Origin of the sequence: Citrobacter sp. 50677481 (assembly GCF_001463265.1) — a bacterium.
Lineage (GTDB): Bacteria > Pseudomonadota > Gammaproteobacteria > Enterobacterales > Enterobacteriaceae > Citrobacter_A > Citrobacter_A sedlakii.
This window is the reverse complement of sequence record NZ_LNHZ01000061.1, coordinates 55,194-112,864: the sequence shown is the minus strand read 5'-3', so window position 1 is coordinate 112,864 and position 57,671 is coordinate 55,194. Positions and strand designations below refer to the sequence as shown.

Annotated in this window: 50 protein-coding genes and 1 riboswitch (2 of these 51 cut by a window edge); of the genes, 32 read left to right on the top strand and 18 right to left on the bottom strand. The window is 55.3% G+C overall.

The genetic code is table 11. The features are described 5' to 3' along the window. The 3 genes from thiP to sgrR all read right to left on the bottom strand — a co-directional run. Window positions 1-379, bottom strand: partial view of a thiamine/thiamine pyrophosphate ABC transporter permease ThiP gene (gene thiP / locus APU02_RS17090; protein WP_060570739.1) — the start only. Its footprint begins 1,232 nt before the window's first position; only the first 379 of its 1,611 coding nucleotides appear in the window; the start codon lies at window positions 377-379; its stop codon lies beyond the left edge, outside the window. Next, window positions 355-1,338: a thiamine ABC transporter substrate binding subunit gene (gene thiB, locus APU02_RS17085; RefSeq protein ID WP_060570738.1), complete on the bottom strand. Its 984-nt coding sequence runs from the start codon at window positions 1,336-1,338 to the stop codon at window positions 355-357. Before thiB ends, thiP begins: the two co-directional genes overlap by 25 nt. A gap of 32 nt (window positions 1,339-1,370) precedes the next feature. Continuing rightward, a riboswitch (TPP riboswitch) is annotated at window positions 1,371-1,495 on the bottom strand. Window positions 1,496-1,528: 33 nt separating this feature from the next. Then, window positions 1,529-3,184, bottom strand: coding sequence for an HTH-type transcriptional regulator SgrR (sgrR, locus tag APU02_RS17080; RefSeq protein ID WP_060570737.1), 1,656 nt, complete (start codon window positions 3,182-3,184; stop codon window positions 1,529-1,531). 93 nt (window positions 3,185-3,277) lie between these two features. On the opposite strand from sgrR, the gene sgrT reads away from it, so the two are divergent. Further along, window positions 3,278-3,391, top strand: a complete 114-nt coding sequence (gene sgrT, locus APU02_RS17075) for a glucose uptake inhibitor SgrT (RefSeq protein WP_042290093.1) — start codon at window positions 3,278-3,280, stop codon at window positions 3,389-3,391. 117 nt (window positions 3,392-3,508) lie between these two features. Continuing rightward, window positions 3,509-4,687, top strand: a complete 1,179-nt coding sequence (locus tag APU02_RS17070) for a sugar efflux transporter (protein WP_042290091.1) — start codon at window positions 3,509-3,511, stop codon at window positions 4,685-4,687. Between the two features lie 88 nt (window positions 4,688-4,775). Here APU02_RS17070 and leuD read toward each other — a convergent pair whose 3' ends face one another. The 5 genes from leuD to leuL form a co-directional block, all read right to left on the bottom strand. Beyond that, a complete protein-coding gene (leuD, locus tag APU02_RS17065) occupies window positions 4,776-5,381 on the bottom strand; it encodes a 3-isopropylmalate dehydratase small subunit (RefSeq protein WP_042290089.1) in 606 nt (201 codons plus the stop codon). Window positions 5,382-5,391: 10 nt separating this feature from the next. Continuing rightward, window positions 5,392-6,792 carry a 3-isopropylmalate dehydratase large subunit gene (leuC, locus tag APU02_RS17060; RefSeq protein ID WP_042290087.1) on the bottom strand — a complete coding sequence of 467 codons (1,401 nt, stop codon included), beginning with the start codon at window positions 6,790-6,792 and terminating at the stop codon, window positions 5,392-5,394. 2 nt (window positions 6,793-6,794) lie between these two features. Beyond that, entirely contained in the window at window positions 6,795-7,886 is a 1,092-nt protein-coding gene (gene leuB / locus APU02_RS17055; RefSeq protein WP_042290085.1) for a 3-isopropylmalate dehydrogenase, read from the bottom strand. Then, complete coding sequence (gene leuA, locus APU02_RS17050) at window positions 7,886-9,457, bottom strand: 2-isopropylmalate synthase (RefSeq protein WP_060570736.1); 1,572 nt, start codon at window positions 9,455-9,457, stop codon at window positions 7,886-7,888. The genes leuB and leuA overlap by 1 nt, the downstream gene beginning before the upstream one ends. Before the next feature lie 90 nt (window positions 9,458-9,547). Then, a complete protein-coding gene (gene leuL / locus APU02_RS17045; RefSeq protein WP_042290080.1) occupies window positions 9,548-9,634 on the bottom strand; it encodes a leu operon leader peptide in 87 nt (28 codons plus the stop codon). A 656-nt stretch (window positions 9,635-10,290) separates the two neighbouring features. On the opposite strand from leuL, the gene leuO reads away from it, so the two are divergent. The 23 genes from leuO (at window position 10,291) to mutT (ending at window position 37,640) form a co-directional block, all read left to right on the top strand. Beyond that, window positions 10,291-11,241, top strand: coding sequence for a transcriptional regulator LeuO (gene leuO / locus APU02_RS17040; RefSeq protein WP_042290078.1), 951 nt, complete (start codon window positions 10,291-10,293; stop codon window positions 11,239-11,241). Window positions 11,242-11,568: 327 nt separating this feature from the next. After that, a complete protein-coding gene (gene ilvI, locus APU02_RS17035) occupies window positions 11,569-13,293 on the top strand; it encodes an acetolactate synthase 3 large subunit (RefSeq protein WP_060570735.1) in 1,725 nt (574 codons plus the stop codon). Window positions 13,294-13,295: 2 nt separating this feature from the next. Then, window positions 13,296-13,787: an acetolactate synthase small subunit gene (ilvN, locus tag APU02_RS17030; RefSeq protein ID WP_042290075.1), complete on the top strand. Its 492-nt coding sequence runs from the start codon at window positions 13,296-13,298 to the stop codon at window positions 13,785-13,787. Window positions 13,788-14,002: 215 nt separating this feature from the next. Continuing rightward, window positions 14,003-15,007, top strand: a complete 1,005-nt coding sequence (cra, locus tag APU02_RS17025) for a catabolite repressor/activator (protein ID WP_042290334.1) — start codon at window positions 14,003-14,005, stop codon at window positions 15,005-15,007. Window positions 15,008-15,620: 613 nt separating this feature from the next. Beyond that, window positions 15,621-16,079, top strand: coding sequence for a division/cell wall cluster transcriptional repressor MraZ (gene mraZ / locus APU02_RS17020; RefSeq protein WP_042290072.1), 459 nt, complete (start codon window positions 15,621-15,623; stop codon window positions 16,077-16,079). A 1-nt stretch (window position 16,080) separates the two neighbouring features. Continuing rightward, on the top strand, window positions 16,081-17,022 hold the full coding sequence (gene rsmH / locus APU02_RS17015) for a 16S rRNA (cytosine(1402)-N(4))-methyltransferase RsmH (protein ID WP_060570734.1): 942 nt from the start codon (window positions 16,081-16,083) through the stop codon (window positions 17,020-17,022). After that, window positions 17,019-17,384: a cell division protein FtsL gene (ftsL, locus tag APU02_RS17010; RefSeq protein WP_012904474.1), complete on the top strand. Its 366-nt coding sequence runs from the start codon at window positions 17,019-17,021 to the stop codon at window positions 17,382-17,384. Before rsmH ends, ftsL begins: the two co-directional genes overlap by 4 nt. Window positions 17,385-17,536: 152 nt before the next feature. Continuing rightward, entirely contained in the window at window positions 17,537-19,291 is a 1,755-nt protein-coding gene (gene ftsI, locus APU02_RS17000) for a peptidoglycan glycosyltransferase FtsI (RefSeq protein ID WP_042290065.1), read from the top strand. Next, the gene (gene murE, locus APU02_RS16995) at window positions 19,278-20,765 is read left to right on the top strand and encodes a UDP-N-acetylmuramoyl-L-alanyl-D-glutamate--2,6-diaminopimelate ligase (RefSeq protein WP_060570732.1); all 1,488 of its coding nucleotides are present in this window, start codon (window positions 19,278-19,280) and stop codon (window positions 20,763-20,765) included. The genes ftsI and murE overlap by 14 nt, the downstream gene beginning before the upstream one ends. Next, complete coding sequence (gene murF, locus APU02_RS16990; RefSeq protein ID WP_060570731.1) at window positions 20,762-22,120, top strand: UDP-N-acetylmuramoyl-tripeptide--D-alanyl-D-alanine ligase; 1,359 nt, start codon at window positions 20,762-20,764, stop codon at window positions 22,118-22,120. Before murE ends, murF begins: the two co-directional genes overlap by 4 nt. Then, window positions 22,114-23,196, top strand: coding sequence for a phospho-N-acetylmuramoyl-pentapeptide-transferase (gene mraY / locus APU02_RS16985; protein WP_012904478.1), 1,083 nt, complete (start codon window positions 22,114-22,116; stop codon window positions 23,194-23,196). The genes murF and mraY overlap by 7 nt, the downstream gene beginning before the upstream one ends. 2 nt (window positions 23,197-23,198) lie before the next feature. Then, a complete protein-coding gene (gene murD / locus APU02_RS16980) occupies window positions 23,199-24,515 on the top strand; it encodes a UDP-N-acetylmuramoyl-L-alanine--D-glutamate ligase (RefSeq protein ID WP_060570730.1) in 1,317 nt (438 codons plus the stop codon). Further along, a complete protein-coding gene (ftsW, locus tag APU02_RS16975; RefSeq protein ID WP_042290057.1) occupies window positions 24,515-25,759 on the top strand; it encodes a cell division protein FtsW in 1,245 nt (414 codons plus the stop codon). Before murD ends, ftsW begins: the two co-directional genes overlap by 1 nt. Beyond that, entirely contained in the window at window positions 25,756-26,823 is a 1,068-nt protein-coding gene (murG, locus tag APU02_RS16970) for an undecaprenyldiphospho-muramoylpentapeptide beta-N-acetylglucosaminyltransferase (protein WP_060570729.1), read from the top strand. Before ftsW ends, murG begins: the two co-directional genes overlap by 4 nt. 57 nt (window positions 26,824-26,880) lie before the next feature. Next, window positions 26,881-28,356, top strand: a complete 1,476-nt coding sequence (gene murC, locus APU02_RS16965) for a UDP-N-acetylmuramate--L-alanine ligase (RefSeq protein WP_042290051.1) — start codon at window positions 26,881-26,883, stop codon at window positions 28,354-28,356. After that, window positions 28,349-29,269 (top strand): D-alanine--D-alanine ligase, encoded by a 921-nt coding sequence (locus APU02_RS16960; RefSeq protein WP_060570728.1) that lies wholly within the window; start codon window positions 28,349-28,351, stop codon window positions 29,267-29,269. The genes murC and APU02_RS16960 overlap by 8 nt, the downstream gene beginning before the upstream one ends. A gap of 1 nt (window position 29,270) precedes the next feature. Continuing rightward, the gene (gene ftsQ / locus APU02_RS16955; RefSeq protein WP_042290047.1) at window positions 29,271-30,101 is read left to right on the top strand and encodes a cell division protein FtsQ; all 831 of its coding nucleotides are present in this window, start codon (window positions 29,271-29,273) and stop codon (window positions 30,099-30,101) included. Then, a complete protein-coding gene (gene ftsA, locus APU02_RS16950; RefSeq protein ID WP_042290046.1) occupies window positions 30,098-31,360 on the top strand; it encodes a cell division protein FtsA in 1,263 nt (420 codons plus the stop codon). Before ftsQ ends, ftsA begins: the two co-directional genes overlap by 4 nt. A 62-nt stretch (window positions 31,361-31,422) precedes the next feature. Beyond that, complete coding sequence (gene ftsZ, locus APU02_RS16945; protein ID WP_042290043.1) at window positions 31,423-32,574, top strand: cell division protein FtsZ; 1,152 nt, start codon at window positions 31,423-31,425, stop codon at window positions 32,572-32,574. A gap of 100 nt (window positions 32,575-32,674) precedes the next feature. Next, on the top strand, window positions 32,675-33,592 hold the full coding sequence (lpxC, locus tag APU02_RS16940; RefSeq protein ID WP_042290041.1) for a UDP-3-O-acyl-N-acetylglucosamine deacetylase: 918 nt from the start codon (window positions 32,675-32,677) through the stop codon (window positions 33,590-33,592). 274 nt (window positions 33,593-33,866) lie between these two features. Beyond that, on the top strand, window positions 33,867-34,373 hold the full coding sequence (secM, locus tag APU02_RS16935; RefSeq protein ID WP_042290039.1) for a secA translation cis-regulator SecM: 507 nt from the start codon (window positions 33,867-33,869) through the stop codon (window positions 34,371-34,373). Between the two features lie 61 nt (window positions 34,374-34,434). Next, entirely contained in the window at window positions 34,435-37,140 is a 2,706-nt protein-coding gene (secA, locus tag APU02_RS16930) for a preprotein translocase subunit SecA (protein WP_042290036.1), read from the top strand. 101 nt (window positions 37,141-37,241) lie between these two features. Further along, window positions 37,242-37,640 (top strand): 8-oxo-dGTP diphosphatase MutT, encoded by a 399-nt coding sequence (gene mutT / locus APU02_RS16925; protein WP_060570727.1) that lies wholly within the window; start codon window positions 37,242-37,244, stop codon window positions 37,638-37,640. 58 nt (window positions 37,641-37,698) lie between these two features. On the opposite strand, the gene yacG is transcribed toward mutT, so the two are convergent. The 3 genes from yacG to coaE are packed head-to-tail and all read right to left on the bottom strand — an operon-like array spanning window position 37,699 to window position 39,266. Further along, window positions 37,699-37,893: a DNA gyrase inhibitor YacG gene (gene yacG / locus APU02_RS16920; protein WP_042290032.1), complete on the bottom strand. Its 195-nt coding sequence runs from the start codon at window positions 37,891-37,893 to the stop codon at window positions 37,699-37,701. A 9-nt stretch (window positions 37,894-37,902) separates the two neighbouring features. Next, the gene (gene zapD, locus APU02_RS16915; protein ID WP_042290030.1) at window positions 37,903-38,646 is read right to left on the bottom strand and encodes a cell division protein ZapD; all 744 of its coding nucleotides are present in this window, start codon (window positions 38,644-38,646) and stop codon (window positions 37,903-37,905) included. Further along, the gene (gene coaE / locus APU02_RS16910; RefSeq protein ID WP_060570726.1) at window positions 38,646-39,266 is read right to left on the bottom strand and encodes a dephospho-CoA kinase; all 621 of its coding nucleotides are present in this window, start codon (window positions 39,264-39,266) and stop codon (window positions 38,646-38,648) included. The genes zapD and coaE overlap by 1 nt, the downstream gene beginning before the upstream one ends. Window positions 39,267-39,491: 225 nt before the next feature. Here coaE and APU02_RS16905 point away from each other — a divergent pair, with 225 nt between their 5' ends. Then, on the top strand, window positions 39,492-40,535 hold the full coding sequence (locus APU02_RS16905; protein ID WP_042290026.1) for a GMP reductase: 1,044 nt from the start codon (window positions 39,492-39,494) through the stop codon (window positions 40,533-40,535). Between the two features lie 72 nt (window positions 40,536-40,607). Here APU02_RS16905 and hofC read toward each other — a convergent pair whose 3' ends face one another. The 4 genes from hofC to nadC form a co-directional block, all read right to left on the bottom strand. Further along, window positions 40,608-41,810: a protein transport protein HofC gene (gene hofC / locus APU02_RS16900; RefSeq protein WP_060570725.1), complete on the bottom strand. Its 1,203-nt coding sequence runs from the start codon at window positions 41,808-41,810 to the stop codon at window positions 40,608-40,610. Further along, a complete protein-coding gene (gene gspE, locus APU02_RS16895; RefSeq protein WP_060570724.1) occupies window positions 41,800-43,185 on the bottom strand; it encodes a type II secretion system protein GspE in 1,386 nt (461 codons plus the stop codon). Before gspE ends, hofC begins: the two co-directional genes overlap by 11 nt. A 9-nt stretch (window positions 43,186-43,194) precedes the next feature. Further along, complete coding sequence (ppdD, locus tag APU02_RS16890; protein ID WP_042290020.1) at window positions 43,195-43,632, bottom strand: prepilin peptidase-dependent pilin; 438 nt, start codon at window positions 43,630-43,632, stop codon at window positions 43,195-43,197. A gap of 192 nt (window positions 43,633-43,824) precedes the next feature. Next, window positions 43,825-44,718, bottom strand: coding sequence for a carboxylating nicotinate-nucleotide diphosphorylase (gene nadC, locus APU02_RS16885; protein ID WP_060570723.1), 894 nt, complete (start codon window positions 44,716-44,718; stop codon window positions 43,825-43,827). 87 nt (window positions 44,719-44,805) lie between these two features. On the opposite strand from nadC, the gene ampD reads away from it, so the two are divergent. Beyond that, entirely contained in the window at window positions 44,806-45,369 is a 564-nt protein-coding gene (gene ampD, locus APU02_RS16880; RefSeq protein WP_060570722.1) for a 1,6-anhydro-N-acetylmuramyl-L-alanine amidase AmpD, read from the top strand. Then, entirely contained in the window at window positions 45,366-46,220 is an 855-nt protein-coding gene (ampE, locus tag APU02_RS16875) for a beta-lactamase regulator AmpE (RefSeq protein ID WP_060570721.1), read from the top strand. The genes ampD and ampE overlap by 4 nt, the downstream gene beginning before the upstream one ends. A gap of 73 nt (window positions 46,221-46,293) precedes the next feature. On the opposite strand, the gene APU02_RS16870 is transcribed toward ampE, so the two are convergent. The 3 genes from APU02_RS16870 to aroP form a co-directional block, all read right to left on the bottom strand. After that, window positions 46,294-47,244 (bottom strand): family 43 glycosylhydrolase, encoded by a 951-nt coding sequence (locus APU02_RS16870; protein ID WP_060570720.1) that lies wholly within the window; start codon window positions 47,242-47,244, stop codon window positions 46,294-46,296. After that, complete coding sequence (locus tag APU02_RS16865) at window positions 47,244-48,650, bottom strand: MFS transporter (RefSeq protein ID WP_042290006.1); 1,407 nt, start codon at window positions 48,648-48,650, stop codon at window positions 47,244-47,246. Before APU02_RS16865 ends, APU02_RS16870 begins: the two co-directional genes overlap by 1 nt. Before the next feature lie 154 nt (window positions 48,651-48,804). Next, window positions 48,805-50,178: an aromatic amino acid transporter AroP gene (gene aroP / locus APU02_RS16860; RefSeq protein ID WP_120714903.1), complete on the bottom strand. Its 1,374-nt coding sequence runs from the start codon at window positions 50,176-50,178 to the stop codon at window positions 48,805-48,807. Between the two features lie 562 nt (window positions 50,179-50,740). Between aroP and pdhR the strand changes: the two genes are divergently transcribed. The 4 genes from pdhR to lpdA all read left to right on the top strand — a co-directional run. After that, the gene (gene pdhR / locus APU02_RS16855; RefSeq protein WP_042290003.1) at window positions 50,741-51,505 is read left to right on the top strand and encodes a pyruvate dehydrogenase complex transcriptional repressor PdhR; all 765 of its coding nucleotides are present in this window, start codon (window positions 50,741-50,743) and stop codon (window positions 51,503-51,505) included. A 158-nt stretch (window positions 51,506-51,663) separates the two neighbouring features. Continuing rightward, a complete protein-coding gene (gene aceE / locus APU02_RS16850) occupies window positions 51,664-54,327 on the top strand; it encodes a pyruvate dehydrogenase (acetyl-transferring), homodimeric type (protein WP_042290001.1) in 2,664 nt (887 codons plus the stop codon). 14 nt (window positions 54,328-54,341) lie between these two features. Then, window positions 54,342-56,225, top strand: coding sequence for a pyruvate dehydrogenase complex dihydrolipoyllysine-residue acetyltransferase (aceF, locus tag APU02_RS16845; RefSeq protein WP_060570719.1), 1,884 nt, complete (start codon window positions 54,342-54,344; stop codon window positions 56,223-56,225). Between the two features lie 200 nt (window positions 56,226-56,425). Beyond that, on the top strand, window positions 56,426-57,671 hold the 5' portion of the coding sequence (lpdA, locus tag APU02_RS16840) for a dihydrolipoyl dehydrogenase (RefSeq protein ID WP_042290330.1). Its footprint extends 179 nt past the window's final position; the window shows 1,246 of its 1,425 coding nt (coding positions 1-1,246); its start codon is at window positions 56,426-56,428; its stop codon lies off the right edge, out of view.

The following is a 57,671-nucleotide window of genomic DNA, read 5'->3' as shown; positions in this document are numbered from 1 at the left end:
TCTGCCAGAGCGAAGCCAGCCAACCCTGTCGTCCATAGACGCTAAGGATACCAAATACCGCCACCAGCACCGGGAGGATCAGGGTCATCGCGCACAGGCGCAGCAGCGCCAGACGGCCGGGGAAACGACGCCGGTAGAGCGCGCGGGCAAGCCATATCGCCGGGAAGACCGACAGCACAGCTGACAAAAACGCCTGCCAGAAGGAAAAGCGCACCACGTGCCACAGATAACTGTCCTGCCAGAGCGAGGACCATTCCCCCTGCGGCGCATTAAGCCACAGCGCCAGAAATGCGGCCAGCGCGACCGCCACCATCAGCGTGGCGGCGCTAAGACCGGGCAGCAGCCAGCCGGGAATTAGCGGCTGACGGCGCGTTGCCATTCGCTAATCCAGGCCTGACGGTGGTTTGCCACTTCAGCTGGCGTGAATTCCAGCGTGGTGGTTGGTTTGGTTAACGTCTCAAACCCGGCGGGCAGTGGGGTGGTGGTAACCGGATACATCCAGTTGCCGGTCGGGATGGCGCTCTGGAAGGCGGGCGTGAGAATGAAGCGCAGGAACGTCGTCGCCAGCTCAGGCTGCTTGCTGGCGACGGTGCGCGCCGCCACTTCCACCTGCACGTAATGCCCTTCGCTGAAATTTGCCGCCGCGTAGTTATCCTTTTTCTCTTCGATGAGGTGATACGCGGGAGAGGTGGTATAGCTCAGCACCAAATCGCTTTCTCCCTTCAGGAACAGACCGTACGCTTCGCTCCAGCCTTTGGTGACGGTGACCGTTTTCGCCGCCAGCTTTTGCCAGGCTTCCGGCGCTTTATCGCCATACACTTTCTGCATCCACAGCAGCAGGCCAAGACCCGGCGTACTGGTGCGGGGATCTTCATAGATCACACGCCATTTTTCCTGACTTTCTACCAACTCTTTCAAACTTTTTGGCGGATTTTTTAGCGTTGTCTTGTTATAGACGAAGGCAAACCAACCGTAATCGTAAGGAATAAACGTGTCGTTATTCCAGGTGAAAGGGACGTTTACGGCATCGGTATGGATCGGGGTTTTAGCGAACAGCCCGGTCTGCGTGGCGGCTTCCAGCAGGTTGTTGTCCAGCCCCAACACCACGTCGGCTTTGCTGTTTTTCCCTTCCATACGCAGGCGATTGAGCAGCGATACGCCATCTTCCAGCGCCACGTATTTCAGTTCGCAATCACAGTGAGCCTCGAACGCTTTTTTGACCGCCGGGCCGGGACCCCAGTCGGCGGCAAACGAATCATAGGTATAAACGGTAAGCACAGGTTTGGCGAACACGGGCGCTGCGCACAGAAGCAGCAGAGGAAGACATTTTTTAAGCACTTTGCACCTCAATAGATGGGTGGCAAAGGATTTTGAGCGGTAGCCTCAAATCCCTTCGCCGGCGTTATCCGGATCAGGTTCGACGGGTATTTTCTCAGCCTGTACACCTCATCCTGAATGACGTTGTGTATGTTTATCAGCACCCCGTTGAGAACGCCGTTAGTGTAATGATTTTGTTGCTATGCAGCAATCACGGGTCTGGTGGCGCAAACCATGCCGATTTAAAGTCGAACCAGCCAAGCGTGTTCATACGTAAACCGCGCATACTGCGCTGTCCCTGGATGATCAGCCAGTGGTGAATCAACGGGACGATCGCTTTACTGGCTAACAGTTGCTGACACCAGGCCGCCAGATTCATCTCACCGGTGCGCCAACGGGCGGCGTCCGCCTCCCAGTCCAGCGGAATGCAGTGCTGCAAGAGCGGAACTTCACAGAGATACGCGAACAGCGAAAAGTCGAGTGGAAGGGTGAAGTTGGCGCTGTTCAGCCAGATATCGCTTTCAATGTCTCCGGCGTGCCACTGATCGTAGTCGATCTCCTGTATATTCAGCTTTACCTGATGTTCCGCCAGCAGTTGGCTCATGATCTGCGCAATGACCCGGTGTTCGATATGATCGTGGTAATAGGTCAGGGTGAGGGATTCCAGCCCGGCAGGTTTCTCGCCGTGGCCCGGACGGGCATGATGCCAGCGAGGTAGCAGGCCATAAGCGGGAAACCAGTGGCGCTGATAGTGCTCGTCGGCATAGTAGAGCAGATTACTCGGCGACAGGACGCGACTCACCCACTCCCGGACCTCCTGATTTGCGCCACGGTGGGTGCGGGCGTCAAACAGCAGGTAATAGCAGCCTTCTTCCAGCCGGCTTTCAATGGCCTTTTCATCGTTAGTGGGGCCTTCCAGCGTCAGCGCGCCGGTCGGTTCATCGCCGATATCCGGCAGCACCCAGACGTTAACTTCATCGATTAGCGCCCGATAGCCAAAGAAATCATCAAAAGCATGAATTTTTAACTGATTACGCGTGTTGCGCATTACCGCATAGGGGCCGGTGCCAATAGGATGACTGGCGAAATGGTTCAGCGTTTCCCATTCGCGCGGCAGGATCATCGCGGGCACCTGCGCCAGCAGTAAGGGAAGCCAGCGGTCAGGCTGCGACAGGTGAATATCCAGCGTCCACGGCGTTGGCGAATTGATGCGGGAAATGTGCGAGTACAGTGGCAAGGTGTTAATTCGTGTGAGCGAAGCGATCACGTCGTCCATTTCCAGTTCGCGACCGTGGTGAAAATGAATGCCCGGACGCAGAAAAAAACGCCAGTGTAACGGGGAAATTTGCTGCCAGTGATGCGCAATATCGGCTTCCAGTTCCCCATTTTCCTCATTTACCCGGGTTAAGGCGCTAAAGATTTGACGGGCAATATGCGTTTCTGAGCGCCGCAGCGCCGTACCCGGCAGCAGGTTTTGCAAAGGACGATAATACAGGACGCGCAGGATGTGACGCCCCTGGCGGAAGCTGCGTCCAAGATGTGACACCAGCATCTGGCGAACGGCGGTTTTGTCGCCCACCAGTTGCACCAGTTGATCGATCCGATCCTGCTCCAGCAGATCCTCCGCGCGCTGCTGCTGGAGCGCAAGTCCGGTGTAGAGGAACGTCAGACGAGAGCGTTTGCCACGGCCCACTTCCGCTTCCCACGTCAGCCAGCCGCGCGCCTGCATCGTGTTCAGCAGAGTGCGCATATGGCGACGCGAGCAGTTCAGCAGTTCCGCCAGCTCGTTGAGCGTGGTGTCCTGGGTTTTGCCGTCGCAGCATTGCCACAAACGGATAAATTGTTGTTGCAGACGACCAGAAGACATAAAAGGGGAACTCCAGCGAAAAACTCAGCAATTTTATTATCCCTATATTAGGCCAATAATGAATCCCGATGAAGCACGATGAAGGGGTCAACAATGCGCCAGTTCTATCTGAAGTATTTTTCCGCGACAGAAAAGTTGTCCTGGTTGGCTTGCCTGAGCGCACCGCAGCGCTTAAAGATGCTGGAAGAACTGATGCAGTGGGAGTGACATCGCGATCCCGGATTGGCAGACATCATGTGTGACTGAGTATTGGTGTTATTCACCCCGCCAGCAGGTATTATCTGCTGGCTTTTTTCGTTTCCGCTGCGCGCTAAGGAAAGGTTTATGCTCTGGATCATGACGATGGGACGACGTCTCAACGGTGTTTATGCGGCATTTATGCTAGTCGCCTTTATGATGGGCATCGCGGGCGCGCTACAGGCGCCGACGTTGAGCCTTTTCCTGAGCCGTGAAGTGGGGGCGCAGCCGTTCTGGGTGGGGCTGTTTTACACCGTCAACGCCATCGCCGGGATTGGCGTCAGTCTCGCGCTGGCAAAGCGCTCCGACAGCCAGGGCGACCGGCGCAGACTGATTCTGTTTTGTTGCCTGATGGCCATTGGCAACGCCCTGTTGTTTGCTTTTAACCGTCATTACCTGACGCTGATCACCTGCGGCGTATTGTTGGCGTCGCTGGCGAATACCGCGATGCCGCAGCTGTTTGCGTTGGCGCGGGAATACGCTGACAGCTCGGCGCGGGAAGTGGTGATGTTCAGTTCGGTGATGCGTGCGCAGCTTTCCCTGGCCTGGGTGATCGGCCCGCCGCTGGCGTTTATGCTGGCGCTTAACTACGGCTTTACGGTGATGTTTTCTATTGCTGCCGGAATTTTTGCGCTGAGCTTTGTCCTGATCGCCTTTATGCTGCCATCGGTGGCGCGGGTTGAACAACCGGCCGATGTACCTGTCACCCGGGTTAGCGGCTGGCAGGATAACAACGTTCGCATGCTGTTTATCGCCTCCACGCTAATGTGGACCTGCAACACCATGTACATCATTGATATGCCGCTATGGATCAGCGCTGAGCTGGGGTTGCCGGATAAGCTTGCCGGGATCCTGATGGGGACCGCGGCAGGGCTGGAAATTCCCGCGATGATCCTCGCAGGTTTTTATGTCAAACGCTTTGGCAAGCGCCGGATGATGGTGACTGCAGTAGCGGCGGGCGTGCTGTTTTATCTCGGTCTGATTGTCTTTCACAGCCACGCGGCGCTATTGATTCTCCAGGTGTTCAACGCGGTGTTCATCGGGATCGTCGCCGGAATTGGGATGCTCTGGTTTCAGGATCTGATGCCGGGCAGGGCGGGTTCGGCGACGACGCTCTTCACCAACAGCATCTCAACCGGCGTGATCCTCGCGGGAGTGATTCAGGGGGCGGTGGCGCAGAGCGTCGGGCATTATGCCGTTTACTGGGTGATTGCGGCGATCTCTGTGGTAACGCTGTATATGACCAGCCAGGTGAAGGATGTCTGAGGAGAGAGTATCCGGCCCACAGGAAGGGCGTTTGTGGGCCGGATAGCGCGAAGCCGCCGTGAATTAAAAGCGCATCGCAGGAGGACAATCAGCGCATAAACGCGGGCTGCTTGTCTTCGTAAGCGGCGATAGCCGTCTCGTGCTGTAACGTCAGACCGATGCTGTCCAGACCGTTCAGCATGCAGTGACGGCGGAAGGCATCAAGAGTAAAGCTGTAGCGCTTTTCGCCCGCCTTAACGACCTGCGCTTCCAGATCCACCTCAAAATAAATCCCCGGATTCGCCTGCACCAGTGTGAACAGCTCATCGACCTCTTCATCGCTCAGCTTCACCGGCAGCAGCTGGTTGTTAAAGCTGTTGCCGTAAAAGATATCGGCGAAGCTCGGTGCGATCACCACTTTGAAGCCATAGTCGGTCAGCGCCCAGGGGGCGTGTTCACGGGATGAACCGCAGCCGAAGTTTTCCCGCGCCAGCAGAATAGACGCGCCCTGATATTCCGGGAAGTTGAGCACAAACGCCGGATTCGGCTGCTCGCCTTTGTCATCCAGAAAGCGCCAGTCGTTAAACAGGTGCGCGCCAAAACCGGTGCGGGTAACCTTCTGTAAGAACTGTTTAGGAATGATGGCGTCGGTATCGACGTTGGCGGCATCCAGCGGGACAACCAGGCCGGTATGTTGGGTAAATTTCTCTGCCATGGTGGTCTCCTTATTTAATGCTGCGAATGTCGGCGAAATGGCCGGTGACGGCGGCAGCGGCGGCCATTGCCGGGCTGACCAGATGGGTACGTCCGCCGCGGCCCTGACGGCCTTCAAAGTTACGGTTGCTGGTTGAGGCGCAGCGCTCGCCCGGATTCAGACGGTCATTGTTCATCGCCAGACACATTGAGCAGCCCGGTAAACGCCACTCAAAGCCCGCTTCAATGAAGATCTTATCCAGACCTTCCGCTTCCGCCTGCGCTTTTACCGGACCGGACCCTGGCACCACCAGCGCCTGAACGCCTGGCGCCACTTTCCGTCCTTTCGCCACTTCCGCGGCGGCGCGTAAATCTTCAATACGTGAATTGGTACAGGAGCCGATAAATACTTTATCGATCGCCACTTCCGTTAACGGCACGCCAGGCTTCAGCCCCATATAGGCCAACGCCTTTTCTGCGCTTGCCCGCTCAACCGGATCGGCGAAAGAAGCCGGATCGGGGATCATGTCGGTTACCGACATCACCTGGCCCGGATTGGTGCCCCAGGTGACCTGTGGCGCAATCTCTTCAGCCTGTAAGGTGATAACTGTATCGAAGCGGGCGTCCGGATCGGTTTGCAGCGTTTTCCAGTACGCAACCGCATCATCAAAATCCTTGCCTTTCGGGGCGTGCAAACGGCCTTTCACATAGTTGAAGGTGGTTTCATCCGGGGCGACCAAACCCGCTTTCGCGCCCATCTCAATCGCCATGTTGCACAAGGTCATACGGCCTTCCATGCTCAGGGCGCGGATCGCGTCGCCGCAGAACTCCACGACGTGGCCGGTGCCGCCAGCGCTGCCAGTTTTACCGATAATCGCCAGCACGATGTCTTTCGCCGTGATACCCGGCGCCGCGCGGCCCTTGACCTCAATCTTCATGGTTTTCGCGCGACCCTGCTTCAGGGTCTGCGTCGCCAGTACATGTTCAACTTCCGAGGTGCCGATGCCGAACGCCAGCGCGCCAAACGCGCCGTGCGTGGCGGTATGGGAGTCGCCGCAGACGATGGTCATGCCCGGTAAGGTAACGCCCTGTTCCGGCCCCATCACATGAACGATGCCCTGATACGGGTGATTCAGATCGTACAGCTCAACGCCGAATTCGTTGCAGTTTTTGATCAGCTCCTGCATCTGGATACGGGCCATTTCACCGGAGGCGTTGATGTCTTTCGTCTGCGTCGAGACGTTATGGTCCATCGTCGCGAAGGTTTTACCCGGCTGACGAACTGGACGACCATGCGCGCGCAGGCCATCGAACGCCTGCGGGGAGGTTACTTCATGCACCAGATGGCGGTCGATGTATAACAGCGGGGTTTCGTTTTGCGCCTCGTACACCACGTGCGCATCAAATAATTTTTCGTATAACGTTTTAGCCATGATTACACCCCTTCCGCGACATAGCGTGCAATGATGTCGCCCATCTCATCGGTACCAACGGCAGCGGCGCCACGGGCTAAATCGCCGGTGCGGATGCCTTCTTCTAATGCGCGGTTGATAGCGCGTTCAATGGCGGTTGCCGCCTCATCCGCATCCAGGCTGTAGCGCAGCAGCAGCGCCAGCGACAAAATCTGCGCGATAGGGTTTGCGATATTTTTTCCGGCGATATCCGGCGCGGAGCCGCCTGCTGGCTCATACAGACCAAAGCCCTGCTCGTTCAGGCTGGCGGACGGCAACATCCCCATGGAGCCGGTGATCATTGCGCACTCGTCAGACAGGATGTCGCCAAACAGGTTGGAACACAGCAATACGTCGAACTGAGACGGGTCTTTAATCAACTGCATGGTGGCGTTATCAATATACATGTGCGCCAACTCAACGTCCGGATACGCTTTAGCGACGTCGTTGACGATTTCGCGCCACAAAATAGACGTTTGCAGGACGTTGGCTTTGTCAACAGACGTTACCTTACGGCGGCGCTTGCGGGCGGATTCAAAGGCGATGCGCGCAATACGCTCAATTTCAAAACGGTGATACACCTCGGTATCGAACGCTTTTTCATGCTGACCGCTACCTTCGCGGCCTTTCGGCTGGCCGAAGTAAATGCCGCCAGTCAGTTCACGTACGCACAGGATGTCAAAGCCATTTGCCGCGATGTCGGCGCGCAGAGGGCAGAACGCTTCCAGCCCCTGATACAGTTTCGCCGGACGCAGATTGCTGAATAATTTGAAGTGTTTACGCAACGGCAGCAGGGCGCCGCGCTCCGGCTGTTGATCTGGCGGCAAATGTTCCCATTTTGGGCCACCCACGGAGCCGAACAACACGGCGTCGGCCTGCTCGCAGCCTTCTACGGTCGCTTTCGGCAGCGGTTGACCGTGATTATCGATGGCGGCTCCGCCGACATCGTAGTGGCTGGTGGTAATACGCATATCAAACCGGCCGCGAACCGCTTCCAGGACTTTCAGGGCTTGCGCCATCACTTCCGGGCCAATTCCATCACCCGGCAAAACAGCAATATGGTAATTCTTCGACATCACACGGTTTCCTTGTTGTTCTCGTTGTTCTGAGCTTTGCGTTGCAATTCTTTTTCGACTTCAGCGGCGCGCCAGATGTTATTCAGTACGTGCACCATCGCCTTGGCGGAGGATTCAACGATGTCTGTCGCCAGACCGACGCCATGGAAGCGGCGACCGTTATAGTGAGCGACGATATCCACCTGGCCCAGCGCGTCTTTACCGTGTCCTTTAGCGGACAGGCCGTATTTCACCAGTTCAATGTGGTAATCGGTAATACGGTTTATCGCCTGGTAAATGGCGTCGACCGGGCCGTTACCGTTTGCCGCTTCAGCTTTTACAGTATTACCGCAAGCCAGTTTCACCGAGGCGGTCGCGATATCGTTTGAGCCAGACTGCACGCTGAAGTAGTCCAGGCGGAAATGTTCAGGTTCTTCCTGCTGTTTATTGATGAATGCCAGCGCTTCCAGGTCGTAATCGAATACCTGGCCTTTTTTATCCGCCAGTTTCAGGAACGCGTCGTACAGATCGTCCAGGCTGTACTCGCTTTCTTTATAACCCATCTCATCCATGCGGTGTTTTACCGCCGCGCGTCCGGAACGGGATGTCAGGTTCAACTGCACCTGATTCAGGCCGATCGATTCCGGCGTCATGATTTCGTAGTTTTCACGATTTTTCAGTACGCCGTCCTGGTGAATACCGGAGGAGTGGGCGAAGGCGCCGCTACCGACAATCGCTTTGTTCGCCGGGATGGGCATATTGCAGATTTGACTGACCAACTGGCTGGTGCGCCAGATCTCCTGATGATTAATGCGGGTGTGGACGTTCAGAATATCCTTGCGCACTTTGATCGCCATGATCACTTCTTCCAAAGAGCAGTTGCCGGCGCGTTCACCAATGCCGTTCATTGCGCCTTCCACCTGGCGAGCGCCCGCATGCACGGCGGCCAGCGCGTTGCCAACCCCTAAACCTAAATCGTCGTGTGTATGGACGGAGATAATGGCTTTATCGATATTGGGCACGCGTTCATACAGACCGGAAATAATGTTGGCAAACTCGAAGGGCATGGTATAGCCAACGGTGTCGGGAATATTGATGGTTCTGGCGCCTGCGTTGATGGCGGCTTCCACCACCCGCGCCAGATCGGCGACAGGCGTACGGCCCGCGTCTTCACAGGAGAACTCAACGTCGTCGGTGTAATTACGTGCGCGTTTCACCATGTACACCGCGCGTTCGATCACCTCATCCAGCGTACTGCGCAGCTTGGTGGCGATATGCATTGGCGAGGTGGCGATAAAGGTATGAATCCGGAAGGCATCGGCCACTTTCAGCGACTCTGCCGCAACGTCGATGTCCTTTTCCACACAGCGGGCTAAGGCGCAAACCCGACTGTTCTTCACCTGGCGGGCGATGGTTTGCACAGACTCAAAGTCGCCCGGTGAGGAAACCGGGAAGCCAACTTCCATTACGTCTACGCCCATGCGCTCGAGGGCCAGCGCAATCTGCAGTTTTTCTTTCACACTCAGGCTTGCCTGTAACGCCTGTTCTCCGTCGCGTAAAGTGGTATCGAAAATAATGACTTGCTGGCTCATGGTTTAGGTCCTTGGTCTTGAGGGCGCCTTGCTTCGAGCATAAAAAAACCCGCGCAACGGCGCGGGTTTTTTTTCTAACTGGATGCTGACTTAATGCTGAATGCCGCTCACCAGTCTACCGCGCAACGAAAATGCGTTTAGTAGTAGTAGACCGTTAAAGCGGGCGATACGTATCATTAAGTTTAACTCCAGGCGAATGCGATATGCTTTTAGTGGTACTGGATACCGCTGCTGATGTCAACCCCGTTTGCCAAAAAGGCCGCCACGGCGAGGAGAAATCTCACCCGTTGCTTTAGCTAATTGTGCTGAACTTTTGCCCCTCTTCCGGAATAAACGCGTAGCGCGCGTACATAATTTTCATCTTTTGTCATACTTAAGCATATTTTTTTTCAATTAGTGAGAGAAATACGGGATGTGCACCGTCCGAAAAAGATTGGTTATCTCTATGATTTTTAGGCTGTTATAACGACAATGAATAAATTAACATTTACTGAAAACCGTTTATTGATAAGCTAATGTTAAGAATTAACGACAGAGTAATATAAACATTTAATTAATACTTAAAGTATTATTCATAAAACACATGATTGTTTATTTGTCTGGCTTATGTTTATATTGCACGCGTCATTAAAACTTATTGATTCGTCGTGTCGTGAAGGATGCCACATCGCGCCTGCGCTGTTTATTCGTGTTTTGTTTTTGCATCTTTATGTTTTCCTAATTTTTATCCGTACCCTTTTTCTTATTTTATATGCATGGTAAATCATATTTTCTGAGATTATTTCTCTGCATTCCGGCTGGAAAAGGGAGTAAGCGTGACAGTGGAGTTAAGTATGCCAGAAGTAAAAAATGATAAACCTCATACACCTCTTATAGAGATGGAAAAGCCGCAGCTTCGTATGGTTGATCTTAATCTGTTGACAGTCTTCGATGCGGTGATGCAGGAACAAAATATTACGCGGGCCGCTCATGCCCTTGGGATGTCGCAGCCCGCGGTAAGCAACGCGGTTGCGCGTCTGAAAGTGATGTTCAACGACGAACTGTTTGTGCGCTATGGCCGTGGGATCCAACCGACCGCACGCGCCTTCCAGCTTTTTGGCGCGGTTCGCCAGGCGTTGCAATTAGTGCAAAATGAATTACCGGGTTCCGGTTTCGAACCGGCCAGCAGTGAACGCGTGTTTAATCTTTGCGTCTGCAGCCCGCTGGACAATGTGCTTACCTCCCTGATTTATAATCGTGTTGAGCAGATTGCGCCGAATATTCATGTCGTTTTCAAATCTTCATTAAATCAAAATACAGAGCATCAATTACGTTATCAGGAAACCGAATTCGTTATTAGTTATGAGGAATTCCGTCGCCCTGAATTTACCAGTATCCCTCTGTTTAAAGATGAAATGGTTCTCGTCGCCAGCCGTAAGCACCCGCGTATTAGCGGTCCATTACTGGAAAGCGATGTTTATAATGAACAGCATGCCGTTGTGTCTCTGGACCGTTTTGCCTCGTTCAGCCAGCCGTGGTATGACACTGCGGATAAACAATCCTGCATTGCCTATCAGGGAATGGCATTAATTAGCGTGCTTAATGTGGTTTCGCAGACTCAGTTAGTGGCGATTGCGCCGCGCTGGCTGGCGGATGAGTTTGCTGAATCGCTGGATCTGCAAGTGCTACCGCTGCCGTTAAAACTCAATAGTCGAACCTGTTATCTCTCCTGGCATGAAGCGGCAGGCCGGGACAAGGGCCATCAATGGATGGAAGAACTGCTGGCGTCTGTTTGCAAGCGCTAAGCGTAGGCAAAATAAACCGGGTGTAGACATCCGGTTTATTCTTTTTATTTCATTCTTTGTGAAATTATATGCTGAATTGATTGGCGCGCGCGGTGGCATATCGATCAAAAAATTGATGATTCTCTGCAAGCCTTCCGGTTTAAGCGATTATTCATTAACGAAAGAATCATATTTGGTGTAATTTCCCGTTTCTTTGGCGCTTTCCTTTCGTTTGTTCTTATTTCCCTTCTGTCAGAAAACCGATAGTGAATTGCCTGCGCAGTAACGAGCGGTTAATGTGTTTTGTACTTAATAACACGCGTTATTCGTCATTCAGTGAGGCAGGCCATGGAGATGTTGTCTGGAGCCGAGATGGTCGTCCGATCGCTCATCGATCAGGGCGTTAAGCAGGTATTCGGTTATCCCGGGGGCGCAGTCCTCGATATTTATGATGCATTGCATACGGTTGGCGGCATCGATCACGTGCTGGTCCGCCATGAACAGGCTGCTGTGCATATGGCTGATGGCCTGGCGCGGGCGACGGGAGAAGTGGGAGTCGTACTGGTGACCTCAGGTCCGGGTGCCACCAATGCCATTACCGGCATCGCCACGGCCTATATGGATTCCATTCCGTTGGTCATTCTTTCCGGCCAGGTGGCGACCTCGCTAATCGGCTACGATGCCTTCCAGGAGTGCGACATGGTGGGGATCTCCCGCCCGGTAGTGAAGCACAGCTTTTTGGTTAAGCAGACAGAAGATATCCCTCAGGTGCTGAAAAAAGCCTTCTGGCTGGCAGCGAGCGGCCGACCAGGGCCAGTGGTGGTCGACTTACCCAAAGACATTCTCAATCCGGCAAATAAACTGCCGTATAGCTGGCCTGATTCGGTCAGTATGCGTTCTTATAACCCCACCACCGGCGGCCATAAAGGACAGATCAAACGCGCGCTGCAAACGCTCGTCGCGGCGAAAAAACCGGTGGTGTACGTCGGCGGCGGGGCGGTGACGGCGGGCTGCTATGCGCCGCTTCGTCAGGCTGTCGAAACACTCAATCTGCCGGTCGTTTCCTCATTAATGGGGCTGGGCGCTTTCCCGGCGACCCATCGTCAGGCGCTGGGGATGCTCGGCATGCATGGCACTTACGAAGCCAACATGACGATGCATAATGCCGATGTGATTTTTGCTGTTGGCGTCCGTTTCGACGATCGCACCACCAATAATCTGGCGAAATATTGCCCGAATGCAACGGTATTGCATATCGATATCGACCCGACGTCTATCTCCAAGACGGTGACGGCAGACATTCCTATCGTGGGGGATGCGCGTCTGGTGCTGGAGCAGATGCTGGAACTCCTGCCTCAGGAAACCGCGCAACAACCGCTGGATGATATTCGTGACTGGTGGCAGCAGATTGAGCGCTGGCGCGCCCGCCAGTGCCTGAAATATGATACCCACAGCGAAAGCATCAAGCCGCAGGCGGTCATTGAGGCTATCTGGCGTCTGACCCGTGGCGATGCGTTCGTCACTTCTGATGTCGGCCAACACCAGATGTTCGCCGCCCTGTATTATCCTTTCGACAAACCGCGTCGCTGGATCAACTCTGGCGGCCTCGGCACGATGGGCTTTGGACTGCCAGCCGCGCTGGGCGTAAAAATGGCGCTGCCGGACGAAACGGTTGTGTGCGTTACCGGCGACGGCAGTATCCAGATGAATATCCAGGAACTGTCGACCGCGCTTCAGTATGAACTTCCGGTGCTGGTGCTCAACCTGAATAACCGCTATCTGGGAATGGTGAAACAGTGGCAGGACATGATTTACTCCGGTCGCCATTCTCAGTCTTATATGCAGTCGCTACCCGATTTTGTCCGTCTGGCGGAAGCCTACGGGCATGTCGGTATTCGGATTTCCCGTCCTGAAGAGCTGGAAGACACGTTAAGCGAGGCGCTGGCCCAGGTGCAGAGCGGCCGTCTGGTGTTTGTCGACGTTAACGTCGATGGCAGCGAGCACGTTTATCCGATGCAGATTCGCGGCGGCGGGATGGACGAAATGTGGTTAAGCAAAACGGAGAGAACCTGATTATGCGCCGGATATTATCAGTACTGCTGGAAAACGAGTCCGGCGCGCTGTCGCGCGTTATTGGCCTCTTTGCCCAGCGCGGATACAACATTGAAAGCCTGACCGTTGCGCCAACGGACGATCCTACGCTTTCCCGCATGACCATCCAGACGGTAGGCGATGAAAAAGTGCTGGAGCAGATCGAAAAACAACTGCACAAGCTGGTCGATGTCCTGCGGGTGAGTGAACTGGGGCAGGGGGCGCACGTTGAACGGGAAATTATGTTGGTGAAGCTTCAGGCCAGCGGCTATGGCCGGGAGGAAGTGAAGCGCAACACGGAAATCTTCCGCGGACAGATTATTGACGTCACGCCAACCCTTTACACAGTGCAACTGGCAGGAACCAGCGATAAGCTGGACGCGTTTCTGGCGACGCTGCGCGAAGTGGCCAAAATTGTCGAGGTGGCCCGTTCCGGCGTCGTGGGGTTGTCGCGCGGCGATAAAATCATGCGCTAACGCCTGGGTGGAAGCGTGACGTTAACGTTTAACCGCTCTACCTTTATTCTTGATCCGCAAGCCCAACGGTTAAAGTTGGGCTTTTTTTTGCGAAATCAGCGGAAACCCGGAACAAAAGCGGTTGCCGCAGTCATTATTCTGCGCTTGAATGTTAATGAAACTAATCCATGCCGTTACAATGGTTATGGTTTGTACTTTTTATGCAAGGGGCAATTGTGAAACTGGATGAAATCGCTCGGCTGGCCGGTGTCTCGCGAACGACTGCAAGCTACGTGATAAACGGAAAAGCAAAGCAATACCGCGTGAGCGACAAGACTGTCGAAAAAGTCATGGCAGTGGTACGCGAGCATAATTACCACCCGAACGCCGTGGCTGCCGGGCTGCGCGCTGGACGCACGCGCTCAATCGGGCTGGTGATCCCCGATCTTGAGAACACAAGCTACACCCGCATTGCAAACTATCTTGAGCGCCAGGCGCGTCAGCGCGGCTATCAACTGCTGATTGCTTGTTCGGAAGATCAGCCGGACAATGAAATGCGCTGCATCGAACATCTCTTGCAGCGTCAGGTTGACGCGATCATCGTGTCCACCTCGCTGCCGCCGGAGCATCCGTTCTATCAACGCTGGGCGAATGACTCCTTCCCGATTGTGGCGTTGGATCGCGCGCTGGATCGTGAACATTTCACCAGTGTCGTCGGCGCCGACCAGGACGATGCGGAAATGCTGGCGCAAGAGCTACGTAAATTCCCCGCTGAAACGGTACTTTATCTCGGCGCGTTGCCGGAGCTGTCCGTGAGTTTCCTGCGGGAGCAGGGTTTTCGCAGCGCCTGGAAAGACGATCCGCGTGAGGTTCACTTTCTGTACGCCAATAGCTACGAGCGCGAAGCGGCTGCGCAGCTGTTTGAAAAATGGCTGGAAACACACCCGATGCCGCAGGCGCTGTTCACCACGTCCTTCGCTCTGCTGCAGGGCGTGATGGATGTGACGTTGCGTCGCGACGGCAAGCTGCCTTCCGATCTGGCCATTGCAACCTTTGGCGATAATGAGCTGCTGGATTTCCTGCAGTGCCCGGTACTGGCGGTAGCGCAGCGTCATCGCGACGTGGCGGAACGCGTGCTGGAGATCGTGCTGGCGAGTCTCGACGAACCGCGCAAACCGAAGCCTGGCTTAACGCGAATCAAACGTAACCTGTACCGTCGCGGCGTTCTCAGCCGCAACTGATAACCTTACCGCAGTCCAGGTGGCGTTCGCGTTAATCTGGTCTGCGGGAAATATGCCTTCCAGACAATACCCCCAGCAGAATTAAGATTATTCCTTAGTATTATCTCACCCGACGGCAAATAAACGATTTTTTAAACGCATGTGCGGGCCCGAAGGGTAATTACAGCGTTTACCGCAGCCCGTTTTGTATTTTTTTGTTACAGGTTTGTCGCGAATTGCCGAATTAACAGACACTTTCCTTTTCTTCTTTACGAAAGTCTCGGCTGGCTTGATGGCGCGCGGCGTTAACCGCGCTAAACAGGGACTGTATTCGCAGTGCAATATGTCCTAAAATGCCGCTCGCGTCGCAAACTGACACTTTATATTTTCTTTAGGAGAAGAGAAGTTCGTTTAAAAACGAGGAGGGGTATTTGGATTTTTTCTTACAAATATTCATGACGTTAATTTGCTTCGCTCGTTGGACAGAATTTAATCAACGCTGATATTAGCCGTAAACATTGGGTTTTTTACTCTGGTAAGCGTTGTGACTCGCTTGACAAGCTTTTCCTCCGCTCCGTAAACTCCTTTCAGTGGGAATTTGTGGGGCAAAGTGGTGATAAGGGGTTGAGCTGGCATGTTCCGGGGAGCAACGTTAGTCAATCTCGACAGTAAAGGGCGCTTAGCCGTGCCCACCCGTTACCGGGATCAACTGATCGAGAACGCTACCGGTCAAATGGTTTGCACCATTGACATCCATCACCCATGCCTGCTGCTTTACCCCCTGCCTGAATGGGAAATTATCGAGCAAAAATTATCGCGTCTGTCGAGCATGAACCCGGTAGAACGCCGCGTGCAGCGCCTGCTGTTGGGTCATGCCAGCGAATGTCAGATGGACAGCGCCGGTCGCCTGCTGATAGCGCCTGTTCTCCGGCAACATGCCGGTCTGACGAAAGAAGTGATGCTGGTTGGACAGTTCAACAAATTTGAACTGTGGGATGAAACGACCTGGTATCAACAGGTCAAGGAAGATATCGACGCAGAGCAGAGCGCTACCGGGACGTTGTCGGAACGCCTGCAGGACTTGTCTCTATAAGATGATGGAAAACTTTAAACACACCACGGTGCTGCTCGACGAGGCCGTCAATGGCCTGAACATTCGTCCAGATGGCATCTACATTGATGGGACATTTGGTCGCGGTGGTCACTCGCGCCTCATTCTCTCGCAGCTTGGCGAAGAAGGGCGCTTGCTGGCAATCGATCGCGATCCGCAGGCGATCGCCGTTGCGCAAACCATCAATGATCCGCGCTTCTCCATCATTCATGGACCTTTTTCGGCGCTGGCTGACTATGTCGGCGAGCGCGATCTTACCGGCAAGATCGACGGGATTCTTCTCGATCTTGGCGTCTCTTCGCCGCAGCTCGACGATGCTGAACGTGGCTTTTCCTTTATGCGCGACGGCCCGCTGGACATGCGGATGGACCCGACGCGCGGCCATTCCGCCGCCGAGTGGCTGCAAACCGCGGAAGAAGCGGATATTGCCTGGGTACTGAAAACCTTTGGCGAAGAGCGTTTTGCGAAGCGCATCGCCCGCGCCATCGTTGAACGTAACCGCGAGCAGCCGATGACCCGTACCAAAGAGCTGGCGGAGGTGGTCGCGGCGGCAACACCGGTGAAGGACAAATTCAAACATCCCGCGACCCGTACCTTCCAGGCGGTGCGCATCTGGGTAAACAGTGAACTGGAGGAGATAGAGCAGGCGCTAAAAAGCTCGCTCAGCGTGCTGGCCCCGGGTGGGCGGCTTTCTGTCATCAGCTTCCACTCGCTGGAAGATCGCATTGTGAAACGCTTTATGCGCGAGCAAAGCCGCGGTCCGAAAGTGCCCGCCGGGATCCCGATGACGGAAGCGCAGCTCAGTAAACTGGGCGGCCGTGAGTTAAGAGCGTTAGGCAAGTTGATGCCGGGTGAAAAAGAGGTCGCAGAAAATCCTCGTGCCCGTAGTTCAGTTCTGCGCATTGCAGAGAGGACGAACGCATGATCAGCAGAGTGACAGAAGCCCTTAGCAAAGTGAAGGGATCGATAGGAAGCAACGAGCGCCATGCCTTGCCTGGCGTGATCGGTGACGATCTTTTGCGATTCGGGAAGCTGCCACTCTGCCTGTTCATTTGCATCATTGTGACGGCGGTGACGGTGGTAACGACCGCTCACCATACGCGGTTACTGACCGCGCAGCGTGAACAACTGGTTCTGGAGCGTGATGCGCTGGATATTGAATGGCGCAACCTGATCCTTGAAGAAAACGCGCTCGGCGACCATAGCCGGGTGGAACGGATCGCAACGGAAAAGCTGCAAATGCAGCATGTTGATCCCTCACAAGAAAATATCGTAGTCCAAAAATAAGGAACAGCGCGACGCATGAAAGCAATGCAGGAAACACGCTACGCAAAAGCATTCATGATGCATCAAGGCAGCGAGCACATGAATCTCCAGGCGCTTACACACGTAAGCGACCGGGAGACGTGTGCGCAGCCAACGCAGAGGCAGCTTGAAGCATGACGCGTATAAAAGCGAAACGCCAGGAAGAACAAACCAACTTTATCAGTTGGCGTTTTGCGTTGCTTTGCGGCTGCATTTTATTGGCGCTGGGTTTTCTGCTGGGCCGTGTGGCCTGGTTGCAGATTATCGCCCCGGATATGCTGGTGCGTCAGGGCGACATGCGTTCGCTGCGCGTCCAGGAAGTCGCCACTTCCCGCGGTATGATCACTGACCGTTCCGGGCGTCCGCTGGCGGTCAGCGTGCCGGTGAAAGCGATTTGGGCGGACCCGAAAGAAGTGCATGACGCGGGTGGCGTCAGCGTCGGGGATCGCTGGAAAGCGCTCTCCACCGCGCTTAATATCCCGCTCGATCAGCTGGCTGCCCGCATTAACGCCAACCCGAAAGGGCGCTTTATCTATCTGGCGCGTCAGCTCAACCCGGATATGGCCGACTACATCAAAAAGCTGAAGCTACCGGGCATTCATTTGCGTGAAGAATCACGTCGCTACTACCCTTCCGGCGAAGTGACCGCTCACCTCATCGGGTTCACCAACGTTGACAGCCAGGGTATCGAAGGCGTCGAAAAAAGCTTCGACAAATGGCTGACCGGCCAGCCTGGCGAACGTGTGGTGCGTAAAGACCGCTATGGCCGCGTGATTGAGGATATCTCCTCCACCGACAGCCAGGCGGCGCACAACCTGGCGCTGAGTATTGATGAGCGCCTGCAGGCGCTGGTTTATCGCGAGCTGAACAACGCGGTGGCGTTTAACAAAGCGGAATCCGGCAGCGCGGTGTTGGTGGATGTGAACACCGGCGAAGTCCTGGCGATGGCGAACAGCCCGTCCTACAACCCGAACAACCTCAGCGGTACGCCGAAAGACGCGATGCGTAACCGGACCATTACCGACGTTTTCGAACCGGGTTCCACCGTCAAACCGATGGTGGTCATGACGGCGCTCCAGCGGGGTATCGTCAACGAGAACACGGTGCTCAACACCATTCCCTATCGAATTAACGGTCACGAAATCAAAGACGTGGCGCGCTACAGCGAATTGACCCTGACCGGGGTTCTACAGAAGTCGAGTAACGTCGGTGTTTCTAAGCTGGCGTTAGCGATGCCGTCCTCAGCGTTAGTAGACACTTACTCACGTTTTGGGCTGGGAAAAGCGACCAATTTGGGGTTGGTCGGAGAACGCAGTGGCTTATATCCTCAAAAACAACGGTGGTCTGACATAGAGAGGGCCACCTTCTCTTTCGGCTACGGGCTAATGGTAACGCCGTTACAGTTAGCGCGAGTCTACGCAACCATCGGCAGCTACGGGGTTTACCGTCCGCTGTCGATCACCAAAGTTGATCCCCCTGTTCCGGGAGAACGCATCTTCCCGGAATCCATCGTGCGCACCGTCGTACATATGATGGAAAGCGTGGCCCTGCCGGGCGGTGGCGGCGTGAAAGCGGCAATTAAAGGTTATCGCATCGCGATTAAAACCGGGACGGCGAAAAAAGTCGGACCGGATGGTCGCTACATCAACAAATACATTGCTTATACCGCGGGCGTTGCGCCTGCGAGTCAGCCGCGCTTTGCGCTGGTTGTTGTTATCAACGATCCGCAGGCGGGTAAATACTACGGCGGCGCCGTGTCCGCGCCGGTCTTTGGTGCCATCATGGGCGGCGTACTGCGCACCATGAACATCGAGCCGGATGCGCTGGCCACGGGCGAAAAAAGTGAATTCGTAATTAATCAAGGCGAGGGAACAGGTGGCAGATCGTAATTTGCGCGACCTTCTTGCTCCGTGGGTACCAGGTTTACCTGCGAGAGAACTGCGAGAGATGACACTCGACAGCCGCGTGGCTGCTTCGGGCGATCTCTTTGTGGCAGTGAAAGGTCATCAGGCGGACGGGCGTCGATATATCCCGCAGGCGATAGCGCAAGGTGTGGCTGCCATTATTGCAGAAGCGAAAGAAGAGGCGACCGACGGCGAAGTTCGTGAAATGCACGGCGTACCGGTCATCTATCTGAGCCAACTGAACGAACGTTTATCTGCACTGGCTGGTCGCTTTTATCACGAACCCTCTGAAAACATGCGTCTGGTTGGCGTGACCGGCACCAACGGTAAAACCACCACCACACAATTGCTGGCGCAGTGGAGCCAACTGTTGGGCGAAACCAGCGCGGTGATGGGCACCGTCGGCAATGGCCTTTTGGGGAAAGTGATCCCGACTGAAAATACCACCGGGTCGGCGGTAGATGTGCAGCATGTCCTGGCGGGATTGGTCGATGAAGGCGCCACCTTTGGCGCAATGGAAGTCTCTTCGCACGGTCTGGTGCAGCATCGCGTGGCGGCGCTGAAATTCGCCGCGACCGTCTTTACCAATCTCAGCCGCGATCACCTGGACTATCACGGTGACATGGAACAGTACGAAGCGGCAAAATGGCTGCTTTTCTCCACGCATCATTATGGTCAGGCCATTATCAACGCGGATGACGAAGTGGGTCGCCGCTGGCTGGCAAATCTGCCGGACGCGGTTGCCGTCTCGATGGAAGACCACATCAACCCGAACTGCCATGGCCGTTGGCTGAAGGCAGTCGACGTGAACTATCACGATAGCGGCGCGACGATTCGCTTTGCTTCAAGCTGGGGTGAAGGCGAAATCGAAAGCCGTCTGATGGGTGCCTTTAATGTCAGTAATCTGCTGTTGGCGCTGGCGACGCTGCTGGCGCTGGGCTATCCGCTGAGCGAACTGCTGAAAACCGCCGCGCGTTTGCAGCCGGTTTGCGGTCGCATGGAAGTGTTCAGCGCGCCGGGTAAAACCACCGTGGTGGTTGACTACGCCCACACCCCGGATGCGCTGGAAAAAGCGTTGCAGGCGGCGCGTCTGCACTGTACCGGTCAGCTCTGGTGCGTCTTTGGCTGTGGCGGCGATCGCGACAAAGGTAAGCGTCCGCTGATGGGGGCGATCGCGGAAGAGTTTGCCGATGTGGTTGTCGTTACCGACGACAATCCACGTACCGAAGAACCGCGCGCTATTATCGATGACATTCTGGCGGGAATGCTGGATGCCGGACACGCCCGGGTGATGGAAGGCCGCGCCGAGGCGGTCACGAACGTCATTATGCAGGCGAAAGAAAACGACGTGGTGCTGGTAGCGGGTAAAGGTCATGAAGATTACCAAATCATCGGCACGCAGCGTCTCGACTATTCTGACCGCGTAACCGCAGCGCGGCTGCTGGGGGTTATCGCATGATTAGCGTAACGCTCAGTCAACTTACCGGCATCCTTAACGGCAAACTGAAAGGGGACGATCTGACCCTCGACGCCGTGACCACCGATACGCGCAAACTGACGCCGGGCTGCCTGTTTGTGGCGCTGAAAGGCGAACGCTTTGACGCCCATGATTTTGCCGCCCAGGCGAAAGAGGGCGGAGCGGGGGCGCTGCTGGTCAGCCGTCCGCTGGACTGCGACTTGCCGCAGCTTGTCGTTCAGGACACCCGTCTGGCGTTTGGCGAACTGGCCGCGTGGGTTCGCGCGCAGGTACCGGCTCGCGTAGTCGCGCTGACCGGTTCCTCCGGCAAAACCTCCGTCAAAGAGATGACCGCCGCTATTCTGAGCCAGTGTGGCAAAACCTTATACACCGCAGGCAATCTTAATAATGATATCGGCGTACCGATGACGCTGCTGCGGTTAACCGAAGAATATGACTTTGCCGTTATTGAATTAGGCGCCAATCACCAGGGCGAAATTGCGTGGACCGTCAGCCTGACGCGACCAGAAGCGGCGCTGGTGAATAATCTGGCCGCCGCGCATCTTGAGGGCTTCGGCTCTCTGGCGGGCGTGGCGAAGGCGAAAGGCGAAATCTATACCGGTCTGCCGGAAAACGGCATTGCCATTATGAACGCCGATAACAACGACTGGCTGAACTGGCAAAGCGTGATTGGCGACCGTAAAGTCTGGCGCTTTTCCCCGAATGCCGCCAACAGCGATTTTACCGCGACCAACATCCATGTGACCTCGCACGGTACGGAGTTCACCCTCCTGACGCCGGTGGGGGGCATTGATGTGCTGTTGCCGCTGCCGGGGCGTCACAACATCGCCAATGCGCTGGCGGCAGCGTCGCTGGCGATGGCTGTCGGCGCGCCGCTGGAGGCGATCAAATCCGGCCTCGCGGATCTGAAAGCGGTGCCGGGACGTCTGTTCCCGGTTCAGTTGGCAGAAAACAAGCTGCTGCTGGATGATTCCTACAACGCTAACGTCGGATCGATGACCGCCGCCGTACAGGTCCTGGCCGAAATGCCGGGCTACCGCGTACTGGTGGTGGGTGATATGGCGGAGCTGGGCGCAGAAAGCGAAGCGTGCCATGTGCAGGTCGGCACTGCCGCGCGCGCGGCGGGGATCGACAGTGTATTGAGTACAGGAAAACTGAGCCATGCCATCAGCGAGGCCAGCGGCACAGGCGAGCATTTCGCGGACAAATCCGCGCTGATCGCCCGTCTGAAGGCGCTGATTGCAGAGCAACAGATCATTACCATTTTAGTGAAGGGTTCACGTAGTGCCGCCATGGAAGAGGTAGTACGCGCATTACAGGAGAATGGAACATGTTAGTTTGGCTGGCCGAACATTTGGTCAAATATTATTCCGGCTTCAACGTCTTTTCCTATCTGACGTTTCGCGCCATCGTCAGCCTGCTGACCGCGCTGTTCATCTCCTTATGGATGGGCCCGCGCATGATTGCCCGTTTGCAAAAGCTCTCCTTCGGTCAGGTCGTGCGTAACGACGGTCCGGAATCTCACTTCAGCAAGCGTGGGACGCCGACGATGGGCGGCATTATGATCCTGACGGCGATTGTGATTTCCGTGCTGCTGTGGGCTTATCCGTCCAACCCGTACGTCTGGTGTGTACTGGTTGTGCTGATTGGCTACGGCATTATTGGTTTTGTTGACGACTACCGCAAAGTGGTGCGTAAAGACACCAAAGGGCTGATTGCCCGCTGGAAGTATTTCTGGATGTCGGTGATTGCGCTGGGTGTGGCATTCGCCCTGTATCTCGCCGGGAAAGATACGCCTGCCACCGAGCTGGTGGTGCCGTTCTTTAAAGACGTCATGCCGCAGTTGGGCCTGTTCTACGTCCTGCTGGCGTATTTCGTGATTGTGGGAACGGGGAATGCGGTGAACCTGACCGACGGTCTGGATGGCTTAGCCATTATGCCTACCGTCTTCGTCGCCGCGGGATTTGCCCTGGTGGCGTGGGCGACCGGTAACATGAATTTCGCTAACTATCTGCATATTCCGTATCTGCGTCATGCGGGGGAACTGGTGATCGTCTGTACGGCGATAGTCGGCGCGGGATTAGGTTTCCTGTGGTTCAATACTTACCCGGCGCAGGTCTTTATGGGCGATGTCGGTTCGCTGGCGCTGGGCGGCGCGCTGGGGATTATTGCTGTGCTGCTGCGTCAGGAGTTCCTGCTGGTGATTATGGGCGGCGTGTTTGTCGTGGAAACCCTGTCGGTGATCCTGCAGGTCGGCTCCTTTAAACTGCGCGGACAGCGTATTTTCCGCATGGCGCCGATTCATCACCATTATGAACTGAAAGGCTGGCCGGAACCGCGCGTGATTGTGCGCTTCTGGATTATTTCGCTGATGCTGGTGCTGATTGGCCTGGCAACGCTGAAGGTACGTTAATCATGGCTGATTACCAGGGCAAAAACGTCGTCATTATCGGTCTGGGGCTTACCGGACTCTCTTGCGTGGACTTTTTTCTTGCCCGCGGCGTGGCTCCTCGCGTGATGGACACCCGGGCGACGCCGCCGGGGCTGGATAAACTACCCGAAGCGGTTGAGCGCCACATTGGCAGCCTGAATGAAGACTGGCTGCTGGCGGCGGATCTGATTGTCGCCAGCCCTGGTATTGCCCTGGCGCACCCGGCGCTGAGCGCCGCCGCCGACGCAGGCGTGGAAATTGTCGGCGATATTGAACTGTTCTGCCGTGAAGCGCAGGCGCCGATTGTGGCGATTACCGGCTCGAACGGCAAAAGTACGGTCACCACGCTGGTGGGTGAGATGGCGAAAGCGGCAGGCGTAAACGTCGGCGTCGGCGGCAATATCGGCCTGCCCGCGTTGATGCTGCTGGATGCCGAGCGCGAACTGTACGTTCTGGAATTGTCCAGTTTCCAACTGGAAACCACCTGCAGTCTGCAGGCGGTGGCGGCGACGATCCTCAACGTGACTGAAGATCATATGGATCGCTACCCGTTTGGTCTGCAGCAGTACCGCGCGGCGAAACTGCGCGTCTATGAGAACGCCAAAGTGTGCGTCGTCAATGCTGACGATGCGCTGACCATGCCGGTGCGCGGCGCCGATGCGCGTTGCGTCAGCTTCGGCGTAAACATGGGTGACTACCACCTTAACCGCCAGCAGGGCGAAACCTGGCTGCGGGTGAAAGGCGAAAAAGTGCTGAACGTGAAAGAGATGAAACTCAGCGGGCAGCACAATTATACCAATGCCCTGGCGGCGCTGGCGCTGGCGGACGCCGCAGGTTTACCGCGCGCCAGCAGCCTGAAAGCCCTGACCACCTTTACCGGCCTGGCGCATCGCTTCCAGCTGGCATTGGAGCACAACGGGGTGCGCTGGATCAACGATTCGAAAGCCACCAACGTGGGCAGTACCGAGGCGGCGCTGAACGGGCTGCACGTTGATGGCACACTGCATCTGCTGCTGGGCGGCGACGGCAAGTCGGCGGATTTTTCGTCGCTTGCGCGCTACCTCGACGGTGATCGCGTGCGGCTGTACTGCTTTGGTCGCGATGGGGCGCAGCTTGCCGCGCTGCGTCCGGAGATCGCCGAACAGACAGAAACCCTGGAAGAAGCAATGCGCCTGCTGGCGCCGCGCGTGAAGTCGGGTGATATGGTTCTGCTCTCTCCGGCCTGCGCCAGCCTCGACCAGTTTAAGAATTTTGAGCAACGGGGTGATGTCTTTACCCGTCTGGCGAAGGAGTTAGGTTGATGCGTTTATCTCTCCCTCGCCTGAGACTGCCGCGCCTGCCGGGATTTGGCATCCTGGGCTGGATCTTTGCGGCGCTGAAAGGCTGGGTGATGGGCTCGCGGGATAAAGACACCGACAGCCTGGTGATGTATGACCGTATGCTGCTGTGGCTGACTTTTGGCCTGGCGGCGATCGGTTTCGTGATGGTGACTTCGGCATCTATGCCGGTAGGCCAGCGTCTGGCGGGCGATCCGTTCCTGTTTGCCAAACGTGACGCGCTCTATATTTTACTGGCATTTTGTCTGGCGATGATCACGCTACGCCTGCCGATGGAGTTCTGGCAGCGCTACAGCACCACGATGCTGATCGCCTCGATCATCATGCTGTTGATCGTACTGGTGGTCGGCAGCTCGGTGAACGGGGCATCGCGCTGGATTGCGCTCGGGCCGCTGCGTATTCAGCCGGCGGAATTCACCAAGCTGTCGTTGTTCTGTTACCTGGCGAACTATCTGGTGCGCAAGGTTGACGAAGTGCGTAACAACCTGCGCGGCTTTTTAAAACCGATGGGCGTGATCCTCGTACTGGCGGTATTGCTGCTGGCGCAGCCTGACCTCGGCACCGTTGTGGTGCTGTTCGTCACCACGCTGGCGATGCTTTTTCTGGCCGGGGCAAAGCTGTGGCAGTTCATCGCTATCATCGGCATGGGGATTTCGGCGGTCGTGCTGCTGATCCTCGCAGAACCGTATCGTATTCGCCGCGTGACTTCGTTCTGGAACCCGTGGGAAGACCCATTCGGTAGCGGTTATCAGCTCACTCAGTCTCTGATGGCGTTCGGTCGCGGGGAAGTCTGGGGACAAGGGCTGGGTAACTCAGTACAGAAACTGGAGTATTTGCCGGAAGCGCATACCGACTTCATCTTCGCCATTATTGGGGAAGAACTGGGTTATATCGGTGTGGTACTGGCACTTTTAATGGTATTCTTCGTCGCTTTTCGCGCGATGTCGATTGGCCGTAAGGCGTTACAGATTGACCACCGCTTTTCCGGCTTTTTGGCTTGCTCTATCGGGATCTGGTTTAGTTTCCAGGCGCTGGTTAACGTGGGGGCCGCGGCGGGGATGCTGCCAACCAAAGGTCTGACGCTGCCGCTTATCAGCTACGGTGGCTCAAGTCTGTTGATTATGTCGACGGCAATCATGATGTTGCTGCGAATTGATTATGAAACACGTCTGGAAAAAGCCCAGGCGTTTACACGAGGTTTACGATGAGGGGTCAGGCGAAGCGGTTGATGGTGATGGCGGGCGGTACCGGCGGACATGTGTTCCCGGGGCTGGCGGTCGCGCACCATTTAATGGCTCAGGGCTGGGATGTTCGCTGGCTGGGCACCGCAGACCGTATGGAAGCGGATTTAGTTCCGAAGCACGGAATTGACATTGATTTCATCCGCATCTCCGGGCTGCGCGGGAAAGGCGTCAACGCGCTGCTGGCCGCACCGCTGCGTATTTTCAATGCGTGGCGTCAGGCGCGCGCGATCATGAAGTCATTTAAGCCTGACGTGGTGCTGGGGATGGGCGGGTATGTTTCCGGCCCCGGCGGCCTTGCCGCGTGGTCATTGGGTATTCCGGTGGTGCTGCACGAACAAAACGGCATTGCCGGGCTAACCAATAAATGGCTGGCGAAAATTGCCACCAAGGTTATGCAGGCTTTCCCGGGCGCGTTCCCGAATGCGGAAGTGGTAGGGAACCCGGTTCGGACTGACGTGCTGGCGTTACCGCTGCCGCAGGATCGCCTTCCAGGGCGTGTTGGCCCGATTCGCATACTGGTGGTCGGTGGTTCCCAGGGGGCGCGCGTACTGAATCAAACGCTGCCGCAGGTTGCCGCGAAACTCGGTAATGCCGTGACCATCTGGCATCAAAGCGGAAAAGGTGGGCAGCAGACGGTCGAACAGGCTTACGCCAGCGCCGGGCAACCGCAGCATAAAGTGACTGAATTTATAGATGATATGGCCGCCGCTTACGCATGGGCCGATGTGGTGGTATGTCGTTCAGGCGCCCTGACGGTCAGTGAGATCGCCGCAGCCGGTTTACCCGCGCTGTTTGTGCCTTTCCAGCACAAAGACCGACAGCAGTACTGGAATGCGCTACCGCTGGAAAAAGCGGGCGCCGCTAAAATCCTTGAGCAGCCGCAGTTTACCGTGGATGCCGTTGTGAACACCCTGTCCGGGTGGGATCGGGACGTATTACTGGAGATGGCGCAACGCGCGCGCGCGACGGCCATCCCGGATGCCACTGAACGGGTGGCGAAAGAAGTCAGCCTGGCAGCCCGGGCTTAACCCTCGCAGCGCGTGTTGCGCTGCACGAATTTTTTGAAGTAGTTAATGGCGTAAAGAATGAATACACAACAACTGGCAAAACTGCGTTCCATCGTGCCCGAAATGCGTCGCGTTCGGCACATTCACTTTGTCGGCATCGGTGGTGCCGGTATGGGCGGTATTGCCGAAGTTCTGGCTAACGAAGGTTATCAGATCAGTGGTTCCGACTTAGCGCCAAACCCGGTGACGCAGCAGCTTACCAACCTGGGAGCGACGATTTACTTTAACCATCGTCCGGAAAACGTGCTCGACGCCAGCGTGGTGGTGGTCTCCAGCGCGATCTCCGCCGATAACCCGGAGATCGTGGCGGCGCATGAAGCGCGCATACCGGTGATCCGCCGCGCGGAGATGCTGGCGGAGCTGATGCGTTTTCGTCATGGTATCGCAATTGCCGGGACGCACGGCAAAACGACCACCACCGCGATGGTTTCCAGCATATACGCGGAAGCGGGCCTGGACCCCACCTTTGTCAACGGCGGTCTGGTGAAAGCGGCGGGCGTGCATGCGCGTCTCGGGCATAGCCGTTATCTGATTGCGGAAGCAGATGAGAGCGACGCATCGTTCCTGCACCTGCAACCGATGGTGGCGATTGTCACTAACATCGAAGCCGATCATATGGATACCTACCATGGCGACTTCGAAAATTTAAAGCAGACGTTCATTAATTTCCTGCATAACCTGCCGTTTTATGGTCGTGCGGTGATGTGCGTTGACGACCCGGTGATCCGCGAGCTGTTGCCGCGCGTCGGGCGTCAGACCACGACTTACGGCTTTAGCGATGATGCTGACGTTCGCGTGGAAGATTATCAGCAGATCGGTCCGCAGGGGCATTTTACGTTGCTGCGTCAGGGGATGCCTGAGCTGCGTGTAACCCTGAACGCTCCGGGGCGTCATAATGCGTTGAACGCCGCGGCTGCCGTGGCGGTGGCGACGGAAGAGGGCATTGCCGACGACGCTATTTTACGTGCGCTGGAAAGTTTCCAGGGCACCGGTCGCCGCTTCGACTTCCTCGGGGAATTCCCGCTTGAGCCAGTAAATGGCAAGGCCGGAACGGCGATGTTGGTGGATGATTATGGTCATCACCCGACGGAAGTGGACGCGACTATCAAAGCCGCTCGCGCGGGCTGGCCGGATAAAAACCTGGTGATGCTGTTTCAGCCGCACCGCTTTACGCGTACCCGCGATCTGTACGACGACTTTGCCAACGTGCTGACTCAGGTTGACGCACTGTTGATGCTGGATGTGTATGCCGCCGGGGAAACGCCGATTCCGGGCGCTGACAGCCGTTCGCTGTGCCGCACGATTCGCGGGCGCGGTAAGATCGACCCAATTCTGGTTCCCGATCCGGCGCAGGTCGCTGAAATGCTGGCGCCGGTCTTAACCGGCAATGATTTAATTCTGGTGCAGGGTGCGGGAAATATCGGCAAAATCGCGCGTTCCTTAGCTGAAATCAAACTGAAGCCGCAAATTCAGGAGGACGAGCATCATGGCTGATAAAATCGCGGTCCTGCTGGGGGGGACATCCGCTGAACGTGACGTGTCGCTGAATTCCGGCGCGGCGGTGCTCGCCGGGCTGCGTGAAGGCGGCGTGGATGCGCATCCTGTCGATCCGAAAGAGACCGACGTGACGCAACTGAAAGCGATGGGGTTTCAGAAAGTCTTTATCGCGCTGCACGGTCGTGGAGGCGAAGACGGTACGTTACAGGGATTGTTGGAGTTGATCGGCCTGCCGTATACCGGCAGCGGCGTGATGGCTTCTGCCATCTCCATGGATAAATTGCGCAGTAAATTGCTGTGGCAGGGCGCGGGGTTACCCGTTGCGCCATGGGTGGCGCTGACTCGCGCCCAGTTTGAGAAAGGCCTCAGCGAGGCGGTCGTCACGGAAATTTCTGCGCTCGGTTTACCGCTGATCGTGAAGCCCAGCCGCGAAGGTTCCAGCGTCGGCATGTCGAAGGTTTCGGAATATGATGGTTTACACAGTGCCTTAGCGCTGGCATTTCAACATGATGAAGAAGTATTGATTGAAAAATGGCTTAGCGGACCGGAATTTACCGTCGCGATACTGGGTGAAGAAATTTTACCGTCGATACGTATCCAACCCGCTGGAACCTTCTATGATTATGAGGCGAAGTATCTGTCTGATGAGACACAATATTTCTGCCCGGCGGGTCTGGAATCCGATCAGGAGACCCATTTGCGCGCTTTAGTGCAAAAAGCATGGTCAACGTTAGGTTGCGAAGGTTGGGGGCGTATTGACGCCATGCTGGATAGCGATGGGCAGTTTTATCTGCTGGAAGCGAATACCTCACCGGGTATGACCAGTCACAGTCTGGTGCCGATGGCGGCGCGACAGGCTGGGATGAGCTTCTCGCAGTTAGTGGTACGTATTCTGGAGTTGGCGGACTGATATGTCGCAGGCGGCGCTGAACACGCGAAACAGTGACGAAGAGGTGTCTTCATCACGTCGCAATAATGGAACGCGTCTTGCAGGAATTTTATTTCTGCTGACGGTGCTGTGTACCGTGTTTGTCAGCGGCTGGGTGGTGTTGGGCTGGATGGAAGACGCGCAGCGTTTACCGCTGTCAAAACTGGTGTTAACCGGCGAGCGGCACTACACGAAAAATGATGATATCCGGCAGTCAATTCTGGCGCTGGGCGCGCCTGGCACCTTCATGACGCAGGATGTCAATATCATTCAGAACCAGATTGAACGCCTGCCGTGGATCAAGCAGGCCAGCGTCAGAAAGCAATGGCCCGATGAATTGAAGATTCATCTGGTTGAATATGTGCCGATAGCGCGTTGGAATGATCAGCATATGGTGGACGCCGAAGGAAATGCTTTCAGCGTGCCGTCAGAACGTACCAGCAAACAGGTCCTGCCGATGCTGTATGGCCCGGAAGGCAGCGCAAGTGAAGTGTTGCAGGGCTATCGCGAGATGGGACAGATACTGGCGAAGGACAGATTTACTCTGAAGGAAGCGGCGATGACCGCACGTCGTTCCTGGCAGTTGACGCTGAATAACGATATTAAGCTCAACCTTGGCAGGGGCGACACGATGAAACGTTTGGCTCGCTTTGTAGAACTCTATCCGGTTTTACAGCAGCAGGCGCAAACCGATGGCAAACGGATTAGCTACGTTGATTTGCGTTATGACTCAGGTGCGGCAGTAGGGTGGGCGCCCTTACCGCCTGAGGAATCTACTCAGCAACAGAATCAGGCACAGGCAGAACAACAATGATCAAGGCGACGGACAGAAAACTGGTAGTTGGACTGGAGATTGGCACCGCGAAGGTTGCCGCTTTAGTAGGGGAAGTTCTGCCCGACGGTATGGTCAATATCATTGGCGTGGGCAGTTGCCCGTCGCGCGGTATGGATAAAGGCGGGGTTAATGACCTTGAGTCGGTAGTGAAGTGCGTACAGCGCGCTATCGACCAGGCAGAACTGATGGCGGATTGCCAGATTTCCTCTGTGTATCTGGCGCTTTCCGGCAAGCACATTAGCTGTCAGAATGAAATCGGCATGGTGCCGATTTCCGAAGAAGAAGTGACGCAGGAAGACGTGGAAAACGTCGTGCATACCGCGAAGTCGGTGCGCGTACGCGATGAGCACCGTGTGCTGCACGTGATTCCGCAGGAATATGCGATTGACTATCAGGAAGGCATCAAAAATCCTGTCGGTCTTTCCGGGGTGCGAATGCAGGCGAAAGTGCATTTAATCACCTGCCACAACGATATGGCAAAAAACATTGTGAAAGCCGTTGAACGTTGTGGCCTGAAAGTTGACCAACTGATATTTGCCGGCCTGGCGGCCAGTTATTCCGTATTGACGGAAGATGAACGTGAACTGGGCGTCTGCGTCGTGGATATCGGGGGTGGTACAATGGATATCGCCGTTTATACTGGCGGGGCGTTGCGCCATACCAAGGTGATACCTTATGCAGGTAACGTGGTCACCAGCGACATTGCCTACGCTTTCGGTACGCCGCCAAGCGACGCCGAAGCGATCAAAGTTCGCCATGGCTGCGCGTTGGGTTCCATCGTCGGTAAAGACGAAAGCGTTGAAGTGCCGAGCGTGGGCGGTCGTCCGCCGCGCAGTCTGCAGCGACAAACGCTGGCGGAGGTTATTGAGCCGCGCTACACCGAGCTGCTCAACCTGGTCAACGAAGAAATATTGCAATTACAGGAACAGCTTCGCCAGCAGGGGGTGAAACATCATCTTGCGGCGGGGATTGTGTTAACCGGTGGCGCAGCGCAGATCGAAGGTCTTGCTGCCTGCGCCCAGCGCGTGTTCCATACGCAGGTGCGTATCGGTGCGCCGCTGAATATTACTGGTCTGACGGATTACGCTCAGGAGCCGTATTACTCGACGGCGGTTGGGCTGCTTCACTACGGGAAAGAGTCCCACTTAAATGGTGAAGCTGAAGTAGAAAAACGCGTAACAGCTTCGGTCGGCTCGTGGATCAAGCGTATCAACAGCTGGCTGCGTAAAGAGTTTTAATTTTTTTATGAGACCGGCGAAAATTACGGTCTCAGGCGACAGGCACAACGGAGAGAGAGATTATGTTTGAACCAATGGAATTAACCAACGACGCGGTGATTAAAGTCATCGGCGTCGGTGGCGGCGGTGGTAATGCCGTTGAGCACATGGTGCGCGAGCGCATTGAAGGTGTCGAATTCTTCGCAGTGAACACTGACGCGCAAGCGTTACGTAAAACTGCGGTTGGCCAGACCATTCAGATTGGTAGCGGAATTACCAAAGGTCTGGGCGCCGGCGCAAACCCGGAAGTGGGGCGCAACGCTGCGGATGAAGACCGTGAAGCCTTGCGTGCCGCGCTGGATGGCGCAGACATGGTGTTTATCGCCGCGGGCATGGGCGGCGGTACCGGTACCGGCGCCGCGCCAGTGGTTGCTGAAGTTGCAAAAGATTTAGGCATTCTGACCGTTGCCGTGGTGACCAAGCCTTTCAACTTTGAAGGCAAAAAGCGCATGGCCTTTGCGGAGCAGGGGATCACTGAGCTGTCCAAGCATGTGGACTCGCTGATCACCATTCCGAACGACAAGCTGCTGAAAGTGCTGGGTCGCGGTATTTCTCTGCTTGACGCGTTTGGCGCGGCGAACGACGTGCTGAAAGGCGCGGTGCAGGGTATCGCAGAGCTGATCACCCGTCCGGGTCTGATGAACGTCGACTTTGCGGATGTGCGCACGGTGATGTCCGAAATGGGCTACGCGATGATGGGCTCCGGCGTGGCAAGCGGTGAAGACCGCGCGGAAGAAGCGGCTGAAATGGCGATTTCTTCTCCACTGCTGGAAGATATCGATCTGTCTGGCGCGCGCGGCGTGCTGGTTAACATCACCGCGGGCTTCGACCTGCGTCTGGATGAGTTTGAAACCGTGGGGAACACCATCCGTGCGTTTGCTTCGGATAACGCGACCGTGGTTATCGGTACTTCTCTGGACCCGGATATGAACGACGAACTGCGCGTTACCGTCGTGGCGACCGGAATTGGTATGGACAAACGTCCGGAAATCACGCTGGTGACCAACAAACAGGTACAGCAGCCGGTACTGGATCGTTACCAGCAGCACGGCATGGCGCCGCTGACCCAGGAGCAGAAGCCAGCCGCAAAAGTGGTAAACGACAATACGCCGCAGACCGCCAAAGAGCCGGATTATCTGGATATTCCTGCCTTCCTGCGTAAGCAAGCTGATTAAGAATTAGCTGGAAGTTGGGATTCGCGGCTCTTTGTGCTAAACTGGCCCACCGAATGTATAGTACACTTCGGTTGGATAGGTAATTTGGCGAGATTATACGATGATCAAACAAAGGACACTTAAACGTATCGTTCAGGCGACTGGCGTCGGTTTACATACCGGCAAGAAAGTCACCCTGACCTTACGCCCTGCGCCGGCCAACACCGGGGTCATCTATCGTCGCACCGACTTGAATCCACCGGTAGATTTTCCGGCCGATGCCAAATCTGTGCGTGATACCATGCTCTGTACGTGTCTGGTCAACGAGCATGATGTACGGATTTCAACCGTTGAGCACCTGAATGCGGCGCTGGCGGGTTTAGGTATCGATAACATCGTTATTGAAGTCGATGCTCCGGAAATCCCGATCATGGATGGCAGCGCTGCGCCGTTCGTCTACCTGCTCCTTGACGCCGGTATCGAAGAACTGAAAAGCGCGAAGAAATTTGTTCGCATCAAAGAGACCGTTCGCGTCGAAGATGGCGACAAGTGGGCTGAGTTCAAGCCATACAATGGTTTTACGTTGGATTTCACCATCGACTTTAACCATCCGGCGATCGACTCCAGCACGCAGCGCTATGCGATGAACTTCTCTGCTGACGCGTTTATGCGTCAGATCAGCCGCGCGCGTACTTTCGGCTTCATGCGTGATATCGAATATCTGCAGTCCCGCGGCCTGTGCCTGGGCGGCAGCTTCGATTGTGCCATCGTTGTTGACGATTATCGCGTACTGAACGAAGACGGCCTGCGTTTTGAAGACGAATTCGTTCGTCATAAAATGCTTGACGCGATTGGTGACTTGTTCATGTGTGGTCACAACATTATTGGTGCATTTACCGCGTATAAGTCCGGTCATGCATTGAATAACAAATTGTTGCAGGCTGTTCTGGCAAAACAGGAAGCCTGGGAATATGTGACCTTCGAAGACGACGCAGAACTGCCGTTGGCTTTCAAAGCACCATCGACCGTACTGGCATAACGACACGCGTTGTCGCATAAATTCGACTGGTAAATCTGGCACTCTCTCCGGCCAGGTAAGCCAGTCGTTTTTTTTTGCTCGTTGAGCGGGCCGGTATGGGTAACAGACTTTCTTCAATGTCAAAACCCATTCTGCACTAAAATGCTGTGCGAACGCTGGTTTCTTAAGCGTTTTTAACCGTATCTTCTCATCAATACTGCTGTAGTACCTGAGCATTAATGATAAGATTTGTGCGCAAAAAACGTTTGAATAACATTTATGGGATGGCTTTAACGTGAGTGGAATACTGACGCGTTGGCGACAGTTAGGTAGACGCTATTTCTGGCCGCATCTCTTATTAGGGATGGTCGCGGCGAGTCTTGGCCTGCCTGCGCTCAGCAATGCCGCGGAACCCAACACGCCAGCTAAAGCGGCGGCCAGTCGCCACGATCAACAGGTCAGCGTTAATTTCAGCCAGCTTGCTTTGCTGGAAGCCTCCAACCGTCGGCCTAATTTTACTGTCGATTACTGGCATCAGCACGCCATCCGCACCGTTATCCGCCATCTCTCCTTCGCCATGGCGCCGCAGGCATTGCCCGTGGTCGAAGAGCCGTCGCCGCTTCAGGCGCATCATTTAGCCTTACTGAACACGCTCAGCGCGCTGCTGACTCAGGAAGGTACGCCCGCTGCGACTCCGCAGCGCGTCGCGTACGCCCATTTCATGCCGCTGGCCGTCTTTACCGTTCCTGCCTGGATAAGCCAGGCGCAGGGTATTCGTGCCGGTCCTCAACGCCTCAGCTAAAAACAGAAAACCTTCCTCTGATAATTATGACTCCGCTGTGCGGGGCGTTTGAGATTTTAATATGCTAATCAAATTGTTAACTAAAGTATTCGGTAGCCGTAACGATCGCACGCTGCGTCGTATGCGTAAAGTGGTCGGCGTGATCAACGCCATGGAACCGGAAATGGAAAAACTCACCGACGAAGAGCTGAAAGCCAAGACCGGAGAGTTTCGTGCGCGTCTCGAGAAAGGCGCTAGCGTGGAAAGCTTGATCCCGGAAGCGTTCGCCGTGGTGCGTGAAGCGAGCAAGCGCGTATTCGGTATGCGTCACTTCGACGTGCAGTTGCTCGGTGGTATGGTTCTGAACGATCGCTGCATCGCAGAAATGCGTACCGGCGAGGGTAAAACCCTGACCGCGACGCTGCCCGCCTACCTGAACGCGCTGAGCGGAAAGGGCGTACACGTGGTGACAGTGAACGATTATCTGGCGCAGCGTGACGCCGAAAACAACCGTCCGCTGTTTGAATTTCTCGGCATGACCGTCGGCATTAACCTGCCGGGTATGCCTGCGCCCGCCAAGCGCGAAGCCTACGCCGCTGACATCACCTACGGCACCAATAACGAATACGGTTTTGACTACCTGCGTGACAACATGGCGTTCAGCCCTGAAGAACGCGTCCAACGCAAACTGCACTATGCGCTGGTGGATGAGGTTGACTCTATCCTGATCGACGAAGCGCGTACTCCGCTGATCATTTCCGGTCCGGCTGAAGACAGCTCGGAAATGTACAAGAAAGTGAACAAAATCATCCCACATCTGATTCGTCAGGAAAAAGAGGACTCCGACACCTTCCAGGGTGAGGGACACTTCTCGGTGGATGAAAAAGCGCGCCAGGTTAACCTGACCGAACGCGGTCTGGTGCTGATTGAAGAACTGCTGGTAAAAGAAGGCATTATGGATGAAGGCGAGTCGCTGTACTCTCCGGGCAACATCATGCTGATGCATCACGTTACCGCCGCGCTGCGCGCTCACGCGCTGTTTACCCGCGACGTTGATTACATCGTTAAAGACGGTGAAGTCATTATCGTTGACGAACACACCGGGCGTACTATGCAGGGGCGTCGCTGGTCTGATGGTCTGCACCAGGCGGTTGAAGCCAAAGAAGGCGTGGACATCCAGAACGAGAACCAGACGCTGGCTTCGATTACCTTCCAGAACTACTTCCGTCTGTATGAAAAACTGGCCGGTATGACCGGTACGGCAGATACCGAAGCGTTCGAATTCAGCTCCATTTACAAGCTCGACACCGTGGTGGTGCCGACTAACCGTCCGATGATCCGTAAAGATATGCCGGATCTGGTCTACATGACCGAAGCGGAAAAAATTCAGGCCATCATTGAAGATATTAAAGAGCGTACCGCAAAAGGCCAGCCGGTGTTGGTGGGGACCATCTCGATTGAGAAATCGGAAGTGGTGTCTAATGAACTGACGAAAGCGGGCATCAAACATAACGTCCTGAACGCCAAGTTCCACGCCAACGAAGCGGCTATCGTTGCCCAGGCGGGGTATCCGGCAGCCGTGACCATCGCGACCAACATGGCGGGTCGTGGTACGGATATCATGCTGGGCGGCAGCTGGCAGGCGGAAGTCGCCGCGCTGGAAAATCCGACGCCAGAACAAATTGCGCAGATCAAAGCAGACTGGCAGGTGCGTCATGATGCCGTACTGGCTGCGGGCGGTCTGCATATTATTGGTACAGAGCGTCACGAATCCCGTCGTATCGATAACCAGTTGCGCGGTCGTTCGGGCCGTCAGGGGGATGCGGGTTCTTCCCGTTTCTACCTGTCAATGGAAGATGCGCTGATGCGTATCTTCGCCTCTGACCGCGTGTCCGGCATGATGCGTAAGCTCGGCATGAAACCGGGTGAAGCCATCGAGCATCCGTGGGTAACCAAAGCTATTGCTAACGCCCAGCGCAAAGTGGAAAGCCGTAACTTCGACATTCGTAAACAGTTACTGGAATACGATGACGTTGCTAACGATCAGCGTCGCGCGATCTACACCCAGCGTAACGAACTGCTGGATGTCTCTGATGTGAGCGAAACCATTAACAGCATTCGCGAGGATGTGTTTAAAGCAACCATCGATGCTTACATTCCGCCGCAGTCGCTGGAAGAAATGTGGGATATCCCTGGCCTGCAGGAACGTCTGAAAAATGACTTCGACCTGGACATGCCGATCGCGGAGTGGCTGGATAAAGAGCCGGAACTGCACGAAGAGACCCTACGCGAGCGCATTCTTGCGCAGGCTATCGAGGTGTATCAGCGTAAAGAAGAAGTGGTCGGCGCTGAGATGATGCGTCACTTCGAAAAAGGCGTGATGTTGCAGACGCTCGACTCCCTGTGGAAAGAACACCTGGCGGCGATGGACTATCTGCGTCAGGGTATCCACCTGCGCGGCTATGCGCAGAAAGATCCGAAGCAGGAATATAAGCGTGAGTCCTTTGCGATGTTCGCCGCGATGCTGGAATCGCTGAAGTATGAAGTGATCAGCACGCTGAGTAAGGTCCAGGTACGTATGCCGGAAGAAGTGGAAGCGATGGAGCAGCAGCGTCGCGAAGAAGCGGAACGTCTGGCGCAGATGCAACAGCTGAGCCATCAGGACGACGATAGCGCGGCGGCGGCTGATCTGGCAGCGCAAACCGGCGAACGCAAAGTTGGCCGTAACGATCCGTGCCCGTGCGGTTCCGGCAAGAAATACAAACAGTGCCATGGCCGCCTGAGCTGAGCCCAGGCATCATTGCCGGGTAACGCTACGTTTATCCGGTTAACGGTAAGTGACCAACAAAAAGGCGCGGGAGACTGCGCCTTTTTTATGGATGCGACAAGATGAAAACACTGCACATCGCGGTCGGGATTATCCGTAATCCGCAAAATGAAATTTTTATCACCCAGCGCGCCGCTGATGCGCATATGGCGAATAAGCTGGAATTTCCCGGAGGAAAGTTTGAAACGGGTGAAACGCCGGAGCAAGCCCTGAGCCGGGAGTTACAGGAAGAGGTGGGGATTACCCCGACGACCGTCACGCTGTTTGAGAAGCTGGAATATCAATTTCCGGACCGGCATGTCACCCTGTGGTTCTGGCTGGTGGAAGCCTGGCTGGGAGAGCCGTGGGGCAAGGAAGGTCAACCAGGCAAGTGGGTTGCTATTGAGGCGCTCAGGGAAGATGATTTTCCACCCGCTAACGAAGCGGTCATTGCGAAGCTAAAACACGCTTTTCAGGGGTGAACACTTTTGTAGGCCGGATAAGCACACTGAATTGCGCCATCCGACCTCCAGGCGACGGTTACTGTTTTTCTTCGCTCCAGTCGTCGCTGTCTGACAAATCGCCGCTGCTCGGAATGCGTTTTTCCTCGGCGGCCCATTCTCCCAGATCGATTAACTGACAGCGTTTACTACAGAACGGGCGAAACGGGCTAATCTCGCCCCAGACGACCGTTTTACCGCAGGTAGGGCAGTTGACGGTGATCGTTTCTGACATTTTTACTCCTTAACAGCAAGCCAGCTCAAAATCGAGGCGCTCAGGTACCACGCCGTGTTCGCTATCAAGCGGCATAAAACGAATGGCAAAACGGCTCTTGTGACCGGAAATTTGCGGATAAAGCAGAGATTCGAACGGCAAATTGAGACGCAGTAAATCAGCATCTTCGCCGTTATCCTGATAAAAACCGTTCAGGCTGGTCTGTTTGCGGAACGGCGCGGAGTTGCGAATGAGATCGAGGATCAGCGTCAGCGCCTGGTTTAGCGGATTCAGGCTGGCAAGCCAGGCATCCACTTGTGCGTCACGCTGAGCCTGTGGCAAATGCAGCCACATGTGCAGCGTGGGTAAATCAAAGCTGCAGCAGCCGCCAGGAATGCTCAGGCGCTGGCGAACCAGCGCAATTAACCGATCTTCGCGTAAAAACTGCCCGATACGCGGCGCGGAAATCAAAACAGTTCCCGTCGTTTTTAGCTGCTGGCGCAGTGCTTCAATACGGCTTTGATCGACGCCGGGTACTTCTATCCATGCCTGAAGTTTACGCTGCTGGCGTTCAAGCTCTTTCAGCAATTCTGTACGCACTTCCCCGCGTTCGAACACGTCCAGCAAGTCCCCGACATTGCGAAAAAAATGCAGTGCGTCCGCATGGGTGGCGATGGGGAGATTAACCGAAAGTTGTTGAATTAAAAACTCAATGCGCAGCCATGTACGCATTTTTTCATTGAGCGGGTGTTCAAAAAGGACGTGGGTGTGCATTACGGTTTTTCCTGTGAGACAAACTGCGACGCAAGCTGTAAATACAGCGCGTGCAGGCGAGCGACATCCGACCTGATGGACTCTGGTGCGCCGTTATTATCAATAACATCGTCTGCCGCGGCAAGGCGCGCTTCACGTGTTGCCTGGGCGGCGAGAATCTGTTCGGCATGTGCGCGGGTAACATCGTCGCGCTGCATGGTGCGTAAAAGCTGCGTCTCGGGCGTCACGTCGACCACGAGAACGCGGTTCGCTTTGGTCGTCAGGCCATTTTCAACCAGCAGAGGAACAACCCAAAGTACATAAGGGGATGTTGCCTGCTGAAACTGGCGCTGCGTCTCATGCTGAATAAGCGGGTGCAGCAGGGCATTTAGCCAGACTTTCTCGTGCGGATTGGCGAAGATCCGCTCGCGTAGCAGACGACGCTGTAGCCTACCGTCTGCGTCGAGTAACGCCTGACCGAAGTGGTCGGCAATAGCGGCCAGCGCGGGCTGGCCAGGCTCGACGACCTGGCGGGCAATTATATCTGCATCAACAATCTGAATTCCGAGGTCAGCGAACGCGTTGGCGACGGTACTCTTGCCGCTGCCAATGCCGCCCGTTAAGGCCACTGTATACCTCATAAGCTCAGTTCCCGGTCATTTATTTTAATAATCAATTGGTTGAATATTGATCGCATCAGAGTGAAATGGCGCTAAAGCTGTCCCGCCTTTCACCAGGTAAATTTATGGGATTGTAGCGTAAAAAAAGAGAATTTCGCAGTCTTGCGCGGCACTGATTAGTGCGTATGATAGCGTCACTGGAGTTGCGCTCTCATACTTATAGCCCTTAACCCCAGGAATCCGCACATGCGTATTGAAGAAGATCTGAAGTTAGGTTTTAAAGACGTTCTTATCCGCCCTAAGCGTTCTACTCTTAAAAGCCGTTCCGATGTTGAGCTGGAACGTCAGTTTACCTTCAAACACTCAGGTCAGACCTGGTCTGGCGTACCTGTCATTGCCGCCAATATGGATACCGTCGGGACGTTCGAGATGGCGACCGCGCTTGCCTCATTCGATATTCTGACCGCCGTCCATAAGCATTACTCCGTTGAAGAGTGGTCCGCGTTTATCGGTGAAGCGCCTGCCAACGTGCTGAAACACGTGATGGTCTCTACCGGTACTTCTGACGCGGACTTTGAGAAAACCAAACAGATTCTGGCATTAAGCCCTGCGCTGAACTTTGTCTGCATTGATGTGGCCAATGGTTACTCTGAGCACTTCGTTCAGTTCGTGTCAAAAGCGCGTGAAGCCTGGCCGACGAAAACGATCTGCGCCGGTAACGTTGTGACGGGCGAGATGTGCGAAGAACTGATCCTCTCCGGCGCCGATATCGTCAAAGTCGGGATCGGGCCGGGGTCTGTCTGCACCACGCGCGTCAAAACCGGTGTTGGTTATCCGCAGCTTTCTGCGGTGATCGAATGCGCTGATGCGGCGCACGGTCTGGGCGGAATGATTGTCAGTGACGGCGGTTGCACTATGCCAGGTGATGTGGCTAAAGCCTTTGGTGGCGGCGCTGACTTCGTGATGCTCGGCGGTATGCTGGCAGGGCATGAAGAGAGCGGCGGCAAGATCGTTGAAGAAAATGGCGAGAAGTTCATGCTGTTTTACGGGATGAGTTCCGAATCGGCCATGACCCGTCACGTTGGCGGCGTTGCACAGTACCGTGCAGCGGAAGGCAAAACCGTTAAGCTTCCTCTGCGTGGCCCGGTGGAAAACACAGCCCGTGATATCCTCGGCGGCCTGCGTTCTGCCTGCACTTACGTTGGCGCATCGCGTCTTAAAGAACTGACCAAACGCACGACCTTTATCCGCGTACAGGAACAGGAAAACCGCATTTTCAACAGCCTGTAATCCTTTCCGTTTGTCGGATTAGGCATGAATGCCTAATCCGGCTTTGAGTTCTGTTCCCGCTCTTCAATCGCTTCAGCCTACTGTGCTCATCGCATCCCCCAGATGGAATATCGGCAGATACATGGCAACCACCAGCGTGCCAATAATTAACCCCGTAATGACCAGCAAAGCAGGTTCCAGCAATGCGGCGAGACTGTCGGCCAGCGCCAGCGTGTTCTCACTATGATGCCGGGCAAGATTATGCAGCATCGTGTCCAGTGAACCGGAAACTTCGCCTGTTCTAATCAGTTGCAGGCACAGCGGGCTGAAGACTTGCGCATTTTGAAATGCCTGCCAGACCGGAAGACCGTGACTGATATCACGCTGGACTTGCGCCAGTCGCTGGGACCAGTAGGGACATTGCAGGCTTTCCCGTACGCTCTCCAGCGCCGGTAAAAATGCGATCCCTGCGCGTTGTGTTAACGCGAGAATGGTAAAAATCTGCGTGAGTTTTTGCCCCCTGAGCAGGCGACCCATTACCGGTATGCGCAGCAGCCAGCGCTGGCGCGTTATCAGCCATGAGGAACGGTGCTTCACCGCGCTGTTTGCCGCAATGACTCCGCCGCTCAGCAGTAAAATCAACCAGCCCTGGTTTGCACTCCAGTCGGCGAACGTGATGATCCCCTGCGTCAGCGCCGGTAGGGGCGTGTTGAAGGTCCGGTAAATGGCGGCAAACTCGGGTAAGACAAAGTGCAACATGGCCAACACCACAAAGAAAGCCATCGCCAAAATGATAAAGGGATAACGCAACGCTTTCTTGATCTTATCGCTTAACTGTTTGTGGGCGTTTTGCTGCCGGGCCAGTTCGAAGCAGCATTCGTCGAGCTTTCCGGTCAGTTCACCGGTGCGAATCATCGCCTGATACAGCGGAGGAAAAACATCTGGCCATTGCGCCAGCGCGCTGGAGAGGGGCGTACCCTGCTCCAGTTCGTGCGCCAGGCTCTGCAACAGCGCTTGCCACTGTTTTCCCGGTTGTTGTCCGGCGAGAAGCGCCAGCCCGTCGGAGAGCGTCAGGCCCGCCTTCAGCAGCGTGGCGAGTTGATGAATCACTTCCGAACATTTCCCGGCGCGCCACAGCGCGCGGTTAACGCGCAGCGGCTTCACGCGCAGTGGCGTTATCTTGCGCTGTTCGAGCGCCAGCAGCAGTAAAGCCTGGCTTTCGGCCCATAATGCGCCCTCGCCAGGTAAGCCATCGCTGTCAATGCCTTGCCATCGCCAAAGCGTTTTACTGCTCATTGGGCATTCCCAGAATGCGTACCAGCTCTTCAAAGGTCGTTAACCCCTGGTCGACGGCGCGGCAGCCGCTTTCAAAAAGCGTGAGCATACCGGCTTGTCGGGCATAACCTTCCAGTGCTTCAACGGGCGCGCCACTGGCGATGTGCTGGCGCAGTTCAGCGGTAACGGGTAGGACTTCAAACAGCGCCGTACGCCCATAAAAGCCATGATAACAGTGCTCGCAGCCTACCGCCTGCCAGCGCGGCAACGCGGTTGGGCATAATGTCTGCGGCAAACGGATCGGGTCGTTAGTCAGCCGTCGACAGTGAGGGCAGAGCTTTCTGACCAGCCGTTGCGCCGCCACAAGATTTAAGGCGGAGGAGAGCATCCAGCGCGCCACTCCCATTTGCTGCAAGCGGATCAGTGCCTCGCAGCTGGAGTTGGTGTGCAGCGTGGAAAGCACCAGATGACCCGTTTGCGCGGCTTTAATGGCGATTTCGGCTGTTTCGCCGTCGCGGATCTCTCCGACCATAATGACATCGGGATCCTGGCGTAACAGCGCCCGTAAGACGCCCTGAAAGGTGAGCCCCGCACGCGGATGGATCTGCGTCTGGTTGATGCCGTCCAGCGGGATTTCCACTGGATCTTCAACGCTGCACAGATTCACCTCCGTGGCGTTTCGCATCTGGAGAGCGCTGTACAGTGTCACCGTCTTTCCGCTGCCCGTCGGTCCGGTCACCAGCACCAGCCCCTGGGGTTGTTGCAAGGCATGAATGAACGCCGAAAGCTGCGAGTCGTGCATCCCCAGGGCGGTGACATCCAGCGCCTGACTAACCTGGTGCAACAAACGCAAAACAACCTTTTCGCCATGACGACAGGGTAACGTGGCGATACGAAACGAGACGGTGGAACCGGCCAGCCCGACGGTGAACTGCCCATCCTGCGGCAGGCGGTGTTCAGCAATATCCAGTTGACCTAACACCTTCAGGCGGGCCGTCAGGGCTAATCCCGTTTCTTTGGCGACAGTGGGCAGGTTGTATAACACCCCGTCAACACGCAGTCGAATGCGGAAATGGTGTTCCGCAGGCTCAATGTGGATGTCGGATGCGCGTTTAGTCATCGCCGCCTGAAGGGTTTTATCCAGCAATGCTGCCGCGCTGAGGCTGGCTTCCGGTACGACCGCAGGCAGCGTTTGTGGCGGATGATGCAAATGCCCTTCCATTTGCTGGCGTGTCCAGCAGGCGATCTCAATGCGTTTTGTCGTCGCAAAATGCAAAGCGTCAAGCAGTTCATGAGACGGCGCGTCCACGACGGCGACGTGTACCACGTCACTGTCTGCATCAAGTAAGATGCCGTTATGACGCTGACAAAGGGCGGTAAGTTGAGTGGTATTCATCGCTGCTCCTTAGTTGCCGTCAAAACGAAAAACATCTTCACAAGCCTGCTGTAACGCACCGTCATTCTGAATAGTGCAGTTACGCGTCCAGCCCGTAATGCCGTTTGCGTTATCCCAGTTCGGCGTCATCGTGACGCTCAGACCGTTCAGGCTCTCCTGACCACTGAGTGATACCACGCCCTTCGCCACGCTCATTCCTGAGACATAGCGCGTTGTAGTGGGTGAGGGGATGCCGTTGCTTCCGCCATCGCAGGTGACGATGCCGCCATGTTCAAGCGCGCACAGTTCGACTGCAGTGCGGTAAGGAATAAATGTTTGCAGCATGTCCGTTAGCGCGGCCTTGCGCAGATAGTTTTGGTACGCCGGAATGCCGATGGCGCTGAGAATGGCGATAATGCCGATGACCACCATCAGTTCGATCAGGGTAAATCCACGTTGTTTATCCATTGTTCGCTCCTTGAGTCAGTGGCGGTCACTTTGGCAAACGGGATAAAGGCACGCGAGCATCAAAAAGAGAAACGGGAATCAGGGTTCAGAGGAAGTTGTCAGCGTTTCATCACAGGACAAGGTATTTACGAGGCGGCTCGAGAAAAGCGCCAGACAGGCCCGGTGAGCGACAGCGTCACCGGGCAAAGAGGGTTAACGGAAACGCATCGAAAGGTCCAGCGCGCGCACGTGCTTAGTGAGCGCGCCGACGGAAATGAAATCGACACCGGTTTGCGCAAATTCGCGCAGCGTCTTGTCCGTCACGTTGCCGGAAACTTCCAGTCGCGCTTGCCCGTTGGCGCGTTTAACCGCTTCACGCATCTGCTCGGTTTCAAAATTATCCAGCATGATGATGTCTGCGCCCGCTTTCAGCGCTTCATCCAGCTCATCAAGATTTTCAACTTCGACTTCCACCGGCACATCCGGGTGCAGCCAGAAGGCTTTTTCCACCGCCTGACGAACGGATCCGGAAGCAATAATGTGGTTTTCTTTGATTAAAAAGGCATCGGAAAGGCCCAGGCGGTGATTGGCGCCGCCGCCGCACAGCACGGCGTATTTCAATGCGGTGCGCAGTCCCGGCAGCGTTTTACGTGTGTCCAGCAGTTGAGTTTTGGTCCCCGCCAGCAGTTCGACATATTTACGCACTTCGCTCGCGACGCCGGAAAGGGTTTGTACGAAGTTCAGCGCGGTACGCTCACCCGTGAGCAATACCCGGGAAGGACCGTCCAGCTCGAACAGCGGTTGATTCGCGAGGATGCTGTCGCCGTCATCGACGTGCCAGGTAACAGTGACATCATCGCCAGCCAGCTGAATAAACACTTCTTCCACCCAGCGTTTGCCACAAAAAACGCCATTTTCACGCGTGATAACGGTCGCGTGAGAGCGGGTATTTTCCGGCAAAAGTTGCGCCGTAATGTCGTTGCCGGCATCCACTTCGCCACCTAAATCTTCGCGCAGCGCCTGGGCGACAGTGGCAGGGATATCCAGATTAATGCGTTCCAACAGCGCGTCACGTCGGTAGTCAGGGTTATAACGGCGAGGCGGCATGATAAAACTCCAAATTGCTAACGAATCATAAGGTAGAAACATGCTACTCTGAAGCGGCTATAAGCACCACTCAAAAGGAGATACTGCATGTTGTTAGACAAGGGCTGGCTGGCAGAGGCGCGGCGCGTCCCTTCTCCTCATTATGATTGCCGCCCGGATGACGATCATCCTTCTCTGCTGGTGGTGCACAATATCAGCCTGCCGCCCGGCGAATTTGGCGGCCCGTGGATCGATGCGCTATTCACTGGAACAATTGATCCCACCGCTCACCCCTTTTTTGCGGAAATCGCGCATCTTCGTGTTTCCGCACATTGTCTGATTCGCCGTGACGGTGAAATCGTTCAGTATGTTCCTTTCGATAAACGCGCGTGGCACGCTGGCGTTTCCCGTTACCGGGGTCGCGAGCGGTGCAATGATTTTTCGATTGGCATTGAGCTGGAAGGCACCGATACGCTGGCCTACACCGATGCGCAGTACCAACAGCTGGCGGCCATTACGCGCACGCTGATAACGTATTACCCGGCGATTGCCGATAACATAACCGGACATTGTGATATTGCGCCTGATCGCAAGACCGATCCCGGCCCCGCTTTTGACTGGGCGAGGTTTCGCGCTCTGGTCACCCCCTCGTCAGATAAGGAGATGACATGACGCTGTTTACGACTCTACTGGTGCTGTTTGTTGAGCGCCTGTTCAAACTGGGAGAGCACTGGCAGCTCGATCACCGCCTGGAAGCGTTATTTCGGCGCATTACGCGTTTTTCAATGGCGCGTACGCTGGGGATGACGTTTATTGCGATGGCGGTCGCATTCCTGCTTTTACGCGCGCTTCAGGGGCTGTTGTTCAATGTGCCGACGATTTTGGCGTGGATCCTGTTGGGGCTGTTGTGCATTGGCGCCGGGAAAGTGCGGATGCATTACCACGCCTATCTCCAGGCGGCTTCGCGCGATGACGCCCACGCCCGTAAAGCAATGGCCAGTGAGCTCACCCTGATCCACGGCGTCCCGCCGGATTGCGATGAGCGCGAGTTTTTACGTGAACTGCAAAACGCGCTGCTGTGGATTAACTTCCGTTTCTATCTTGCGCCTCTGTTTTGGCTGATCGTCGGCGGTCAGTGGGGTCCGGTGCTGCTGGTGGGCTATGCTTTTCTGCGCTCATGGCAGTCGTGGCTGGCGCGTTACCTGACGCCGCATGAGCGTTTGCAGTCGGGTATTGACGCCATTCTTCACGTGCTGGACTGGATCCCGGTGCGCCTGGCAGGCGTGGTTTACGCCTTGATCGGGCACGGAGAGAAAGCGCTTCCTGCGTGGTTTGCCTCGCTGGCCGACATGCATACCGCGCAGTACCAGGTGTTAACCCGACTGGCGCAGTTCTCGTTGGCGCGGGAACCGCATACCGATAAGGTCGAGACGCCGAAAGCGGCAGTATCGATGGCCAAGAAAACGTCGCTGGTGGTGGTAGTGGCGATCGCTTTCCTGACCATTTACGGGGCGCTGGTGTAGCGGATTGAGTGGCCGGCGTACAGCGCTTATCCGGCCTACATTGCCCGACAGCGTAGCGCCGCCGGGCTGCGTGTCAGAGAGTATCCGCGGGCGGAATACCAAAATCCGGCATTCCGTTTTCGTCCCAGCGAACCAGCTTCAGACGGGTATGACGGTTGGGATCGTAGAGCGGATCGCCCTCGATTTCGGTGTAGTTGCGCGCGTGATATACCAGCACATCTTCCCCTTCCGGCGTTTGCGTAAAGCTGTTATGCCCCGGCCCGTATTGACGATTTTCATAGCTGGTGGCAAAGACCGGACGCGGCGATTTATGCCAGTTCGCCGGGTTTTTCGGATCGGCGTTCATATCAATCCATAAAAGCCCCATGCAGTAGTTCTCGTCCGTTGCGCTGGCGGAGTAGCTAATGAACAATCTGTCGCCATGCGTGAGCGCCGCCGGGCCTTCATTGACCCAAAATCCCCGACATTCCCAGTCATACTCCGGTTTGCTGAGCATCACAGGTTCGCCTTTAATGGTCCACGGGTTTTCCATTTCGGCAAGATAGATGTTGGAGTTACCGGCGATATGCGGGGATTTTTGCGCCCACAGATACCACTGTTTTCCCTGATGATGAAAGGTAGTGGCATCGAGCGCAAACGTGTCAAACGGCGTTTTGATCTGGCCTTTTTCGTACCAGACGCCAGTGAGCGGGTCGGCATCCGCACATTCCAGCGCGTACATCCGGTGCTGGAACATCCCCAGTTTGTCGAGCGCCTGGGTATGGGCAGCGGCGAAATAGATATACCACTTACCGTTGATGCGGTGAATTTCCGGCGCCCAGATCAGCTCGCACATCGGGCCGGTTTCCGGTTTACGCCAGACGATAACCGGTTCCGCGCTGCGCAGGCCCTCCAGGGTGTTCGCCCGTCGGATTTCCAGCCGATCATATTCCGGCACCGAGGCAATAAAGTAGTAGTCGCAGCCGTCTCGCAGAATAAACGGATCGGCGCGTTGCTCAATAAAGGGGTTTGGCCAGTCTTGCATTAGGCTTTCCTTACGCTTTCAGCGGCTTTCAGTTCCTGATATTCGTTAAGCTCGCGGTAATTGGTGCGGCGCTTTTCCAGATCGTCCTGTATGTGTTTCATCAGTTCACGGTCGACTTTCAGCAGACGAACCACGCCCGCGGTAATGAGATAACCGACGCCCGGGATCACCGTAAACAGCAGTACGATGCCGTTGATTGCCGTGTCGCTCTGGGTTTTCGCGCCAGCGTCATAGCCATACCAGGAGAGCAGAAAGCCTACCATCGCCCCGGCGATCGCCAGGCCCAGCTTCAGGAAGAAGAGATTACCGGAGAAGCTGATGCCGGTGATACGTTTGCCGGTTTTCCATTCGCCGTAGTCGTCAACGTCCGCCATCAGCGACCAGTGCAGCGGCGACGGGATCTGATGCAGAATATTCAGCAGGAAATAGAGCACGACAATCAACGCGGTGGCTTTCGGGTCGAAGAAGTAAAACGCGCAAGAGAAGAGGGCCAGCGCGATGTTGGTCCAGAAGAACACTTTCAGCTTGCACCAGCGGTCGGTCAGCACTTTCGCCAGCATACTGCCGATCATCATGCCAACCACGCCCAGGCTGATAAACAGCGTGGCGAAGTGGGTGCTTTGTCCCATCACCCAGGTCACGTAGTACATGGTCGCCGCCATCCGAATGAAGCCCGGGCAGACATTGCACAGCGTCAGCAACAAAATGCGCACCCACTGATCGTTTTTCCACACGTCTTTAAAATCGTTTTTCATGTCATCGTGGGTGGGAACGGCAGGGCGGACGCGTTCGCGAACGGTGGCAAAGCAGAACAGGAACATACACATGCCGATAATCGCCAGCACGGTCATCGCCATCTGGTAGCCTTTGGCTTTGTCGCCGCCACCAAACCAGTCGACCATTGGCAGCAGCGTAAGCGACAGCAGCAACGTCGCGATACCGACTAACACAAAGCGATAAGACTGGCAGGCCACGCGTTCTTTAGGATCGTTGGTGATCACGCCGCCTAACGAGCAATAGGGAATATTGATGGCGGTATAAGTGATCGACAGCAGGAAATAAGTGACAAACGCATAGATAACCTTGCTGTTATACGTCCAGTCTGGGGTGGTGAACATCAGGATACTGAACAGCGCATAGGGGAAAGCGATCCACAGCAGCCAGGGGCGGAAACGACCATATTGACTTTGGGTGCGATCGGCGATGGCGCCCATCACCGGGTCGGTGACCGCGTCAATGACGCGCACAGACAGTAACAGTACGCCCACCAATGCGGGTGCCAGACCAAAAATATCCGTATAAAAATAGTTAACAAACAACATGATGGCACCAAAGATGATGTTACATCCGGCGTCGCCCATGCCATAACCAATCTTCTCTCGTACCGAAAGTTTACCCTTTTCCATTGAGACGTCTCCCCATCAGGTGATGGAGTGAATTATTCGTCTGCGAGTGAATAATTGCGTTGCAGGATAGCGCCGCTGATATGGACGAAATAGCTATTGGCAGGAAAGTGTGAAGCAGATAACACCCCTCACCCGGCGGGCGAGGGGAAGAGAATTAATGCGCTTTGGCGGTCTTCGCCGTTTTCTGCTTGCACAGATAACCGACGCCCAGGACCAGCAGCCATACGGGGATCAAATAGACTGAGATCGCCATTCCCGGCGTGATTAACATAATTACCAGTACCGCAGCCATAAACAGCAGGCAAACCCAGTTTCCGAGCGGATAGAGCAGAGCCGGGAAGCGCGTTTTAACGCCCTGTTGCTGTTTCGCGCGACGGAACTTGATGTGCGCCAGACTAATCATCGCCCAGTTAATGACCAGTGCGGAAACCACCAGCGCCATCAGCAGGCCAAACGCCGACTCCGGCGCCATATAGTTAATGAGTACGCACAGTGCGGTGACCAGCGCAGAAACCAGAATGGTATTGACCGGCACGCCGCGTTTGTCGACGGAAAGCAGCGCTTTTGGCGCGTTGCCCTGCTGCGCAAGGCCAAACAACATTCGGCTGTTGCAGTAGACGCAACTGTTATACACCGACAGCGCCGCGGTCAGCACCACGATGTTCAGCGCATTCGCCACAAAGGTGTCGCCCAGCTCGTGGAAGATAAGGACAAATGGGCTGGTGTCAGCGGTTACGCGCGTCCACGGCAGCAGGGAAAGCAGCACTGCCAGTGAGCCAACATAGAAGATCAGAATACGGTAGATAACCTGGTTGGTCGCTTTCGGAATGCTTTGCTCCGGGTTATCGGCTTCCGCCGCGGTGATCCCCACCAGTTCAAGCCCTCCAAAGGAGAACATAATGATCGCCATCATCATGACCAGCCCGGTCCAGCCATGCGGCAGGAAGCCGCCCTGTTCCCACAGGTTGCGCACGGTAGCCTGCGGGCCGCCGTTGCCGCTGAACAGTAGCCAGCCGCCGAACAGAATCATCGCCACCACGGCGATCACTTTAATAATGGCGAACCAGAATTCCATTTCACCAAACACTTTCACGTTGGTCAGGTTGATCGCGTTGATCAGCACAAAGAAAGCCGCCGCCGAGACCCAGGTCGGGATCTCCGGATACCAGAACTGGATGTATTTACCGACGGCGGTCAGTTCCGCCATCGCGACCAGCACATACAACACCCAGTAATTCCAGCCTGAGGCAAAACCGGCAAAACTGCCCCAGTACTTATAGGCAAAGTGGCTGAACGAACCGGCAACCGGCTCCTCCACAACCATTTCCCCTAACTGACGCATGATCAAAAAAGCGATAAACCCTGCGATCGCATAACCCAGAATGATACCGGGACCGGCTGACTGGATAACGGAGGCGCTTCCCAGGAACAGGCCTGTCCCGATTGCGCCGCCCAGCGCGATTAGCTGGATATGGCGGTTTTTTAGCCCGCGCTTAAGCTGCTCGCCGTGCTGCTGACTGTCCATCATGAAACCTCGTGTGTGGTGCGCTCTTTCTGTGATGAGCGTTTATGTAGTAACGACGCAGGATGCGTGTGTAAGTTAACAATTCCGTTTGTTGTATTTTTTTGTTTACAGTTGTGTTTAATGAAATGTCGCCGGAACTCTTTTGTCTGGATAAGAATAATGGTATGCGCAGGCGAATGCACCTGCTTTATGAATGGTTGATGACGAGTTGCATAAAAAGAAAGCAGATGTAACAGCCCTTCGTTAATCTCACACGCCATATCTCAGCCCAACAAATTGCGTAATGATTTATTTTATTTGCATGAATATGCGAGTGAATCGGTTCAATTTGGATTTTATTTCGTTTCAATAAGGTTAAAACTGGCGCGGGGTCGGTAAATTTAACATTTGTGCATAGTTACATGTTTGAAACGTTATTTCTGTAATGTTGTTAAAATGTGCGTGGTTTCCTGATTTCAATCAAAACCTGTATGGACAGAAGGTGAATACTTTGTTACTTTAGCGTCACAGACATGAAATTGGTAAGACCAATTGACTCCGGGCAAATGGCTTAAGACAGGACATCATGGCCTACAGCAAAATCCGCCAACCAAAATTATCCGATGTGATTGAGCAACAGCTGGAGTTTTTGATTCTTGAGGGCACCTTGCGCCCCGGCGAAAAACTCCCACCGGAACGCGAACTGGCGAAACAGTTCGACGTCTCCCGTCCCTCCCTGCGTGAGGCGATCCAACGTCTCGAAGCGAAGGGCCTGTTGCTTCGTCGCCAGGGCGGCGGCACTTTTGTTCAGAGCAGCCTGTGGCAGAGCTTCAGCGACCCACTGGTAGAATTGCTCTCCGATCATCCTGAATCCCAGTTTGACCTGCTCGAGACGCGCCACGCGTTGGAAGGCATTGCGGCCTATTACGCGGCGCTGCGCAGCACGGACGAAGACAAAACGCGGATTCGCGAACTGCACCATGCGATTGAGCTGGCGCAGGAGTCGGGTGACCTGGACGCTGAGTCCGATGCGGTTCTGCAATATCAAATTGCTGTCACCGAAGCGGCACACAATGTGGTTTTGCTCCATCTGCTAAGGTGTATGGAGCCGATGTTGGCCCAGAATGTCCGGCAAAACTTCGAATTACTCTATTCGCGTCGCGAGATGCTTCCGCTGGTGAGCAGTCACCGCACCCGTATTTTCGAAGCGATCATGGCCGGTAACCCCGAGGAGGCGCGCGAAGCATCGCATCGCCACCTGGCGTTTATCGAAGAGATATTGCTGGACAGAAGCCGTGAGGAAAGTCGTCGTGAACGCGCCTTACGCCGTCTGGAACAGCGCAAGAATTAGTTTTTTCTGGCAGCTCGTTTACCAGAAGATGTTGTTAATAAAGCGCAAAAATGTGCGCGGCAACTAAACGCAGAACCTGTCTTATTAAGCTTTCTGACGAAAGTTTAATGGGACAGGTTCCAGATAACTCAACGTATTAGATAGATAAGGAATAACCCATGTCAGAACGTTTCCCAAATGACGTGGATCCGATCGAAACTCGCGACTGGCTACAGGCGATCGAATCGGTCATCCGTGAAGAAGGTGTTGAGCGCGCTCAGTATCTGATCGACCAACTGCTTTCCGAAGCCCGCAAAGGCGGCGTGAAAGTGGCGGCAGGTGCAGGGGCAAGCAATTACATCAACACTATTGCCGTTGAAGATGAACCGGAATACCCGGGCAATCTGGAGCTGGAGCGTCGTATTCGTTCTGCTATCCGCTGGAACGCTATCATGACGGTACTGCGTGCGTCTAAAAAAGACCTCGAGCTGGGCGGCCACATGGCATCCTTCCAGTCTTCCGCAACCGTATATGACGTTTGCTTCAACCACTTCTTCCGCGCCCGCAACGAGCAGGATGGCGGCGACCTGGTGTATTTCCAGGGCCACATCTCGCCGGGCGTTTACGCACGCGCATTCCTGGAAGGCCGTCTGACCGAAGAGCAGATGGATAACTTCCGTCAGGAAGTGCATGGCAACGGCCTGTCTTCCTACCCGCACCCGAAACTGATGCCGGAATTCTGGCAGTTCCCGACCGTCTCTATGGGGCTGGGTCCAATCGGCGCTATTTACCAGGCTAAATTCCTGAAATATCTGGAACACCGTGGCCTGAAAGACACCTCCAAACAGACCGTTTACGCCTTCCTGGGCGACGGTGAAATGGACGAGCCGGAATCCAAAGGCGCTATCACCATCGCGACCCGCGAAAAACTGGACAACCTGGTCTTCATCATCAACTGTAACCTGCAGCGCCTGGACGGCCCGGTCACCGGTAACGGCAAAATCGTTAACGAACTGGAAGGCATCTTCGACGGCGCGGGCTGGAACGTGATTAAAGTCATGTGGGGCGGTCGTTGGGATGAGCTGCTGCGTAAAGATACCAGCGGTAAGCTGATCCAACTGATGAACGAAACCGTTGACGGCGACTACCAGACCTTCAAATCAAAAGACGGTGCTTACGTGCGTGAGCACTTCTTCGGCAAGTATCCGGAAACCGCCGCGCTGGTGGCAGACTGGACTGATGAGCAGATCTGGGCCCTGAACCGTGGCGGCCACGATCCGAAGAAAGTCTACGCTGCGCTGAAAAAAGCGCAGGAAACCAAAGGCAAAGCGACTGTCATCCTCGCCCATACCATTAAAGGTTACGGCATGGGCGACTCTGCCGAAGGTAAAAACATCGCCCACCAGGTGAAGAAAATGAACATGGACGGCGTTCGCTACGTCCGCGATCGTTTCAACGTGCCGGTATCCGATGCTGACATTGAAAAACTGCCGTACATCACCTTCCCGGAAGGTTCTGAAGAGCACAAGTACCTGCACGAACGTCGTCAGGCGCTGCACGGCTACCTGCCGAGCCGCCAGCCGAACTTCACCGAGAAGCTGGAGCTGCCGACCCTGGAAGATTTTGGCGCGCTGCTGGAAGAGCAGAACAAAGAGATCTCCACCACTATCGCTTTCGTTCGCGCCCTGAACGTGATGCTGAAGAACAAGTCGATCAAAGATCGTCTGGTTCCGATCATCGCCGACGAAGCGCGTACCTTTGGTATGGAAGGTCTGTTCCGTCAGATCGGTATTTACAGCCCGAACGGCCAGCAGTACACCCCGCAGGACCGTGAGCAGGTTGCGTACTACAAAGAAGACGAGAAAGGTCAGATCCTGCAGGAAGGTATCAACGAGCTGGGCGCAGGTTCTTCCTGGCTGGCGGCTGCGACCTCTTACAGCACTAACGATCTGCCGATGATCCCGTTCTACATCTATTACTCCATGTTCGGGTTCCAGCGTATCGGCGACCTGTGCTGGGCAGCGGGCGACCAGCAGGCGCGCGGCTTCCTGATTGGCGGTACTTCCGGTCGTACGACCCTGAACGGCGAAGGTTTGCAGCATGAAGATGGTCACAGCCATATTCAGTCTCTGACTATCCCGAACTGTATCTCTTACGATCCGGCTTACGCATACGAAGTGGCGGTCATCATGCATGACGGTCTGGAGCGCATGTACGGTGAAAAACAAGAGAACGTTTACTATTACATCACCACGCTGAACGAAAACTACCACATGCCGGCTATGCCGGAAGGCGCTGAGGAAGGTATCCGCAAAGGTATCTATAAACTCGACACCCTCGAAGGTAGCAAAGGTAAAGTTCAGCTCTTAGGCTCGGGTTCTATCCTGCGTCACGTCCGTGAAGCGGCAGAGATCCTGGCGAAAGATTACGGTGTGGGTTCTGATGTATACAGCGTGACCTCCTTCACCGAACTGGCGCGTGACGGCCAGGATTGTGAGCGCTGGAACATGCTGCACCCGCTGGAAACTCCGCGCGTACCGTACATCGCTCAGGTGATGAACGACGCACCGGCTGTCGCATCAACTGACTATATGAAACTGTTTGCTGAACAGGTTCGTACTTATGTACCGGCAGATGATTACCGCGTACTGGGTACCGACGGTTTCGGTCGCTCTGACAGCCGTGAAAACCTGCGTCATCACTTCGAAGTGGATGCGTCCTACGTGGTGGTAGCGGCACTGGGCGAACTGGCTAAACGTGGCGAAATCGATAAGAAAGTGGTTGCGGATGCAATTACCAAATTCAACATCGATGCAGAAAAAGTTAACCCGCGTCTGGCGTAAGAGGTAAAAGAATAATGGCTATCGAAATCAAAGTACCGGACATCGGGGCAGATGAAGTTGAAATCACCGAGATCCTGGTCAAGGTTGGCGACAAAGTTGAAGCTGAACAGTCGCTGATCACCGTAGAAGGCGACAAAGCCTCTATGGAAGTTCCGTCTCCGCAGGCTGGCATCGTCAAAGAGATCAAAGTCTCCGTTGGCGACAAAACCGAGACCGGCAAACTGATCATGATTTTCGATTCCGCCGACGGTGCAGCTGACGCTGCGCCTGCTCCGGCAGAAGAGAAGAAAGAAGCGGCCCCGGCGGCGCCTGCTGCAGCGGCAGCGAAAGACGTTCACGTGCCGGACATCGGCGGTGATGAAGTTGAAGTCACCGAAATCATGGTCAAAGTGGGGGACACCGTTGCGGCGGAACAGTCTCTGATCACCGTTGAAGGCGACAAAGCTTCGATGGAAGTACCGGCGCCGTTCGCAGGTACCGTGAAAGAGATCAAGATCAACACCGGTGACAAAGTGTCCACTGGCTCTCTGATCATGGTCTTCGAGGTGGCGGGTGCTGAAGGCGCTGCGGCGCCAGCAAAAGCGGAAGCGGCTCCGGCTGCTGCGCCGGCTGCGGCTGGCGGCGCGAAAGACGTTAACGTACCGGACATCGGCGGTGACGAAGTTGAAGTGACCGAAGTGATGGTCAAGGTCGGCGACAAGGTTGAAGCCGAGCAGTCCCTGATCACCGTAGAAGGTGACAAGGCTTCGATGGAAGTACCGGCGCCGTTCGCGGGTACCGTTAAAGAAATCAAAATCAGCACCGGCGACAAAGTCAAAACCGGTTCTCTGATTATGGTCTTCGAAGTGGAAGGCGCGGCGCCTGCTGCGGCTCCGGCTAAGCAGGAAGCGGCAGCGCCGGCGGCGAAAGCTGAAGCCCCTGCTGCGGCGCCTGCGGCAAAAGCGGACGGCAAATCCGAGTTCGCTGAGAACGACGCTTACGTCCATGCCACCCCGCTGATTCGCCGCCTGGCGCGCGAATTCGGCGTGAATCTGGCGAAAGTGAAGGGTACAGGCCGTAAAGGTCGTATCCTGCGCGAAGACGTTCAGGCTTACGTGAAAGACGCGGTGAAACGCGCTGAAGCTGCACCTGCTGCAGCCGCTGGCGGCGGTATCCCGGGCATGCTGCCATGGCCGAAAGTGGACTTCAGCAAGTTCGGTGAAATTGAAGAAGTGGAACTGGGCCGTATCCAGAAAATCTCTGGTGCGAACCTGAGCCGTAACTGGGTGATGATCCCGCACGTTACGCACTTCGACAAGACCGATATCACCGATCTGGAAGCGTTCCGTAAACAGCAAAACGCTGAAGCTGAAAAACGCAAACTGGACGTCAAATACACGCCGGTTGTGTTCATCATGAAAGCCGTTGCTGCTGCGCTTGAGCAGATGCCACGCTTCAACAGCTCACTGTCTGAAGACGGTCAACGCCTGACGCTGAAGAAATACATCAACATCGGTGTTGCGGTTGATACCCCGAACGGTCTGGTGGTTCCGGTCTTTAAAGACGTGAACAAGAAGAGCGTGACTGAGCTTTCCCGTGAACTGACCACGATCTCGAAGAAAGCGCGTGACGGCAAACTGACTGCGGGCGAAATGCAGGGCGGTTGCTTCACCATCTCCAGCATCGGCGGCCTGGGCACCACCCATTTCGCGCCGATCGTCAACGCGCCGGAAGTCGCTATCCTTGGCGTTTCCAAGTCTGCGATGGAGCCGGTGTGGAACGGTAAAGAGTTTGTGCCGCGTCTGATGATGCCGATCTCTCTCTCCTTCGACCACCGTGTGATTGACGGTGCTGATGGTGCGCGTTTCATTACCATCATTAACAATATGCTGTCTGACATTCGCCGTCTGGTGATGTAAGCAAAAAAAGCCGGCCCGACGGCCGGCTTTTTTCTGGTAATCTCATGTTGTCATTGGGGTTATTGGTGCTAAAGATAAATCGTTGCCGTTTTGTTGTTTCAAAATTGTTAACAATTTTGTAAAATACGGGCGGATAGAACGACCCGGTGGACGATGGGCGACAAGACCAGGGATCGCCGGAAATCAATTAAGAGGTCATGATGAGTACTGAAATCAAAACTCAGGTCGTGGTACTTGGGGCAGGCCCGGCAGGTTACTCTGCAGCCTTCCGTTGCGCTGATTTAGGTCTGGAAACCGTAATCGTAGAACGTTACAACACCCTCGGTGGTGTCTGTCTGAACGTCGGCTGTATCCCTTCTAAAGCGCTGCTGCACGTTGCGAAAGTGATCGAAGAAGCCAAAGCGCTGGCTGAACACGGTATCGTCTTCGGTGAGCCGAAAACTGATATCGACAAGATTCGTACCTGGAAAGAGAAAGTTATCACTCAGCTGACCGGTGGTCTGGCGGGTATGGCCAAAGGCCGTAAAGTGAAAGTGGTCAACGGTCTGGGTAAATTTACCGGGGCGAACACCCTGGAAGTGGAAGGTGAAAACGGCAAAACCGTAATCAACTTCGACAACGCGATCATCGCGGCGGGTTCCCGTCCGATCCAACTGCCGTTTATTCCGCATGAAGATCCACGCGTCTGGGATTCCACTGACGCTCTGGAACTGAAAACCGTTCCTAAGCGCCTGCTGGTTATGGGCGGCGGTATCATCGGCCTGGAAATGGGAACCGTGTACCATGCGCTGGGTTCAGAGATTGACGTGGTTGAAATGTTCGACCAGGTGATCCCGGCGGCTGACAAAGATATCGTTAAAGTCTTCACCAAGCGCATCAGCAAGAAATTCAACCTGATGCTGGAAACCAAAGTGACTGCCGTTGAAGCGAAAGAAGACGGTATCTACGTTTCCATGGAAGGCAAAAAAGCGCCTGCTGAAGCCCAGCGTTACGACGCGGTGCTGGTGGCGATTGGCCGTGTGCCGAACGGTAAAAACCTTGACGCCGGTAAAGCGGGCGTGGAAGTGGACGACCGTGGCTTTATCCGCGTTGATAAACAGCTGCGCACTAACGTGCCGCACATCTTCGCTATCGGCGATATTGTCGGTCAGCCGATGCTGGCGCATAAAGGCGTCCATGAAGGCCATGTTGCCGCTGAAGTTATCGCCGGCAAGAAACACTACTTCGACCCGAAAGTGATTCCGTCCATCGCCTACACTGAACCAGAAGTGGCGTGGGTCGGTCTGACCGAGAAAGAAGCGAAAGAGAAAGGCATCAGCTACGAAACCGCCACCTTCCCGTGGGCTGCTTCTGGCCGTGCTATCGCTTCCGACTGCGCGGACGGCATGACCAAGCTGATTTTCGACAAAGAGTCTCATCGTGTCATTGGTGGTGCGATTGTCGGTA

Excerpts from the sequence above, each read along its gene's own strand:
- APU02_RS16870 (WP_060570720.1), bottom strand. The coding sequence starts at position 47,244 with ATGCAAGACTGGCCAAACCCCTTTATTGAGCAACGCGCCGATCCGTTT.
- murC (WP_042290051.1), top strand. The coding sequence starts at position 26,881 with ATGAATACACAACAACTGGCAAAACTGCGTTCCATCGTGCCCGAAATG.
- mraZ (WP_042290072.1), top strand. The coding sequence starts at position 15,621 with ATGTTCCGGGGAGCAACGTTAGTCAATCTCGACAGTAAAGGGCGCTTA.
- leuC (WP_042290087.1), bottom strand. The coding sequence starts at position 6,792 with ATGGCTAAAACGTTATACGAAAAATTATTTGATGCGCACGTGGTGTAC.
- murF (WP_060570731.1), top strand. The coding sequence starts at position 20,762 with ATGATTAGCGTAACGCTCAGTCAACTTACCGGCATCCTTAACGGCAAA.
- ppdD (WP_042290020.1), bottom strand. The coding sequence starts at position 43,632 with ATGGATAAACAACGTGGATTTACCCTGATCGAACTGATGGTGGTCATC.
- hofC (WP_060570725.1), bottom strand. The coding sequence starts at position 41,810 with ATGAGCAGTAAAACGCTTTGGCGATGGCAAGGCATTGACAGCGATGGC.
- aceF (WP_060570719.1), top strand. The coding sequence starts at position 54,342 with ATGGCTATCGAAATCAAAGTACCGGACATCGGGGCAGATGAAGTTGAA.
- ftsA (WP_042290046.1), top strand. The coding sequence starts at position 30,098 with ATGATCAAGGCGACGGACAGAAAACTGGTAGTTGGACTGGAGATTGGC.
- nadC (WP_060570723.1), bottom strand. The coding sequence starts at position 44,718 with ATGCCGCCTCGCCGTTATAACCCTGACTACCGACGTGACGCGCTGTTG.
- APU02_RS16905 (WP_042290026.1), top strand. The coding sequence starts at position 39,492 with ATGCGTATTGAAGAAGATCTGAAGTTAGGTTTTAAAGACGTTCTTATC.
- ilvN (WP_042290075.1), top strand. The coding sequence starts at position 13,296 with ATGCGCCGGATATTATCAGTACTGCTGGAAAACGAGTCCGGCGCGCTG.
- APU02_RS16960 (WP_060570728.1), top strand. The coding sequence starts at position 28,349 with ATGGCTGATAAAATCGCGGTCCTGCTGGGGGGGACATCCGCTGAACGT.
- lpxC (WP_042290041.1), top strand. The coding sequence starts at position 32,675 with ATGATCAAACAAAGGACACTTAAACGTATCGTTCAGGCGACTGGCGTC.
- murD (WP_060570730.1), top strand. The coding sequence starts at position 23,199 with ATGGCTGATTACCAGGGCAAAAACGTCGTCATTATCGGTCTGGGGCTT.
- leuO (WP_042290078.1), top strand. The coding sequence starts at position 10,291 with ATGCCAGAAGTAAAAAATGATAAACCTCATACACCTCTTATAGAGATG.
- pdhR (WP_042290003.1), top strand. The coding sequence starts at position 50,741 with ATGGCCTACAGCAAAATCCGCCAACCAAAATTATCCGATGTGATTGAG.
- APU02_RS17070 (WP_042290091.1), top strand. The coding sequence starts at position 3,509 with ATGCTCTGGATCATGACGATGGGACGACGTCTCAACGGTGTTTATGCG.
- ampD (WP_060570722.1), top strand. The coding sequence starts at position 44,806 with ATGTTGTTAGACAAGGGCTGGCTGGCAGAGGCGCGGCGCGTCCCTTCT.
- APU02_RS16865 (WP_042290006.1), bottom strand. The coding sequence starts at position 48,650 with ATGGAAAAGGGTAAACTTTCGGTACGAGAGAAGATTGGTTATGGCATG.
- leuL (WP_042290080.1), bottom strand. The coding sequence starts at position 9,634 with ATGATACGTATCGCCCGCTTTAACGGTCTACTACTACTAAACGCATTT.
- leuB (WP_042290085.1), bottom strand. The coding sequence starts at position 7,886 with ATGTCGAAGAATTACCATATTGCTGTTTTGCCGGGTGATGGAATTGGC.
- gspE (WP_060570724.1), bottom strand. The coding sequence starts at position 43,185 with ATGAATACCACTCAACTTACCGCCCTTTGTCAGCGTCATAACGGCATC.
- mutT (WP_060570727.1), top strand. The coding sequence starts at position 37,242 with ATGAAAACACTGCACATCGCGGTCGGGATTATCCGTAATCCGCAAAAT.
- ftsZ (WP_042290043.1), top strand. The coding sequence starts at position 31,423 with ATGTTTGAACCAATGGAATTAACCAACGACGCGGTGATTAAAGTCATC.
- leuA (WP_060570736.1), bottom strand. The coding sequence starts at position 9,457 with ATGAGCCAGCAAGTCATTATTTTCGATACCACTTTACGCGACGGAGAA.
- sgrT (WP_042290093.1), top strand. The coding sequence starts at position 3,278 with ATGCGCCAGTTCTATCTGAAGTATTTTTCCGCGACAGAAAAGTTGTCC.
- rsmH (WP_060570734.1), top strand. The coding sequence starts at position 16,081 with ATGATGGAAAACTTTAAACACACCACGGTGCTGCTCGACGAGGCCGTC.
- ftsQ (WP_042290047.1), top strand. The coding sequence starts at position 29,271 with ATGTCGCAGGCGGCGCTGAACACGCGAAACAGTGACGAAGAGGTGTCT.
- aceE (WP_042290001.1), top strand. The coding sequence starts at position 51,664 with ATGTCAGAACGTTTCCCAAATGACGTGGATCCGATCGAAACTCGCGAC.
- secA (WP_042290036.1), top strand. The coding sequence starts at position 34,435 with ATGCTAATCAAATTGTTAACTAAAGTATTCGGTAGCCGTAACGATCGC.
- coaE (WP_060570726.1), bottom strand. The coding sequence starts at position 39,266 with ATGAGGTATACAGTGGCCTTAACGGGCGGCATTGGCAGCGGCAAGAGT.
- leuD (WP_042290089.1), bottom strand. The coding sequence starts at position 5,381 with ATGGCAGAGAAATTTACCCAACATACCGGCCTGGTTGTCCCGCTGGAT.
- aroP (WP_120714903.1), bottom strand. The coding sequence starts at position 50,178 with ATGATGGACAGTCAGCAGCACGGCGAGCAGCTTAAGCGCGGGCTAAAA.
- yacG (WP_042290032.1), bottom strand. The coding sequence starts at position 37,893 with ATGTCAGAAACGATCACCGTCAACTGCCCTACCTGCGGTAAAACGGTC.
- zapD (WP_042290030.1), bottom strand. The coding sequence starts at position 38,646 with ATGCACACCCACGTCCTTTTTGAACACCCGCTCAATGAAAAAATGCGT.
- sgrR (WP_060570737.1), bottom strand. The coding sequence starts at position 3,184 with ATGTCTTCTGGTCGTCTGCAACAACAATTTATCCGTTTGTGGCAATGC.
- ampE (WP_060570721.1), top strand. The coding sequence starts at position 45,366 with ATGACGCTGTTTACGACTCTACTGGTGCTGTTTGTTGAGCGCCTGTTC.
- ftsL (WP_012904474.1), top strand. The coding sequence starts at position 17,019 with ATGATCAGCAGAGTGACAGAAGCCCTTAGCAAAGTGAAGGGATCGATA.
- ftsW (WP_042290057.1), top strand. The coding sequence starts at position 24,515 with ATGCGTTTATCTCTCCCTCGCCTGAGACTGCCGCGCCTGCCGGGATTT.
- ftsI (WP_042290065.1), top strand. The coding sequence starts at position 17,537 with ATGACGCGTATAAAAGCGAAACGCCAGGAAGAACAAACCAACTTTATC.
- mraY (WP_012904478.1), top strand. The coding sequence starts at position 22,114 with ATGTTAGTTTGGCTGGCCGAACATTTGGTCAAATATTATTCCGGCTTC.
- ilvI (WP_060570735.1), top strand. The coding sequence starts at position 11,569 with ATGGAGATGTTGTCTGGAGCCGAGATGGTCGTCCGATCGCTCATCGAT.
- murG (WP_060570729.1), top strand. The coding sequence starts at position 25,756 with ATGAGGGGTCAGGCGAAGCGGTTGATGGTGATGGCGGGCGGTACCGGC.